The sequence below is a fragment of the Pseudomonas sp. NPDC089741 genome (assembly GCF_044748825.1).
In the GTDB taxonomy this organism is placed as follows: domain Bacteria; phylum Pseudomonadota; class Gammaproteobacteria; order Pseudomonadales; family Pseudomonadaceae; genus Aquipseudomonas; species Aquipseudomonas helmanticensis.
Window position 1 is genome coordinate 287,565 of record NZ_JBIVGT010000003.1, and the last position, 57,671, is coordinate 345,235.

Annotated in this window: 33 protein-coding genes (2 of these 33 cut by a window edge); 18 read left to right on the plus strand and 15 right to left on the minus strand. The window is 60.0% G+C overall.

Annotated elements, in window-relative coordinates; all coding sequences use genetic code 11:
- The 4 genes in view from ACIPZE_RS05295 to ACIPZE_RS05310 are tightly spaced (each overlapping or abutting the next) and all read right to left on the minus strand, a layout consistent with a single transcriptional unit that may run on beyond the window.
- Nucleotides 1-357: the 5' portion of a hypothetical protein gene (locus ACIPZE_RS05295; protein ID WP_400771809.1), read on the minus strand. It extends 87 nt beyond the left edge of the window; only the first 357 of its 444 coding nucleotides appear in the window; the start codon lies at nt 355-357; its stop codon lies beyond the left edge, outside the window.
- Complete coding sequence (locus tag ACIPZE_RS05300; protein ID WP_400771811.1) at nt 350-2,410, minus strand: integrase; 2,061 nt, start codon at nt 2,408-2,410, stop codon at nt 350-352. The genes ACIPZE_RS05295 and ACIPZE_RS05300 overlap by 8 nt, the downstream gene beginning before the upstream one ends.
- Complete coding sequence (locus tag ACIPZE_RS05305; protein ID WP_400771812.1) at nt 2,407-4,077, minus strand: site-specific integrase; 1,671 nt, start codon at nt 4,075-4,077, stop codon at nt 2,407-2,409. Before ACIPZE_RS05305 ends, ACIPZE_RS05300 begins: the two co-directional genes overlap by 4 nt.
- Nucleotides 4,074-5,285, minus strand: a complete 1,212-nt coding sequence (locus ACIPZE_RS05310) for a tyrosine-type recombinase/integrase (RefSeq protein ID WP_400771814.1) — start codon at nt 5,283-5,285, stop codon at nt 4,074-4,076. The genes ACIPZE_RS05305 and ACIPZE_RS05310 overlap by 4 nt, the downstream gene beginning before the upstream one ends.
- Nucleotides 5,286-5,405: 120 nt before the next feature.
- Here ACIPZE_RS05310 and dnaQ point away from each other — a divergent pair, with 120 nt between their 5' ends.
- From dnaQ to ACIPZE_RS05325, 3 genes are all read left to right on the plus strand, one after another.
- On the plus strand, nt 5,406-6,182 hold the full coding sequence (gene dnaQ / locus ACIPZE_RS05315; protein WP_400771816.1) for a DNA polymerase III subunit epsilon: 777 nt from the start codon (nt 5,406-5,408) through the stop codon (nt 6,180-6,182).
- A 189-nt stretch (nt 6,183-6,371) separates the two neighbouring features.
- Nucleotides 6,372-8,627: an Orn/Lys/Arg decarboxylase N-terminal domain-containing protein gene (locus ACIPZE_RS05320; protein ID WP_283436153.1), complete on the plus strand. Its 2,256-nt coding sequence runs from the start codon at nt 6,372-6,374 to the stop codon at nt 8,625-8,627.
- A gap of 14 nt (nt 8,628-8,641) precedes the next feature.
- The gene (locus ACIPZE_RS05325) at nt 8,642-9,256 is read left to right on the plus strand and encodes a GNAT family N-acetyltransferase (RefSeq protein WP_129394328.1); all 615 of its coding nucleotides are present in this window, start codon (nt 8,642-8,644) and stop codon (nt 9,254-9,256) included.
- Here ACIPZE_RS05325 and ACIPZE_RS05330 read toward each other — a convergent pair.
- Complete coding sequence (locus ACIPZE_RS05330) at nt 9,222-10,115, minus strand: LysR family transcriptional regulator (protein WP_283436154.1); 894 nt, start codon at nt 10,113-10,115, stop codon at nt 9,222-9,224. The two genes, ACIPZE_RS05325 and ACIPZE_RS05330, sit on opposite strands and share 35 nt — an antisense overlap.
- Before the next feature lie 85 nt (nt 10,116-10,200).
- The gene (locus ACIPZE_RS05335) at nt 10,201-10,431 is read right to left on the minus strand and encodes a hypothetical protein (protein WP_129394326.1); all 231 of its coding nucleotides are present in this window, start codon (nt 10,429-10,431) and stop codon (nt 10,201-10,203) included.
- Between the two features lie 184 nt (nt 10,432-10,615).
- On the opposite strand from ACIPZE_RS05335, the gene ACIPZE_RS05340 reads away from it, so the two are divergent.
- Nucleotides 10,616-11,173: an NADPH-dependent FMN reductase gene (locus ACIPZE_RS05340; protein ID WP_400771819.1), complete on the plus strand. Its 558-nt coding sequence runs from the start codon at nt 10,616-10,618 to the stop codon at nt 11,171-11,173.
- Between the two features lie 186 nt (nt 11,174-11,359).
- The gene (locus ACIPZE_RS05345) at nt 11,360-12,643 is read left to right on the plus strand and encodes an arsenic transporter (protein WP_283436156.1); all 1,284 of its coding nucleotides are present in this window, start codon (nt 11,360-11,362) and stop codon (nt 12,641-12,643) included.
- 103 nt (nt 12,644-12,746) lie between these two features.
- On the opposite strand, the gene ACIPZE_RS05350 is transcribed toward ACIPZE_RS05345, so the two are convergent.
- Nucleotides 12,747-13,697: a DUF1853 family protein gene (locus ACIPZE_RS05350; RefSeq protein WP_400771821.1), complete on the minus strand. Its 951-nt coding sequence runs from the start codon at nt 13,695-13,697 to the stop codon at nt 12,747-12,749.
- Nucleotides 13,698-13,812: 115 nt separating this feature from the next.
- Between ACIPZE_RS05350 and ACIPZE_RS05355 the strand changes: the two genes are divergently transcribed.
- From ACIPZE_RS05355 to pepN, 6 genes are read left to right on the plus strand one after another with little or no spacing between them, the layout of a single operon-like run.
- Complete coding sequence (locus ACIPZE_RS05355) at nt 13,813-14,703, plus strand: NAD(+) kinase (RefSeq protein WP_003224174.1); 891 nt, start codon at nt 13,813-13,815, stop codon at nt 14,701-14,703.
- Entirely contained in the window at nt 14,703-15,674 is a 972-nt protein-coding gene (locus ACIPZE_RS05360) for a metallophosphoesterase (protein ID WP_129394322.1), read from the plus strand. Before ACIPZE_RS05355 ends, ACIPZE_RS05360 begins: the two co-directional genes overlap by 1 nt.
- A complete protein-coding gene (locus ACIPZE_RS05365) occupies nt 15,671-16,540 on the plus strand; it encodes a rhomboid family intramembrane serine protease (RefSeq protein ID WP_283436159.1) in 870 nt (289 codons plus the stop codon). The genes ACIPZE_RS05360 and ACIPZE_RS05365 overlap by 4 nt, the downstream gene beginning before the upstream one ends.
- A gap of 34 nt (nt 16,541-16,574) precedes the next feature.
- Complete coding sequence (locus tag ACIPZE_RS05370) at nt 16,575-16,835, plus strand: YeaC family protein (protein WP_007919229.1); 261 nt, start codon at nt 16,575-16,577, stop codon at nt 16,833-16,835.
- Nucleotides 16,832-17,662 (plus strand): DUF2797 domain-containing protein, encoded by an 831-nt coding sequence (locus ACIPZE_RS05375; protein ID WP_400771824.1) that lies wholly within the window; start codon nt 16,832-16,834, stop codon nt 17,660-17,662. The genes ACIPZE_RS05370 and ACIPZE_RS05375 overlap by 4 nt, the downstream gene beginning before the upstream one ends.
- Before the next feature lie 10 nt (nt 17,663-17,672).
- Entirely contained in the window at nt 17,673-20,330 is a 2,658-nt protein-coding gene (gene pepN, locus ACIPZE_RS05380) for an aminopeptidase N (RefSeq protein WP_400771826.1), read from the plus strand.
- 283 nt (nt 20,331-20,613) lie between these two features.
- On the opposite strand, the gene katG is transcribed toward pepN, so the two are convergent.
- On the minus strand, nt 20,614-22,884 hold the full coding sequence (gene katG, locus ACIPZE_RS05385) for a catalase/peroxidase HPI (protein ID WP_283436162.1): 2,271 nt from the start codon (nt 22,882-22,884) through the stop codon (nt 20,614-20,616).
- Between the two features lie 336 nt (nt 22,885-23,220).
- On the opposite strand from katG, the gene ACIPZE_RS05390 reads away from it, so the two are divergent.
- Nucleotides 23,221-25,257 (plus strand): TonB-dependent receptor, encoded by a 2,037-nt coding sequence (locus tag ACIPZE_RS05390; protein ID WP_400771827.1) that lies wholly within the window; start codon nt 23,221-23,223, stop codon nt 25,255-25,257.
- Between the two features lie 115 nt (nt 25,258-25,372).
- On the opposite strand, the gene ACIPZE_RS05395 is transcribed toward ACIPZE_RS05390, so the two are convergent.
- The gene (locus ACIPZE_RS05395; RefSeq protein ID WP_400771829.1) at nt 25,373-27,583 is read right to left on the minus strand and encodes an LTA synthase family protein; all 2,211 of its coding nucleotides are present in this window, start codon (nt 27,581-27,583) and stop codon (nt 25,373-25,375) included.
- A 416-nt stretch (nt 27,584-27,999) separates the two neighbouring features.
- Here ACIPZE_RS05395 and ACIPZE_RS05400 point away from each other — a divergent pair, with 416 nt between their 5' ends.
- Nucleotides 28,000-29,019, plus strand: coding sequence for a sterol desaturase family protein (locus ACIPZE_RS05400; protein WP_400771831.1), 1,020 nt, complete (start codon nt 28,000-28,002; stop codon nt 29,017-29,019).
- 75 nt (nt 29,020-29,094) lie between these two features.
- A complete protein-coding gene (locus ACIPZE_RS05405; protein WP_400771832.1) occupies nt 29,095-30,111 on the plus strand; it encodes an ABC transporter substrate-binding protein in 1,017 nt (338 codons plus the stop codon).
- Between the two features lie 202 nt (nt 30,112-30,313).
- Here the strand turns inward: ACIPZE_RS05405 and ACIPZE_RS05410 are convergent, their stop codons facing one another.
- Complete coding sequence (locus ACIPZE_RS05410) at nt 30,314-30,511, minus strand: helix-turn-helix transcriptional regulator (protein WP_400771834.1); 198 nt, start codon at nt 30,509-30,511, stop codon at nt 30,314-30,316.
- Nucleotides 30,508-30,882, minus strand: coding sequence for a hypothetical protein (locus ACIPZE_RS05415; protein WP_400771835.1), 375 nt, complete (start codon nt 30,880-30,882; stop codon nt 30,508-30,510). The genes ACIPZE_RS05410 and ACIPZE_RS05415 overlap by 4 nt, the downstream gene beginning before the upstream one ends.
- Nucleotides 30,883-31,115: 233 nt before the next feature.
- On the opposite strand from ACIPZE_RS05415, the gene ACIPZE_RS05420 reads away from it, so the two are divergent.
- Entirely contained in the window at nt 31,116-31,607 is a 492-nt protein-coding gene (locus ACIPZE_RS05420; RefSeq protein ID WP_400771837.1) for a hypothetical protein, read from the plus strand.
- 72 nt (nt 31,608-31,679) lie between these two features.
- Here the strand turns inward: ACIPZE_RS05420 and ACIPZE_RS05425 are convergent, their stop codons facing one another.
- The 4 genes from ACIPZE_RS05425 to ACIPZE_RS05440 all read right to left on the minus strand — a co-directional run bounded on the left by ACIPZE_RS05425 (nt 31,680) and on the right by ACIPZE_RS05440 (nt 35,285).
- The gene (locus ACIPZE_RS05425) at nt 31,680-32,159 is read right to left on the minus strand and encodes a copper chaperone PCu(A)C (protein ID WP_400771839.1); all 480 of its coding nucleotides are present in this window, start codon (nt 32,157-32,159) and stop codon (nt 31,680-31,682) included.
- Nucleotides 32,159-32,764: an SCO family protein gene (locus tag ACIPZE_RS05430; RefSeq protein WP_008079652.1), complete on the minus strand. Its 606-nt coding sequence runs from the start codon at nt 32,762-32,764 to the stop codon at nt 32,159-32,161. The genes ACIPZE_RS05425 and ACIPZE_RS05430 overlap by 1 nt, the downstream gene beginning before the upstream one ends.
- 156 nt (nt 32,765-32,920) lie before the next feature.
- Entirely contained in the window at nt 32,921-34,315 is a 1,395-nt protein-coding gene (locus ACIPZE_RS05435; RefSeq protein WP_400771841.1) for an efflux transporter outer membrane subunit, read from the minus strand.
- Nucleotides 34,316-34,490: 175 nt separating this feature from the next.
- A complete protein-coding gene (locus ACIPZE_RS05440; protein WP_129394311.1) occupies nt 34,491-35,285 on the minus strand; it encodes a helix-turn-helix transcriptional regulator in 795 nt (264 codons plus the stop codon).
- A gap of 488 nt (nt 35,286-35,773) precedes the next feature.
- Between ACIPZE_RS05440 and ACIPZE_RS05445 the strand changes: the two genes are divergently transcribed.
- The 3 genes from ACIPZE_RS05445 to ACIPZE_RS05455 all read left to right on the plus strand — a co-directional run.
- Nucleotides 35,774-42,184, plus strand: coding sequence for an amino acid adenylation domain-containing protein (locus ACIPZE_RS05445; RefSeq protein ID WP_400771843.1), 6,411 nt, complete (start codon nt 35,774-35,776; stop codon nt 42,182-42,184).
- A 238-nt stretch (nt 42,185-42,422) separates the two neighbouring features.
- Nucleotides 42,423-55,433 (plus strand): amino acid adenylation domain-containing protein, encoded by a 13,011-nt coding sequence (locus ACIPZE_RS05450; protein WP_400771845.1) that lies wholly within the window; start codon nt 42,423-42,425, stop codon nt 55,431-55,433.
- Nucleotides 55,430-57,671, plus strand: partial view of a non-ribosomal peptide synthase/polyketide synthase gene (locus ACIPZE_RS05455; protein WP_400771846.1) — the 5' portion only. The gene runs 15,602 nt beyond the window's last position; 2,242 of the gene's 17,844 nt are visible here — the first part of the coding sequence; it begins with the start codon at nt 55,430-55,432; the stop codon falls past the right edge of the window. Before ACIPZE_RS05450 ends, ACIPZE_RS05455 begins: the two co-directional genes overlap by 4 nt.

The following is a 57,671-nucleotide window of genomic DNA, read 5'->3' on the forward strand; positions in this document are numbered from 1 at the left end:
GGTAGCATTGTATATAAGACGGTTCGCAACCTCGGCCATCTTGGTAAGCTCTGCCTTTAGCGCATCGTTTTCCATTTGGAGTCGGGTGATCTTCTTCATGGCATCCAAAGTGCTCCGCGGCCTAGGCATGCCCGAGAGATTCTGCTTTTCGAGTTTTAGCTGTTCTTTTTTGTTCTTGTAAGCGACTTTTATCACTATTTTTTTGTCGAGCGCCTGACGCGTGGGTGGTGTTTCCCACGCCAATATGACTTGTGCGCCAATGCAGACTGCGTTCCAGTCCAGCGCATGCTCGACTGGCCAGTTACGAACCATCTGAGCAATTTTTCTTTCATGCTGTTCTGTGATCGTTTTAGGCATTGTCGGAACTCCGAAGTAATTCGAGGCAGGCCAGTAAGTCATCGCCATATGAGATGCGCAGTTCATTCCTGTCCAGCAGTTTCACGCCTGCAGAATTGGCTTTTTCGGACACAATGGTCTTCTCATGACAAAAGTCTTCTCCAGCTAATTCGATAGGGCTGCCGTCAGGTATTTCCGAGTCGTGCAGGATAGCTAGTAGTTGATCGAGTCGTTCGATCTGCGGTCCCGCCTTTTCGGTCCATCTCGAAGCGGATCGCTCGCCTGCCGTTATCGCCCGTTGGGCGGCCGTGTAGGTCCGTGCGAGGTTGTCACGATCCAGCTGGATGGTTTCGGCGGCAATCTTGTCACCTTTGCACATTAGGAGTTCAGAGCAGTTGAGGCAGTCGGCAAACTTGATGCAGGGGCCAGCCCTCCAGCTACGTCGGCAAATTCCATACCGGCTGCGATGGAAGGGGCCCTGGCCATAAAGCTGTTCTTCTTCACTGGTGATGGGGCTCCGAGGTTCTTGCTCTTGAGTCATGCCGAACAGCGCAGCTCCCTTTGAGGCAGAATTGATCTGGTTGTCATGCAGGTAAGTTCGAGTTTGTTGCGTTGAAGCACGACTGCTCCATTCGGTAAGCGTTTCTATGGACACGCCACTGCTGCGCCCAAGTCTGTTGAGAAGGTGGCGAAAGCTGTGGGATCTAATTTTACTAGTGTTGTAGCCGTTCCTGAGAAAGAAGTTTCTAGTGTCCTTTCCTCTGCACCCGGTCTTAAAATGCTCCCTGTATGTGTCAGTGTTATAAGATGCAAGCAGTACTGGGCTAGTTGTGAAAGAGAATGCGACTTGAAATCGACGAAAGCACATGAGGGACTCTGACATTCGGAGCGTAGGTTGCGTCGAATTGCTTGGATCTTCTTGATAAGGAAAATGCGGGTTTTTTTCGTGATGTACTTTAACTATAATCTCCCAAAGGGAATCAAGAGTATATCCTGTCAGTGAATCGCTGCCAGTATGTTGCTTCATAAACGCGCCAGAAGTACCCCGTTTGTTAAAGCCTAGCGCTTGCTCCACTTGATTACAGCTAAGTACTTCTGTGTCACGAATATCTGGGCAGTTCGCGTGACGGTAGAAATGGTGTGGATCAGTTTCCATGTAAAGAGCCAGGCGTCGGCTCTCTTCTGTGATATCCCTTAGTCGTTGGATCGCATCAATAGCTATTTCGGCCATTGTCTTCGGTATGGCTTTGCGAGCGAAGTCTTGCGTTTTTGGAACCCAATACGCTAAGTAGTATTGGAGCTCGCCGTTTTTGTCGATATCATTTCGCAAACAGTCGCTGCGGAGCCGCAGCATTTCCCCAATGCGCATGGGGGCGCATAAGAGGAGTGCTGTCGTACAGGAAACCATTAAATCGCTATGGTTCTGTTCTCCATTAGCTCCGCGTGAAAAAACATCAGCAATAGCCAGTAATGCGTCCTGATTCGGAACTTTCTTCGATCTTATTTCGCTTGGCGCTCTCGAGCCGTTGATGGCATCGTAACTAAGCTCTCCTATGTAGGGATTGATCAAAAAATGTGGATTGAATGTTAGAATAAAAAAATCTGAAAATTTTTTCAGTATAGTAAGTATGTCATAGCAGGTTCCATCTCGGGTGATTTCGCTGTTAATGGTGCTTATAACGGTGTCCCAGTGTCGGTTTTTAAATTTTGTAATGTCAGGTGGATCCATGTCTTGGCGTAGAGCATACTCTAACACCCGGAATGCACGCATTGTTTCAGATACTCTTTTCATTGGTCGAACAGTGTTCGTGTAACGAAGATAGGCTTTCGCAACGTCTACAAAATCAGGATGCATCATTTCATGCGATTCAAATTTTTGCTTGCGGAGATGTCGATGTTCAAGGTTGATGAATCGGGCTGATTTAGAAGTTGTTGGCCATATGGCAGCACCCCAGGAAAAACCCTCCAGATCAGACCAAAGTGTCAGATTATCTTTGGCCATGGTAATAAAATTGCTAAGGTTTTTTTTTGCAGATATTTGGCTGTTGGGGGCGAATTGAATGACTTGGTTCATAAGTTAACGCCCCTTTCAATATTGTGATTTTTACAGCGCTCAATGCAAATTTTAACTGCTCGAATATCAGCGGAGAGATCGATAGGTATCAACAAATTTCGCGAACCACCGATTTGTAGTGCTGATGTTTCCGCAGCTTGACGCTGCTCCAATGCATCCAAAACTTCCTGATGTGGCGCATTAGCTAACGGTTCGAAATATTTGCAGCGGTAACAGGGGATTGGGACTGACGTTGTCGCGCAGAAACTGAATTTACCACAGTGGCCGACGCTTTTAAGATTCCCGGCACGAGAGAGTTCCAAATTGCTCGACGGGTCGCTAGCTCTCGTTGCCTGGCTCGGCGAATCAATTAATGCTCCTGTAAAAGCCAATGCGAGTGGCGCTAGTGAAAGCGCCATTGATTCGTCAAGTTGTCGCGCCTGTTCGGCGGGATCACTGTAATAAGCATTCAGGGCGTTTTTAGACGTATGACCCAGCCAGTGAGAAAGTATGTGAGTTGGTATGCCCTGTCGGGCAAGTTGTCGTGCCCTTGTGTGGCGCATCCGTGTGGCGCTAATAACCATTGGTTGACCAGTGCGCGGGCAATTAGGAGGCGGTAGTACTACGTTTTTTGATTTTACTGTGCTTAATTCGCAAGTTGGTGCGTTAGCTGACCAGCAGATTATTTTGCCAATATATCTTCCTTTGAGGTGAAATAGTTCGCTTTCTAGATTTTCCAGAAAAAAGCTTTGTTTTTCATCTTTTAAGATCCTCAGGGCCTGTTTTACGCGAAACTCACCACAAAACAGGGGAAGTAGATTTAGTTGGTCTTCTGTGAGTGAGATACCCATGACGCTTTCGTAAAGCGTTCTGATTTCATTGCGCTGAATAAGGCAAAGGTTCCATAAGTGAGTGGCTAGGGGGTGCGGCTCAAATTTGCTACCACGAAAATCTTTTTCCGTGTCTTGATCTTTTGCTCCCGGAAATGAAATAAATTTCCCGATAGGAAACATGTTGTTGGAATTGTCATTGTCGATGACATCGCCGATTTTTAGGTGTGCAATTTGTATGGGTCTTCTTGCGTATTGCATTGACAGTAATTTAATGAGCGTGACTTGAGTGCCAGAAGTTTTTCCGTCAAAGTTATCCCATGTTGCGCGGAGCAAGCAATCATATTCTTCGTTAGTTAGCCAGCTTTTATTTGGGTCATCTGAAAGAACATTTCGCACCCCGCCTGGGTAAGGTGCGCTAGCGTTCAGCAAGTTTAATGCATTTTGGCTGATTGCCTCTCTGTCACGTTCCTTCCAGTGAAGGAAAAACCGTGTAATTATCTTCTTTGGTCTGCGAAACGAAACTCTCGTTAATGCCCTTGATATCCACCCAGTATCAAAGGAATCCGTGGGTTGCGCATTCAAGGCTGCGAGTAGTGCAGAAACCATGTTTGTAAAGCTGAATATTGAGTAATTACCAAGGATCGAAAATAAGATTAGATTATGCTTGAATGATGATTTAAGCTGAGGGGAGAGCTGCGACAAGGCGTTACTCATGTTGAAGCTGGTTTGGCCAGTTCGAACAAGAATATCCTCGTCCCAATAAAATGCTTCTTTTTTCGAGCATTGGTGTTCAGTGCGATTTATATCAAGATCTAACAAGGGGAGCAGTTCTGTTGAAATGATTTTACTATTCATTCTAAAATCCTCGCTGTGTCGGAGGCGATCTGCAGGCCTATTTCATGGGATTTCTCTTCAATATGTCGGAGATTGTATCTCCTAGACATGGACGAACCTGGCACCCAGCCCATTAGCTGCTCCCTTAAGGGACATTCTTCTTCGAATGACAAGCCCTCGCTATCTGCGTACTTTGAAAAGCGGTAATTCCAGTCGTGCCGTAGCAGATGAGGGTGAACAGGGGAAAGGTCTTTGAAAAGATTTTTGAGTTTAGCAAGTCCAGTATCAAAAGCTGTCTTAGGCAGTGCTTGACCTTGGCTGCGCCCACCGCGATGAACGATGAAAATAAAGTCATCGTCCGAGAATCCGACATATTTTACATCTGCTCGCCAACTGTCACGATAATCGATTAGCTGTTCTTCGAGCCTTGCCGATATTGGGACCCTGCGCCCCTGAGTTTTGGCAACCGGCTGATGTAGGCGTGTGTCGAACTCATCGTGGTGGTTGCGCTCGATATCTAAGTAGGCGCTATCGTCGCCACTTGATTCGATGATGTGCTTAAGTTTCAGACTCAGCAGTTCACCGAATCGCATGCCTGTTTCGTAAAGAACACGCAGCATTACAATGTTGCGAAATCTGTGACCACAATTATGTAGTTGTCGAAGCCTCTCAAAAGGTTTTACGAATAGATCCAACAACTGATTACTGGTTTCGGCCGATAGCTTCATCGCGATAATTCGCTGCTTTCGCGCGGACTTTGACACTGTCTTGCGCCTTTTTTTGCTTAGTAACATTAGGTTTTGTGTCTCGATCGCGTCCCTAACATCGCGCGAGTTCGAGTCGGTGATTACCTCAAGCATAAGCCAGTGAATGTACACTGCTGAATATTCGAGATAGGTATTGTACTTAGCGCTGCTGATGACGTTTCCCTTATTGCCCCGTTTGCTAGCACGCAGATGGCTGGTCAGATCATCAATCTCCCCAGCGCTGAGAAACCTACGATTATGGAAGTTATTGGCCAACTCGATGCCTCTGCTGGACTCCCATTCGCAGACTCTCTTGATCGCTGCAAGGTAGACCTTCTGGGTCTCGTGCGTAGTGGTTAGCCTGATCGAGCGGACGATGAAGGCGGATGGGTAAAACAATGGGAAGCCCGGTGCATTAGCCTCGTAGAGTTGAGAGAATCGTTCGCCACTACCGGTTACAAAGGTCTTAATCGTATATTTCATATTTACACCTCTGCGCAGTGGAAGAGAACGTCGATGGCTGTTTACAACTGATCGTCAGTTCTAGAAGTGATTTTCTGACGGTATGTTAAGATTCATCCCGTATTTAGAGGCGGCGAAGCGATGACGGTTTACAAAACTATAGCTAACAGGATGGTAGTACTCGATACCGAAACCACCGGCATGCCGGTGACCGATGGTCACCGGATCATTGAAATCGGTTGTGTCGAACTGATCGGTCGGCGCCTCACGGGCCGGCATTTTCACGTCTACCTGCAACCGGATCGCGAGAGTGATGAAGGCGCCATCGGCGTTCACGGCATCACCAACGAATTCCTCGTCGGCAAGCCACGTTTCAACGAAGTTGCCGATGAATTCTTTGAATTTATCAAAGGCGCACAGCTGATCATCCACAACGCGGCGTTCGACGTTGGTTTCATCAACAACGAATTCGCCTTGATGGGGCAGAAGGATCGCGCCGACATCACGCAACACTGCTCGATCCTCGACACCCTGATGATGGCCCGGGAACGTCACCCGGGTCAGCGCAACAGCCTCGATGCGTTGTGCAAACGTTATGGCGTCGACAACTCCGGCCGTGAACTGCACGGCGCCTTGCTCGACTCGGAGATTCTCGCCGACGTCTACCTGACCATGACCGGTGGCCAGACCAGCCTGTCGCTGGCCGGCAATGCCTCTGACGGTAATGGCTCGGGCGAGGGCGCGGACAACTCGGCGACCGAGATTCGTCGTTTGCCGGCGGATCGTCAGCCCGCGCGGATCATTCGTGCGACTGAAGATGAACTGGCGGCGCATCTGGTGCGGTTGGAGATTATTGCCAAGTCGGCGGGCGGGCCGGCGATGTGGACACAGATCGCAGAAGCTGACGCTCAGGGTTGAAGATCAAAAGATCGCAGCCTACGGCAGCTCCTACAGAGGATCGCATTCCAATGTAGGAGCTGCCGAAGGCTGCGATCTTTTGCTTCTGACGTCATGAAGCCAAGTGGCCACCCTCGCCACTTTGCCTGCAACCCTCTACCCTGAGTGCATTGGCAGTTGCAAACCTGCCGCCTCAGGACACTGAGCCCCATGTACAAAGATTTGAAGTTTCCGGTATTGATCGTCCATCGCGACATCAAGGCCGACACGGTCGCCGGTGACCGTATCCGTGGCATCGCCCGGGAGTTGGAGCAGGAAGGTTTCAGTATTGTTTCGGCCACCGACTACGCCGAAGGCCGGTTGGTCGCGTCGACCCATCACGGCCTCGCGTGCATGCTGATTGCCGCCGAAGACGCCAGCACGAATTCTCACCTGTTGCAGAACATGGCCGAACTGATCGGCCTGGCACGGGTGCGCGCGCCGGAACTGCCGATCTTTGCCTTGGGCGAGCAAGTCACCCTGGAAAACGCGCCGGCCGATGCCATGGCTGAACTCAACCAACTGCGCGGCATTCTCTATCTGTTCGAAGACACCGTGCCGTTTCTCGCCCGACAAGTTGCGCGGGCCGCGCGTAAATACCTCGATGGTCTGCTGCCACCGTTCTTCAAGGCACTCGTGCAGCACACGGCTGATTCCAATTACTCCTGGCACACGCCGGGCCATGGCGGCGGTGTGGCGTATCACAAAAGTCCGGTAGGCCAGGCGTTTCACCAGTTCTTTGGTGAAAACACCCTGCGTTCGGACTTGTCGGTCTCGGTGCCGGAACTCGGTTCGCTGCTTGATCACACCGGGCCGCTGGCCGAAGCCGAGGCGCGGGCCGCGCGTAATTTCGGTGCCGATCACACCTTTTTCGTGATCAATGGCACCTCGACCGCCAACAAGATTGTCTGGCATTCGATGGTCGCGCGTGATGACCTGGTGCTGGTCGATCGCAACTGCCACAAGTCGGTGCTGCACGCGATCATCATGACCGGCGCGATCCCGCTGTACCTGTGCCCGGAGCGCAATGAGCTGGGCATCATCGGGCCGATCCCGTTGAGTGAATTCAGTCGCGAGTCGATCCGGGCGAAGATCGACGCCAGCCCGTTGACCAAGGGCCGCGCGCCGAAAGTCAAACTCGCCGTGGTGACCAATTCGACCTACGACGGCCTCTGTTACAACGCCGAACTGATCAAGCAAAGCCTCGGCAACAGCGTCGAAGTGCTGCATTTCGACGAGGCCTGGTATGCCTACGCGGCGTTTCACGAGTTCTTCGCCGGGCGCTATGGCATGGCCACCTCGCGCAGCGAAGACAGCCCGCTGGTGTTCACCACGCATTCCACGCACAAACTGCTCGCGGCGTTCAGTCAGGCATCGATGATTCATGTGCAGGACGGCGGCGCGCGGCAGCTGGATCGCGATCGTTTCAACGAAGCGTTCATGATGCACATCTCGACTTCACCGCAATACAGCATCATCGCCTCGCTGGACGTTGCCTCGGCAATGATGGAAGGCCCGGCCGGGCGTTCGCTGTTGCAGGAAACCTTCGATGAAGCGCTGAGCTTCCGCCGTGCGCTGGCCAATCTGCGCCAGCACATTGCTGCCGATGACTGGTGGTTTTCGATCTGGCAGCCGCCGGGCGTCGAAGGCATCGATCGCGTGCAAACCGAAGACTGGTTGCTCAAGCCCGAGGCTGACTGGCACGGCTTCGGCGAGGTCAGTGACGACTACGTGTTGCTCGACCCGATCAAGGTCACGCTGGTGATGCCGGGCTTGAATGCCGGTGGTGCGCTGAGCGACAAGGGCATCCCGGCGGCGGTGGTCAGCAAGTTTCTCTGGGAGCGCGGATTGGTGGTCGAGAAGACCGGTCTGTATTCATTTCTGGTGCTGTTCTCGATGGGCATCACCAAGGGCAAATGGAGCACGCTGCTGACCGAACTGCTCGAGTTCAAGCGCAGCTACGACGCCAACGTGCGTCTGGACAGCTGTCTGCCCTGCGTCGCCCAAGAAGATGCCGGGCGCTATCGCGGCATGGGTCTGCGCGATCTGTGCGATCAACTGCACGCCTGTTACCGGAGTAATGCTACGGCCAAACACCTTAAACGCATGTACACCGTGCTCCCCGAGATCGCCATGAAACCCGCACATGCTTACGATCATCTGGTGCGCGGCGAAGTCGAGGCGGTGCCGATCGATGCGCTGGAAGGGCGGATTGCTGCGGTGATGCTGGTGCCGTATCCGCCGGGCATTCCGTTGATCATGCCTGGCGAACGTTTTACCGAGGCGACCCGCTCGATCATCGATTACCTGAAATTTGCCCGCACGTTCGATAGCAGCTTTCCCGGTTTTGTCGCTGATGTGCATGGACTGCAACATGAAGACGAAGGCAATGGGCGGCACTACACCGTCGATTGCGTCAAGGAATGAGGACTTTTCCGAGTATGCAACCGGTCATGAATCCAAAATACCCAGGGCTGTCGGTGCGTGTCGCCGATGAAGGTTTTGCGCCTTATATCTGGGGCAGCGACTTCAGCTTCGAAGTCGCTGCGTACGGCGCGGCAGTGATCGGCAAAGCGGTCGAGCACTGGCCGGTGACGCCGATCGTGCCGTATCGCAAGTGCTACGGCATCGATCCCGAGGAGTTCAGCAGTTTCCGTGATGCGGCTGACAGCGCGATTTTCATGGCCTATCTCGACGACGAGCCGGTCGGCCATCTGGTGATCAGTACCAACTGGAACGGCTTCGCGCATATCGATGAACTGGCGGTGCACGCGCCGGCGCGGCGGCATGGCGTGGCCAAGGCGTTGCTGGATGTCGCGCAGTTCTGGAGTCGCAAGAAAAAGCTCCCGGGGATCATGCTCGAAACCCAGAACAACAACCTCGGTGCCTGTCGATTGTATGAGCGCTGCGGTTACGTGATCGGCGGTATCGACCAGTTACGTTATCGCGGCATCGACCCGAACACCGCTGAAGTGGCGTTGTTCTGGTATCGATTGTTCGATAACCCGCTGGAAAATCCACTCAGCTCGACAGCATCGCCGCGGCTTGTTCCGTGATGATCGCCAGCAAGCTTTGAATCGCCGCTGACGGCGCGGCGTGCTTGAAGGTCAGGGCGTAGAGGCTGATCGGCACCGCTGGCGACAGCGGGCAGACATCCAGCCCGCCGGCGCGCGCGCCCAGTGCGGTGAACGGGTCGACGATGGCCAGACCTTCGCCGGCCTCGACCATGCTGCGCATCATCTGGTGGGTTTGTACGCGGGTCTGGATGCTCGGTGCCGGGCGCAATGCCTGCAGTTTGTTTTCCAGCGCCGGGCTCAGCGGGTCCTGGCCTTCGAGGCCGAGCATCGCCTGACCGGCGAGATCCTGCAGGGAAATGTATTTCTGTTTCGGTTGCAGCCAGCCGTGGGGCGCGAGCAATTGCAGTTTGCCTTGGGCCAGCGGCTGGCAATCGATGTCGGCATGTTCGGGGTCGTGCAGGCTCAAGCCGAGATCGCTTTCACGCAATAACAGGCTGCGAACGATGTCGCGAGTCGGTGCGCTGAGCAGGCTGCAAGGGGCGTCGGGCAAGCGTCGGCGCAGGGCGGCAAGGCTTTGTGGCAATAATTGTTGCGCCAGCGGCGGGGTGCCGATGATGCGCAAGGGCGGGGCGAGGTATTGCTTGAGGCTGCTGGCCAGACGTTGCACCGGCTCCAGCGCCTCATAAACGTGAGCGATTTCGACTTGCAGCGCCCGCGCTTCGGCAGTTGATTGCAGGCGCCCGCGAACGCTGGCAAAGAGCATGAACCCCAACTGACTTTCGGCTTCGCGCAAACGTTCTTCGACCTCGGTCACCGGCAACTGCAACCATTCGGCGGCGGTGCCCAGGTGACCGGTCTGCAAGAGCGCCTGGATCACTTCGATATGACGTAAACGCATGCGTGAAGTCCATGTTCAGCAGGTGGGGTCAGAGGCTGAATCCTACCCCAACTCTGCGCATATGACTTCTGCTCATAACGCACGGTTATGAAGCGACGGTTGGCTCAGGTTCGCGCGTCAGGGTGATGCCTGACTGAACGAGTTCGAACGTTTGCTCATCGATCTTTCTGATGCGATCGCCGATGGCCAGTTTGTAAACGGGCTCCGAGCCGGTGATACCGTCTACCGACGGGTTGGATTCCTGGAACTCATGCACGGAATAAACGCGGCCTTCCGCATCTCTTGCATGGAACTGACCGACGAGTACTGCTGCCATCTGCTTAGAACCTCTGGAGATAAAACACTTGATTTCGGCTTGGTAGACCGTCATCGAGCGCTGTAAGTTTTCCTACAGGAAAAAAATAATCAGCACGCAGGAATTTCCCTCGCCTGCTGGTGGAATCGTCACCGGATCATCTATAACTACAGGCTCCCCCCCCACGGACAGTCGAGAGTCTTCCATGAGCAATGTCTACATCGTCGCCGTAGTAGTCGGTAGCCTGCGCAAAGCATCGATCAATCGCAAAGTCGCCCTGGCACTGGCGGAGCTGGCCCCGGCGAACCTCAAGCTGGAAATTGTCGAGATTGGCGACCTGCCACTTTATAACGAAGACATCGACGGTGATTCACCGCCGGCAGCCTACAGCACTTTCCGGCAAAAAGTGGGTTCATCCGACGCGGTGCTGTTTGTAACACCGGAGTACAACCGTTCGGTGCCGGCGCCATTGAAGAATGCCATCGACGTTGGCTCGCGGCCTTACGGTAAAAGCGTCTGGGGCGGCAAGCCTGGCGCGGTGATCAGCGTGTCGCCGGGCGCCATCGGTGGTTTCGGCGCGAACCAGCACCTGCGGCAGTCGTTCGTGTTTCTCAATGTGCCGTGCATGCAGCAGCCGGAGGCGTATCTGGGTGGCGCGGGCTCGGCGTTTGACGAGGCGGGCAAGTTGAGCGAGACGGTGAAACCTTTCCTGCAAAGCTTTATCAATGCTTACGGACAATTCGTCGAGCAACACAAAAAATAATTTCTCCCGATAACTCCTGTGGCGAGGGGATTTATCCCCGTTCGGCTGCGAAGCAGTCGCAAAACCTGCTAGCTCGGTATGACTGACGAACGCAGGGGGTCGCTTCGCAACCCAACGGGGATAAATCCCCTCGCCACAAGTAATCTATTCGCTCTCGAAAACTACTCTTGAACAAGGCTGTTGCGGATGCTTGCTGCGTCACTGATTTTCCTGCTGACCATCACCCTTGTCATCTGGCAGCCCAAAGGCCTCGGCGTCGGCTGGAGTGCAACGCTTGGCGCCGTACTCGCGCTGATCTTCGGCGTCGTCCACCTCAGCGACATCCCGCTGGTGTGGCAGATTATCTGGAACGCCACCGGCACTTTCGTTGCGCTGATCATCATCAGCCTGTTGCTCGACGAAGCCGGATTCTTCAACTGGGCTGCGCTGCATGTCGCGCGTTGGGGGCGCGGCAACGGCCGCAAGTTGTTCGCCTTCATGGTGCTGCTCGGCGCGCTGGTTTCAGCGTTGTTCGCCAATGACGGTGCGGCGCTGATCCTCACGCCGATCGTGATTTCGATGTTGCTGGCGCTGCGCTTTTCCCCGGCGGCGACGTTGGCATTCGTGATGGGCGCGGGATTCATTGCCGACACCGCGAGCCTGCCGCTGGTGGTGTCGAACCTGGTCAACATCGTTTCCGCAGACTTCTTCCACATCGGCTTCAACCGGTATGCGGCGGTGATGGTGCCGGTGAACGTCGTCAGCGTGGCGGCGACGCTGGGCATGTTGCTGTGGTTCTTTCGCCGTGACATTCCCAAGGCCTACGCCCCCGAACAGCTTGAGCATCCACAAACCGCGATCCACGACAAAGCCACGTTCTATGCCGGCTGGGCGGTGTTGGCGATCCTGTTGATCGGCTGTTTCGCGCTGGAACCGTTGGGCATTCCGATCAGTGCGATTTCCGCTGTGTGTGCCGCGTTATTGCTGGGCATCGCCGCGCGCGGCCACAAGATTTCCACACGCAAGGTGATGAAAGAAGCGCCGTGGCAGATCGTGATTTTCTCGTTGGGCATGTACCTGGTGGTCTACGGTCTGCGCAATGCCGGGCTGACCGGATATCTGGCCGGTTGGCTGGACGTTTTCGCCGGTCACGGTGTGTGGGGCGCGGCACTGGGCACCGGCGTGCTGACCGCGTTGCTGTCGTCGATCATGAATAACTTGCCGACGGTGCTGATCGGCTTGCTGTCGATTGATGCGAGCCAGGCGAGTGGGGTGGTCAAGGAGGCGATGATCTACGCCAACGTGATCGGCAGCGATCTGGGGCCGAAGATCACGCCGATTGGCAGTCTGGCGACGTTGCTGTGGCTGCATGTGCTGGAGCGCAAGGGGATTCATATTGGCTGGGGGTATTACTTCCGGGTCGGGATTGTGCTGACGGTGCCGGTGTTGTTGGTGACATTGGCGGCATTGGCTTTGCGGCTTTCACTCTAGACCGAGTCGGCCCCTTCGCGAGCAGGCTCACTCCTACAGGGAAACGCATTCCAATGTAGGAGTGAGCCTGCTCGCGATGGGGCTGGTAAGGCAATACAAAATCTCAGGGCTGGCCCGGGACATTCGGCCAAAGGTCCGAGACCAGAAACAAGCGCTCGGCCTCTTCCCATTCTCCCCGCGCATTCTCGGTCAGGCGCACCATCAGCTGTGCCGGGGCCAGCGGTTCCAAATCCTCCAGCCACATCCGCAGATGCTCTGAAGTCCAGGTCTGATCCGCCGGATAATGCGCCGGCGCCAGCCAGGCATGGCGGGGCAGCGGTTGCCAGCGCCCGGCCGGACGTTGCGCGACGAACGCTGGCCAGTCCTTCTGATGCAACCAGCTACCGCGCAAATGCTGCGGGTGCGCGCCGCCCGGCGATTGCGCCTGGCCGGGCCATGGATACAGCAGATAACCGCCCAGCCACAGTTGTGCGCTGAACACCTCGATATCCAGCGCCGCCAACACCTCGCGGCTTTCCGGGCGCGCCGATATCGGCAATTGATGCTCGGCCAGATGCGCCAGTTTACGGTCCAGTCGATCATGACAACCCGGCCCCAACCACTGCGCCGAATCACGACCATCACCCTCCTGCGGGCCGAGATAAAGTTTGATCGCCAGCTCCAGGTGATGCACGCCATCGCGATCACGCAGGAGCATGTCCAGCTCGCCAAGGGTGTGGCCCTCGCGACGGATCGGCAGATTGGCCGCAAGTAGTTCAATGCCCGGCGCATGCTGTACGGCGAACTGCCACAGCCGCTCGTAATACAGACCCAGACGCCGCGTGCGGGCCTGCGACAGCCAGTGCAGCAAGCCATAACTGTCACGATCGAGTTGACGCAGCCAGTGTTCCAGACGTTGAGGGTCAGCCACCCAATCGCTGCCGGCCAGCGGATGGCGCTGCGGCCACGGCGTGGTGGCGAGCATCGGCGGGGCGAGGATCACCCACGCCAGATCCCGCACTTCCGGATGGCGCAACTGGTGGGGCAACTGCAGCAAGTCAGGAAATAGGATCATCTTGCGAGCATAGCTGTAAACACGAGCACACCCTTGAGGCTGAAAGGATTTTGTCTAACCGGCGCTTTCGCCCATAATCGTCCTTTTCGCGTTTTCGATTGTCCGCAGAGGTCCCATGGAGCAATTTCGTAATATCGGCATCATCGGTCGCCTGGGCAGTTCCCAGGTGCTGGATACCGTCCGCCGACTGAAACGGTTTCTGCTCGATCGTCACCTGCATGTGATCCTCGAAGACACCATCGCCGAAGTCCTGCCGGGCCACGGCCTGCAAACCTCGTCGCGCAAGATGCTCGGTGAAGTCTGTGACATGGTCATCGTCGTTGGCGGTGACGGCAGCCTGCTCGGCGCTGCGCGAGCGCTGGCCAAACACAATATTCCGGTGCTGGGCATCAACCGTGGCAGCCTCGGTTTTCTGACAGACATTCGCCCGGACGAGCTGGAAGTCGAAGTCGCCAAGGTGCTCGACGGCCACTATCTGGTGGAAAACCGCTTCCTGCTGCAAGCCGAAGTTCGCCGCCACGCTGAGGCCATCGGCCAGGGCGATGCGCTCAACGACGTGGTCCTGCACCCCGGCAAATCGACACGAATGATCGAGTTCGAGCTGTACATCGACGGCCAGTTCGTCTGCAGCCAGAAGGCCGACGGCCTGATCGTCGCGACCCCGACCGGTTCCACCGCGTACGCGCTGTCTGCCGGCGGGCCGATCATGCATCCCAAGCTCGATGCCATTGTGATCGTGCCGATGTACCCCCATATGTTGTCGAGCAGGCCAATTGTGGTCGATGGCAACAGTGAGCTGAAAATCGTCGTGTCGAAAAACATGCAGATTTACCCGCAAGTCTCCTGCGATGGGCAGAACCATTTCACCTGCGCGCCGGGCGACACCATCACCGTCAGCAAGAAAGCGCAGAAGCTGCGCCTGATTCACCCACTCGATCACAACTACTACGAAGTCTGCCGCACCAAGCTCGGCTGGGGCAGCAAGCTGGGCGGTGGAGGCGACTGATGCTCGATCCCGCGCGCAGTTATGACCTGATTGGTGACGTGCACGGATGCGCCCTGACCCTCGAACACTTGCTTGACCGACTCGGTTATCACAAGCAGGGCGGGGTCTGGCGGCATCCATCGCGCATGGCCGTGTTCGTCGGCGACATCATCGACCGTGGCCCGCGCATCCGCGAGGCGCTGCACATCGTCCACGACATGGTCGAGGCCGGTCAGGCCTTGTGCATCATGGGCAACCACGAATTCAACGCCCTCGGTTGGAGCACGCCAGCACTACCGGGCAGCGGCAAGCAGTTCGTCCGTGAACACACGCCGCGTCATGCGCGCCTGCTGCATGAAACCCTGACCCAGTTCGAAGACCATCCTGGCGACTGGCACGATTTCCAGCGCTGGTTCTATGAGCTGCCGCTGTTTGTCGATGCCGGACGCTTCCGCGTCGTGCATGCCTGTTGGGATGCCGGCTTGATCGAACCGTTGCGCGCGCAATTTGCGAATGGCTGCATTGACGAACACTTTCTTCAGGCGTCCGCCGTGCCCGGCAGTTTCGCCTGCACCGTGTTCGATCGTCTGTTGCGCGGCACCGACATGCGCCTGCCGGATGGTTTGACCATGACCAGCGGCGATGGCCTGGTGCGCTCGTTCTTCCGCACCAAGTTCTGGGAAGACGACCCGAAAACCTACGGCGATATCGTCTTCCAGCCTGATGCACTGCCGGAACCGGTGGCGCAGAAGCCGCTGACCTCCAGCGAAAAAAACAATCTGCTGCGCTACGGCGTCGACGAACCCTTGTTGTTCGTCGGCCACTACTGGCGCAGCGGCAAACCGGCGCCGATCCGCCCGAACCTCGCGTGCCTGGATTACAGCGCGGTGCTCTACGGCAAACTCGTCGCCTATCGTCTGGATCAGGAAACACGTCTGGATCCGCATAAATTTGTCTGGGTCGATGTCGAGCGGCCGGAGGTGCTGCAATGAGTGCGGTAGCGGTATTGCGTCTGCCATTGGCGGTGGACTTGAGCGGTTTCGTCAAACTGCTGCAACGCATGCAGGTCCCGCATCGGGTCAGCGAAGAGGCCGGCGAACAGGTGTTGTGGGCGCCGGCGGAGATCAGCGAGGACGTGCGCTCCCTGTACGAACGCTTCCCCGCGGGCGACCCCGACCAGCAAATGGACATCCCCGTCGCACCAACCTTCAAGCGCCCGAGCTTCGCCGAACAGCTGAAACACGCCAAGGCCACCGGGTTCATTTTGCTGCTGTGCCTGATCGTTGGCGGCCTGACTTACCTCGGTGAAAACCTGCAAACCTTGCGCTGGCTGACCTTCCTCGATTTCCAGGTGGTCGGCGAGTACATCCATTTCACGCCATTGGCCGACAGCCTGGCGGCGGGGCAGTGGTGGCGTCTGGTCACGCCGATGCTGATTCACTTCGGCATCCTGCATCTGGCCATGAACGGCATGTGGTACTGGGAGCTGGGCCGGCGCATCGAGTCGCGTCAGGGCAGCATCAACCTGATCGGCCTGACGCTGTTGTTCAGCCTGGTGTCGAACTACGCGCAGTTTGCATGGAGCGGCGCGACCTTGTTCGGTGGTCTGTCCGGCGTACTTTACGGTTTGCTCGGGCATTGCTGGATCTTCCAGCTGCTGGCACCGAACCCGGCCTATCGCCTGCCGCGCGGCGTGCTGGTGATGATGCTGGTGTGGTTGCTGGTGTGCATGTCCGGGCTGATCTCGATGATCGGTTTCGGCGAAATCGCCAACGCCGCCCACGTCGGCGGGTTACTCATCGGATGCTTCACCGGTTTGTTGGGCGGTTTGTATAACCGCCGTAAACTGGCGGCCTGAAATTTTACTGTAGATAAAGAGCACGGAGACCCTGATGTCCTCTTTTAACGACATGATCAACAACATTACCCCGGACATCTACGAGAGCCTGAAACTGGCTGTCGAAATCGGCAAATGGTCCGACGGTGGCAAACTCACCGCCGAGCAGCGCGAGCTGTCGTTGCAGGCGATGATCGCCTGGGAAATCCAGAACCTGCCTGAAGACCAGCGCACCGGTTACATGGGCCCGCAGGAATGTGCATCGAAGTCGATCGAAGTGCCGAACATCCTGTTCAAGTCGGATGCCATCCATTGATCGAGATTGGCCGTGGTGCAATCAGCAAAATGTCGGCGCGCCTGGACGGGCCGAACGTGCAATATGCGTTTCGTCTGGATGACGTCGAGGTGCCGGTCAACCCGTTGATCGGCACCACGGTGCGTCTGGAATACCTCGGGGCGATCCACTGCACCCATTGCGGGCGCAAGACCAAAACCAGTTTCAGTCAGGGTTATTGCTACCCGTGCATGACCAAACTGGCGCAGTGCGACCTGTGCATCATGAGCCCGGAGCGCTGCCACTTTGATGCCGGCACTTGCCGCGATCCGCTGTGGGGCGAGCAGTTCTGCATGACCGACCACGTGGTTTACCTGGCCAATTCGTCGGGGATCAAGGTTGGCATCACCCGTGCTACGCAATTGCCGACGCGTTGGCTCGATCAGGGCGCCAGTCAGGCGTTGCCGATCGTGCGCGTGGCCACGCGGCAGCAGTCGGGTTTCGTCGAAGACCTGTTCCGCAGCCAGGTGGCGGACAAAACCAACTGGCGCGCATTGCTCAAGGGCGATGCCGTGGCGGTGGATCTGGCGCAGGTGCGCGAGCAGTTGTTCGACAGCTGCGCCGAAGGTTTGCTCGGTTTGCAGGAGCGATTCGGCCTACAGGCAATTCAGACAATTACCGATGTAGAACCGCTGGAGATCCGCTATCCAGTCGAGCAATACCCGGCCAAGATTGTCAGCTTCAACCTGGACAAGAACCCGATTGCCGAAGGCACGCTGCTGGGGATCAAGGGCCAGTACCTGATCTTCGACACCGGCGTGATCAACATTCGTAAATACACGGCTTACCAGCTCGCCGTGCATCAATAAGGACTTCAGCATGCGCACCGAACAACCGAAGATGATTTACCTGAAGGACTATCAGGCGCCCGAGTACCTGATCGACGAAACACACCTGACCTTCGAGTTGTTCGAGGATCACAGCCTGGTGCACGCGCAGTTGGTGATGCGCCGCAACCCGGCGCGTGGCCCGGGCCTGCCGCCGCTGGTACTCGATGGCCAGCAGCTGGAATTGCTCTCGGTGACCCTGGCCGATAAAGAGCTTGATGCCGCTGATTATCAATTGTCCGAGAACCACCTGACCCTGCAGCCGACCGCCGCAACCTTCACGGTCGACACCAGCGTCAAGATCCACCCGGAAACCAATACCGCGCTGGAAGGCCTGTACAAATCCGGCACGATGTTCTGCACCCAGTGCGAGGCCGAAGGTTTCCGCAAGATCACCTATTACCTCGACCGCCCGGACGTGATGAGCAAGTTCACCACCACCGTGGTCGCCGAACAGCACAGCTATCCGGTGTTGCTCTCCAACGGCAACCCGATTGCCTCGGGCCCGGGCGAAGACGGCCGGCACTGGGCGACGTGGGAAGATCCGTTCATGAAACCGGCGTACCTGTTTGCACTGGTGGCCGGTGATTTGTGGTGCGTTGAAGACACCTTCACCACCATGACTGAACGCAACGTCGCGCTGCGCATTTACGTCGAGCCGGAAAACATCGACAAGTGCCAGCACGCGATGACCAGCCTGAAGAAGTCGATGCGCTGGGACGAAGAGGTCTACGGTCGCGAGTACGATCTGGACATCTTCATGATCGTCGCCGTGAATGACTTCAACATGGGCGCGATGGAGAACAAGGGCCTCAACATCTTCAACTCCAGCGCCGTGCTCGCTCGCGCCGAAACCGCGACCGACGCCGCGCACCAGCGTGTCGAGGCGATCGTCGCTCACGAATACTTCCACAACTGGTCGGGCAACCGCGTGACCTGCCGCGACTGGTTCCAGTTGTCGCTGAAGGAAGGCTTCACGGTGTTCCGTGACTCCGGCTTCTCCGCCGACATGAACTCGGCCACGGTCAAGCGCATTCAGGACGTGGCTTATCTGCGTACCCATCAGTTCGCCGAAGATGCCGGGCCGATGGCCCACGCCGTGCGCCCGGACAGCTTCATCGAAATCTCCAACTTCTACACCCTGACCGTGTATGAGAAGGGTTCGGAAGTGGTCGGCATGATCCACACCTTGCTCGGCGCCGAAGGCTTCCGTAAGGGCAGCGATCTGTACTTCGAACGCCACGATGGTCAGGCAGTGACTTGCGATGACTTCATCAAGGCCATGGAAGATGCTAACGGCGTCGACCTGACCCAGTTCAAGCGCTGGTACAGTCAGGCCGGTACACCGCGTCTGGCGGTGAGCGAGTCTTATGATGCAGCGGCAAAAACCTACAGCCTGACCTTCCGCCAGAGCTGCCCGGAAACCCCGGACAAAGTTGAAAAACTGCCGTTCGTGATCCCGGTCGAACTCGGCCTGCTCGACAGCAAAGGCAACGAAATTGCCCTGCGTCTGGCTGGCGAAGCGTCGGCGCAAGGTACCACCCGCGTGATTTCGGTGACCGAAGCCGAGCAGACCTTCACTTTCGTCGACGTCGCTGAACAGCCGCTGCCATCGTTGCTGCGCGGCTTCTCGGCGCCGGTGAAACTGAGCTTCCCGTACAACCGCGATCAGTTGATGTTCCTGATGCAGCACGACAGCGACGGTTTCAACCGCTGGGATGCCGGGCAGCAACTGTCGGTACAAGTCCTGCAAGAACTGATCGGCCAGCAGCAGAAGGGCGAGAGTCTGAAGCTTGACCCGCGTCTGGTATCGGCGCTGCGCACGGTGCTGTCGGATGAGTCGCTGGATCAGGCAATGGTCGCGGAAATGCTTTCGCTGCCAGGTGAGGCGTACCTCACCGAAATCAGCGAAGTGGCTGACGTCGATGCGATCCATATCGCCCGTGAGTTCGCCCGCAAGCAACTGGCCGAAGGCTTGTTCGAGGCGCTGTGGCTGCGTTATCAGGCCAACCGTGACCTGTCGAAGAAAACCCCGTACGTCGCCGAAGCCGAGCATTTCGCCCGTCGCGCGCTGCAGAACATTGCGCTGTCGTACCTGATGCTCAGCGGCAAGCCGGAAGTGCTGGCAGCGGCGCTGGAGCAATTCGAAACGGCCGACAACATGACCGAGCGCCTGACTGCGCTGGCGGTGTTGGTCAATTCGCCGTTCGAAGAGCAGAAGGCGGCGGCGCTGGCGAGTTTCGCCGAACACTTCAAGGACAATCCGCTGGTCATGGATCAATGGTTCAGCGTGCAGGCTGGCAGCACTTTGCCCGGCGGTCTGGAACGCGTGAAAGCGTTGATGCAGCACCCGGCGTTCAACATCAAGAATCCGAACAAGGTGCGTGCGCTGGTCGGCGCGTTTGCCGGGCAGAACCTGATCAACTTCCACGCGGCAGATGGCTCCGGCTATCGCTTCCTCGCGGATCTGGTGATCGAGCTGAACGGCTTCAACCCGCAGATCGCCTCGCGCCAACTGGCGCCACTGACCCGCTGGCGCAAATACGACAGCGCCCGTCAGGCGTTGATGAAGGCTGAGCTGGAGCGGATTCGGGCGTCGGGGCAGTTGTCGAGTGATGTGTATGAGGTGGTGAGCAAGAGCCTGGCTTGATGGTGTGTTGAAGTCGGTGTTCCAGCTGTGGACCGGCCCTCACCCTAACCCTCTCCCAGTGGGAGAGGGGACTGACCGGGGTGGATGTTCGAGTTACACCGACCTGAAAGTCCGGAGTCGAACTCAGGTTTTGAACAGCACGAAGATCGGCTCCCTTTCCCCCTCGCCCCCTGGGGGAGAGGGCTGGGGTGAGGGGGTAAGATGTAAGCCTCACTACAAAGCCCAAGCCATATACATAAAAAACGCCGCATTAATCAATGCGGCGTTTTTTATTGACTAAAAGTTACTTCAGGTCGAAACGGTCCAGGTTGGTGACCTTCGTCCACGCAGCAACGAAGTCCTTAACAAACTGCTCCTTGGCATCCGCACTGGCATACACCTCGGCCAACGCCCTCAACTGCGCGTTGGAACCAAACACCAGATCAACCCGCGTCGCCGTCCACTTCACGCTGCCGGTTTTACGGTCGCGCCCCTCGAACTCATCCGCATCCCTCGAAGTTGGCTTCCACTCCACGCCCATGTCCAGAAGGTTGGTGAAGAAGTCATTGGTCAGCGCTTCAGTTTGCGAGGTGAACACGCCATGGCGGGTTTGCCCGACATTGGTGTTCAACACCCGCAAGCCACCCAGCAACACGGTCATCTCCGGCGCGGTGAGCGTCAGCAGTTGCGCCTTGTCGATCAACAGTGCTTCGGCCGAAACGGTGTATTTGCCTTTGCTGTAGTTGCGGAAACCATCGGCAATCGGTTCGAGGAAGCCAAAGGAATCAACGTCGGTTTGCTCTTGCGAGGCGTCCGTACGGCCCGGTGTGAACGGTACTGACACGGAATGGCCAGCGTTTTTCGCCGCCTGTTCGACTCCGGCATTACCTGCCAGCACGATCAGATCCGCCAACGAGACTTGCTTGCCGGCGGCGGCGCCATTGAACTCGTTCTGAACCCCCTCGAGCGTTTGCAGGACCTTGGCCAATTGTTCCGGCTGATTGGCTTGCCAGGAACGCTGTGGCTCCAGGCGCAGACGACCACCGTTGGCGCCACCGCGTTTGTCCGAACCACGGAACGTTGAAACCGCCGCCCACGCGGTCGAGACCAATTGCGCTACCGACAATCCAGAGGCGAGGATTTTGCTTTTCAGTGCTGCAGCGTCGTTGTTGTCGATCAGTGCATGCGTGACCTGGGGAATCGGGTCTTGCCACAGCAATTCTTCGTTGGGCAGTTCCGGGCCGAGGTAGCGCGACAACGGGCCCATGTCACGGTGAATGAGTTTGTACCAGGCGCGGGCAAAGGCATCGGCCAGTTGATCCGGATTAGCCAGGAAGCGCCGCGAAATCTGCTCGTACGCCGGATCGAAACGCAGCGCCAGGTCAGAGGTCAGCATGGTTGGCGACAGTTTCTTGCTCGGGTCGTGGGCGTGGGGGACGGTGCCGGCACCGCCGCCATTTTTCGGTATCCACTGATGCGCGCCGGCCGGGCTTTTGCTCAGCTCCCACTCGAAACCGAAGAGGTTTTCCAGGTAGTTGTTGCTCCAGCGGGTGGGCGTTGTAGTCCAGGTCACTTCGAGGCCGCTGGTGATGGTGTCGCCACCCTTGCCGGTACCAAAGGCGTTGCGCCAGCCCAGACCCTGTTCTTCAAGTCCGGCAGCTTCCGGCTCAGGCCCGACGTTGTCGGCGGGGCCGGCGCCGTGGGTTTTACCGAAGGCGTGGCCGCCAGCGATCAGTGCCACGGTTTCTTCATCGTTCATGGCCATGCGGCCGAAGGTTTCGCGGATGTCCAGCGCCGAGGCCACGGGATCCGGATTGCCTTCCGGGCCTTCAGGATTCACATAGATCAGGCCCATTTGCACCGCCGCGAGCGGGTTTTCCAGATTGCGTTCGCCCTGATCGGTGCGGCTTTCTTCCTTGCCGTGCAAATCCGGTTCAGCGACCAACGTGCCGTCGCCGGGTTCCTGCATGGCGGACTTGTCTTTGCCGTAGCGGCTGTCACCGCCCAGCCATTCATGTTCCGAACCCCAATAGACATCTTCGTCCGGCTCCCACACATCCGGCCGGCCGCCAGAGAAACCGAAAGTCTTGAAGCCCATCGATTCCAGCGCGACGTTTCCGGTGAGGACAATCAGGTCGGCCCAGGAAATGTTGCGACCGTATTTCTGTTTGATCGGCCACAGGAGACGGCGGGCCTTGTCGAGGCTGACGTTGTCCGGCCAGCTGTTTAGCGGAGCAAACCGTTGCTGGCCGGAACCGGCGCCACCGCGGCCGTCCGCGGTTCGATAGGTGCCGGCGCTGTGCCAGGCCATGCGGATGAAGAGGGGGCCGTAGTGGCCGAAGTCTGCTGGCCACCAGTCCTGAGAATCGGTCATCAACGCCGTGAGGTCTTGTTTCAGCGCTTGAAAATCGAGGCTTTTGAAGGCTTTGGCGTAGTCGAAATCCTTGCCCAGCGGATCGGACTTGGGCGAATGCTGGCTGAGGATTTTCAGGTTGAGTTGATTCGGCCACCAGTCACGGTTCGTCGTACCACCACCGGCGGCGTGGTTGAACGGGCATTTCGATTCGTTTGCCATGTTCGGGTCCTTATCAGGTCTGCTACGGCCGGCTCGTGCCGACTTCGGACTAGTAAGGCTAGACCCGACTTGGAGATGCAGCTAATAGGCCGACTATTGGGCGCCGATAGGTAAAGTCTTTTAGCGCTTTCACCGTGCGGTGCGGGTCTCGCCGCAGAACCGATGCCAGCCCGAAAGCCACGTCCTTGAGCAGCTGTTGTGATGAGTGAAGGAAGAAACGGGATGACAGAAAGAAATGTTATTGTATAACATTAAATCGGTTTCATTTTGTTTCTGCCGGCGTTATCTGCAAACGCTGGCAGCGATCTTCACTTTTCAGCTCATGGAAGTTCTGCAATGCCTGCCCGTTCCCACCCCCTGCAACGACGCCTGAATCCGTTGGCCGCCGCGCTGCTTTTTGCCGCGCCGGTGTTCGCCGCCGACGCCCTCGAACTGCAACCCCAGGTCATCACCGGCAATCCGCTTGGCAGCCAGACACTCGCCTCGCCCTCAACCGTGCTGGGCGGCGACGACCTGACGTTTCAACAAAAGGGCAGCCTCGGCGAAACCCTGAACAAGCAACCCGGCGTGTCGTCATCGTATTTCGGCCCGGGCGCGAGCCGGCCGATCATTCGCGGGCAGTACGGTGACCGCATTCGTATTCTGCGTAACGGTGTCGGCGCACTGGACGCCTCATCGCTGTCTTACGATCACGCCGTGCCGCTCGACCCGGTCAACGTCGAGCGCATTGAAATCGTGCGCGGCCCGGCAGCCTTGCTGTATGGCGGCAGCGCCATCGGCGGGGTGGTCAACACCTTTGATAATCGCATTCCGACCGAGGCCATCGACGGTATCCACGGTGCCGGCGAATTGCGTTATGGCGGTGCCGACACCACGCGCAGCAGCGCAGGCAAACTTGAGGCCGGCAACGGCGAATTCGCTTTGCACCTGGACGCCAGCGCCCGCGAATTCAATGATCTGAAGATCCCCGGATATGCGAAAACCGCTCGCGAACGTACAGACGACGACGGCGATTCGAAAAAACATCGCCTGGCCAACAGCGATGGGCGTCAGGACGGCGGTGCGGTGGGTGGCTCCTACACCTGGGATGATGGTTATGCCGGGCTGTCCTACAGCAATTACGATTCGAATTACGGCTCGCCGGCCGAAGACGATGTGCGTATTCGCATGCAACAGGAGCATTACGCTTTCGCGTCCGAGATGCGCAATCTCGACGGGCCGTTCAGTTCGATCAAGCTGGATGCCGGTTACACCGATTACCAGCACCGCGAAATCGAAGGCGGCGAGGTCGGCACGACGTTCAAGAACAAGGGCTACGAGGCGCGGATCGAGGCGCGGCACCAGCCGTTGGGGCCGTTCAATGGGGTGATCGGCGCGCAGGTCAGCCGCAGCGAATTCTCCGCGCTGGGCGAAGAAGCGTTTGTGCCGCAGACCGATACCGACGCCGGTGCACTGTTCATTCTTGAAGAGCTGCAAGCCACCGATCGATTGCTGTTCACCCTCGGTGGACGTCTGGAACACACCACGGTCGATCCCGACGCCAAAGGCAACGAGCGGTTTGCCAACGCTGAGCGCTCCAGCAGTTTCACCGCCGGCAGCTTGTCGTCTGGTGCGGTGTACACGCTGACGCCAATCTGGTCGGTGGCCGCGACGCTGGGCTACACCGAACGCGCACCGACGTTCTACGAGCTGTACGCCAACGGTGCCCACGTTGCGACCGGCACTTATGAAGTCGGTGATGCCGGACTGTCGAAAGAAAAAGCCGTGTCCAGCGACCTCGCGCTGCGATTCGACAACGGCACGCACAAGGGCAGCGTCGGCGTGTTCTACAGCCATTTCTCCAATTACATCGGCTTGCTCGGCACCGGCCGCACGTTGAATGACGAAGGTGAGGAGGACGCCAACGGCATCCCTGAATACACCTACTCCGGCGTACGTGCACGCTTCAGCGGTATCGAGGCGCAGGATCGCTGGACGCTTGGCGAAAATGCCTACGGCAAGTTTGCCCTGGAGCTGTCCGGCGACTACACCCGTGCGAAGAACCTCGACACCGGCGAAGACCTGCCACGCATCGCGCCGTTGCGCTTGAACAGCGGGTTGCTGTGGGAACTGGACAAATGGCAGGCGCGGATCGATGTCGAGCACGCCAGTTCACAGCATCGCGTGCCGGCCAATGAAAGCAGCACCGATGGCTACACCACGCTGGGCGCCAATCTCGGTTATCACTTCGACGTCGGCCAGAGCAAATGGCTGGCCTTCGTCAACGCCGAGAACCTGACCAATCAAACCGTGCGTTACGCCAGTTCGATCCTGCGCGACATTGCGCCGGCAGAAGGACGCAGCATCCAGGTCGGGTTGCGCACAACGTTCTGACCCCATCCCTGTAGGAGCTGCCGCAGGCTGCGATCTGTTGATCTTGTCTTTCTAAAAACAACATCAAAAGATCGCAGCCTGCGGCAGCTCCTACAGTTGATGATCAGATGGGTGATCAAGTGGATTGCGCGGTGTCGTCGTCCGGCACGTCGTCGAGCATGTCCTCTTGCCCCGGCAGTTCAGTGATCACGCTGAAGTCCGTGACCTCGACGGCGCCCAAGCCGTAACCCAGTAAATGAAAGGAAAACGCTTTGCGCTCTTGCGGGTTGTCGAAGCTGAAATTCATTTGCAGCGGCTGGTCGGCAGTTGCCACCATTTCTGCTGGCAGACCGATCTGCACGTCCTGTTCAAACTCCTTGGCCTTGAGTTGAATGTATGCCGCCTGCTGCGGATCAACCGAACGCACGGTCAGGCGCACGCGGGTGTGCGAGCCCTTGGGCATTTCCAGATACTGCGCGCCGATCAGGTTGTCGGCCCAGTCATCCTTGATCTGCGCTTGCAGCGGGATGACGTTGGTGCTGCCGAACTGATAGCGATGATTGAGCGGTGTGCGCAGCAACGACAGGTCCAGCGCGTTGGCGCGAGCGGCAATCTGCCGGGCGGGGTGACCGCTGTAGGTGCCTTTGTACGTGGCGTTTTCAGCGATGAAGCCGGCGCTTTGGTAATAACGACAGCGGCGCGGCATGTCGCATTCGGAAAAGATTCCCTGGCCATTGTGGTAGCGCAGTTTGCCGTTGGTGAACGACATGATCTCGCGCCCGGTATCGTAGTCGCGGAATAACGAGCGACCGCTCAGCGCGGAAGGCACCGGCAGGTCGAAATAATCGAGGATCGAAGTGCTCAGATCAACGTGGCCATACACGCCTTTGTTCAGCCGTGGCAGCTGTTCGTGCTCCGGCGCCAGCGTCAGATTGAAACCCCACGACGAGGCCAGTCGCACGCCGTCGATGCCGTGGGATTCATCCGAAGTGATCACCACCAGCGTGTCTTTCAACACGCCTTGGCGTTCCAGCCCGCTGAGGAATTGCTCCAGCGCATCGTCGAGATAACCGACGGCGGCTTGCTTGGGCGTTTCATAGCGCTGCAGATAGTCTTCCGGTGCGGAGTAGGGCTGGTGAGTGCCGACGGTCAACAGCGTCAGCATCCACGGTTGTTTTTGCTTTTTCAGTTGGCCGACATAATCCAGCGCACCCTCGAAAAACGCCTTGTCATCCTTGCCCCACGGGAATTCCAGATAGTTGCTGTTGGTGAACCATTCCAGGCCATGGGTCGCATCGAAACCAATGTGCGGCATGATCTTGTCTTTGGCCATGAAGCGCAGGCCGGCACCTTGCAGGTAGTGTGTACTGAAGCCGTGTTCGCGCAGTTGCGCCGGCAGACAAGCCTGATTGCGTTCGTTAAGGGTGAGCATCTCCACACCTTTCGGCGTGCCGTTGTTGAGCTTGTCGTAATCGCCGCAGAGCATCGCGTACAGACCGCGAATGGTCTGGTGCGTGTGCAGCACGTAATCCGGAGTGTTCATGCCGCGCTCGGCCCAGCGACTGAGGTTGGGCATCAGGTCTTCCTGATAATGGCTGCCGATGGCTTCGCGGTTGGCGCGGATGTAGGCACCGGGAATGCCTTCCAGGGCGATGATCAAGACGTTGCGCGCCTGACCCGGCGCGGCCAGCAGTTTTTGCCCGTTGAGATCGACGTCAGTCAGCCCGGACATGGCCGGCGCCGGTTCTTCGACATCGCCGTCCAGCCATTCCTCGGCGCGGATCTGCAGGTCCGCGACCTCGCTGGCCATCAGTTGATGCGGCAGGTTGTAGGCACGCCATGGATCAGCCTCGCTCGGCCACAGGTTCTGCACTGCCCAATGTGCGGCGAACAGCACCAACGGCGCACTCCAGACCACGCGGGGCAGGGCTGGGCGCGATGTACCACGTGCGGTGAATTGCGTCAGCAGCCAGAGCAGCAGGGCCAGCAGCAGGGTGATGGCCAACGCCGGATGCGCGAGGCCACCGCCGGTGGAGTTTTCGACGAATTGCGGGTCGATCAGGTAATGAATGTCCGAAGGCGTTGGAAGCCGGCCGACGGCGCTGACCAGTTCGGCGGTCGCCACTGCCAGCAGGCCGCAGAACAGCAGCAGCGGCAGCGCCAGCCACCACGCCCGGCGATGCAACAGCACGACCAGCAGGCTGCCGATGGCCAGATCCGACAAATAACCCAACGGGGTCGACCAGCCCAGCGCCGCGCGCAGGCACAGCGGCACGATCAGCGTGAGAAAGATCAGCGAAAAGAGGCGGGCAGAGGGCTGCCGTAACCGGTTAAAAAGAGCGCTCACAAAAAAAGACCTTCCAGCCATTAAAACGTCATAAAAGTGTGCGCGATGATACCAAGGGTGAGCTGTCTGATCGCCCTTTTAAACGCTCAACTGATGCGCCTATGCAGCGGCTTGCGACACCGATGAGATACCTGTAACCCCAGCCAGCCCTCGCGTCGGCGGGTAATCAGCGATATTGCCGACGGCGGATTTATTGTTTCAGGCTGTTTAGCCGGCACCGGATCCCTGTAGGAGTTGCGGCACGCTGCGATCTTTAGATCCTGATTTTTTAAAAAACACGTTCAAAAGATCGCAGCCTCGTTGCACTCGGTAGCGCCTACAGGGGATTGGTGTTGAACGGGCCTTTGATCTGTTAAAGCTGCATTTGCGAAACGCTGCGATTTACAATGGCCGACCTCTGATGGAGATCAGCCTTCGTGGATGTTCTCGAACAACTCTATGTGCACCTTGATCGGTGGATCATTGCCCCGGTCAGCGGGCAGTTCGTCGGTCTGTTTGATCTGAATGGGCGCCTCGGCGTGGGGTTTATCGTCGCGTCCTACTGCGTCGCCTACGTGCTGTTTCGCCATCGTAAATCCCCGCACCTCACGGCAGCGCCGTCGTTCTGGCAATTCATCGGCGGCAGCCGCGTGTTCGGGCATCGCTCGGCGTGGCTGGATTATCGCTATTACTTCATCAAGGCCATTCTCAAAGTCATCTGGGTGCTGCCGATCGTCGCGCTGGTCGATCCGTGGATCCTGCGTTCCGGCGACTATCAGCAGTTTTTCAGCCATCTGTGGGGCGCGCGCGAACAAGTGCCGAATCACCCCTTCATCGCACTGTTCTACGGCGTCGGCGTATTTCTGCTCAAGGACTTCCTGCATTACTGGATTCATCGCGCCTTTCATTCGCGCTACCTGTGGGAGTTTCACAAGGTGCATCATTCGGCGCCGGTGCTGGTGCCCGCCACGGCGAGCCGCATTCATATTGTCGAAACCCTGGTCGAGCGGTTGGTGATGACCGCCGGCATCGCTGCGTTTGCCGGAGCGGTCTGGTATCTCTGCGGTGGGGAAGTCAGTGGCGACACCTTGTTTGGCGTGACCTTGCTGGTGCTGATCCTCAATAGCCTCGCGTCGAACCTGCGCCACAGTCATGTCTGGCTGTCGTTCGGCCCGGCGATCGAACATGTGCTGAACAGCCCGGCGCAGCACCAGATCCATCACAGTGACGCCGTGCGCCACCGCAACAGGAACTTCGCCACCAATCTGTCGGTGTGGGACTGGTTGTTCGGCACGTTATACGTCACCACCTCAACGCCGGAGCCGTTGCGCTTCGGCACCGGTGAGGCGGATCGCGAACGCTACCTGACGCTGTACAGCCTGATCGTCATGCCCTTTGTCGATACCGCACGACGCTTTCTGCCCGCCAAACAGCCGCGTGCTATCGATATGCAATAAAGGTATTTAATGTAAGTTTTTTATAGCGATACAGTCCGGCCTTTCAGCAAATCACTTCCCTGCTGCGAGGTTGTCATGGCCACACCGTTGAAACGTTCCGCGCTGACTCTGTTGGCTGCATCCCTGGCGGCCACTGCGCTGTTCAGCACTAACGTCCACGCCGAAGGCAAGATCAGCATCGCCCAACAATTCGGCATTGGTTACCTGATTCTTGATGTGGTGCGTGATCAGCAGCTGATCGAAAAACACGGTAAGGAGCAGGGCCTCGACATCAAGGTCGACTGGAACAGCATCTCTGGCGCCACCGCGATGAACGAAGCGCTGCTGACCGGTTCGCTCGATGTGGTCTCGGCTGGCGTGCCGCCGATGCTCACCGTGTGGGACCGCACCAAAGGCAAACAGAGCGTCAAAGCCATCGCCGCGCTCGGTTCGATGCCCAACTATTTGCTGACCAACAACCCGAACATCAAGACACTCAAGGACTTTAGCGACAAGGACCGGATCGCCGTGCCGGCGGCCGGCGTGGGTTTCCAGTCACGCACCTTGCAGATCGAAACCGCCAAGGAATTCGGCGACGCCCAGTTCAAGAAATTCGACGACATCTCGGTCAGCCTGCCGCACCCCGACGCCACCGCCGCGTTGATTGCCGGCGGCTCGGAAATCAACTCGCACTTCTCCAGCCCGCCGTTCCAGTATCAGGCGCTGCAGAATCCCAACGTGCACAAAGTGCTGAGTTCTTACGACATCCTTGGCGGCCAAGCGACATTCAACGTGCTGTACACCACGGAAAAATTCCACGACGAAAACCCGAAGACCTACAAGGCGTTCTACGCCGCACTGGCTGAAGCCGAGAAAATCATCAAGGCTGACAAACCCGCTGCTGCACAGGCGTACATTCGTGTCGAACAGTCGAAATTGCCGCTGGCCCTGGTCGAGCAAATCGTCAAAGACCCGGAAATCGATTTCACCGTGGTGCCGCAGCGCACATTCATCTACGCGGAGAAATTGCAGGAATTGGGTGTGCTGAAGAACAAGGCGGGGAGTTGGAAGGATTACTTCTTTGAAGAGGCGCATGAGGGGGCGGGGAGCTGATACACGCAATACATCGAGCTGTGCGCCGCCCAGTAATCACTGTAACAAGTAGCCCGATGATGGGACTTTCCGGAATGATATAACCTGTGGCGAGGGGATTTATCCCCGTTGGGTCGCGCAGCGGCCCCTCTTTTGATTCATAAAAGGATGGGCCTGCTGCGCAGGCCAACGGGGATAAATCCCCTCGCCACAGGGGGCGGTGTTAACTCTCTTTGTCGTCGAAGATGTCTTCAATGGGCATTTCGAACGCGCGGGCAATCTGGAATGCCAGCGGCAAACTCGGGTCGTAGCGCTCATTCTCGATCGCATTGATGGTCTGGCGCGACACGTTCAGGCGTTGCGCCAGATCGACTTGCGACCATTTGCGCTCGGCGCGCAATTCCTTGAGGCGATTTTTCATTGGTAGCGGCGTCGCGCAATTTGCAGGCCGACAATCCACATGAGCCCCATCACCGGCCACACGCACGTCCACGGAATGTGGGGAGCGCCGACGTTTTCCAGAAAACCGTAGCTGAAGGTCAACAGTGCCGAGGCGGCGAAAGCGAAGCCCAGCGCTTCAAACTGGATGCGCAGATGCATTTCGTCCATGCGCCGCATGTTGCGCACGATTGCCCAGCACATCAGTCCCGCCGGAATGACCGGCGTCAGCGCGACGGCCGAGCGCAGCACGATGGGGGCTTCCATCAGGTATTGCGAGGCAATCAATGAGGCTGTCAGCACCAGCATGTAGATGATTAATGCTGCGCCCAATTCGAGGTAGTACCGGTTCATTCTCCATATCCTATGTAAAAGACCCTTTACATGGTCGCCGAAGATTTGTCCGGTGTAAAGTACGCTTTCCATCAGGCTGGTAACCTCGAACAGACTCATGCCGGAGGATTTTCGCCTGGGTCTGCAGCTTAGGGTCACGCTTTCTGGACAGCGTAATAGCCACTCAGTAGCATTCGACTCCAACGGATTATCCCTTCGCACGTCGTCCGACGTGGAACGCTCAAGGAATCGACATGCGTGACACCCCCAATGATCCGCAACGAACGGTCGTGACCCTGGTCAACGGCGAGATTCGTTGTGAAACGCAGATCAGTTTCAGCTCGATGTCGCTCGTCGATGGCGAGATTCGGGTGCATCGTGCTGAAGGCAATCAGCTAGACGTTCCGGTGCCCGGGGCGGACTTCGCGCTGCGCTTTGATCTGGACGGCGTGCAAAAAGTACCGGTGACGCAACAGACGCCGGTTGAACCGGTGCCTGCCGATGACAGCTTGAAGTTGTTCACCTCGAAAACCGTATGGATCACCCTCGGGCTGTGGTTCTTCGTCAGTTCGGTGTTTGGTTGGCTGGGGATTGTGGCGGCAGGCGGATATCTCGGTTACCAGTGGCGTGAGGTTGAGAAGCGCAAGGAACAGCTGGCCAAGGCGCCCGTAGATAAAGCCGTGACCCGTTCCGCCTCGGGGATGTCACGGGAAAGCGTGCGCAGGGCTTTGGCCCGCAAGCGTTAGTGCATACCCAAAACAAAAAAGGGGCGGCCTGATCATCGATCAGGCCGCCCCTTTTTTTACAGCCCAGTCAGATCAATGCATCTTGCTGTGATCGTGACCTTCCATGCTGGTCAGCGCACGAACCGGTGCCTTCACTTCGATGGTTTCTTTCTCGCCCTTGGCGTTCTCGACGGTCAGGGTCAGCGGCACTGTTTCGCCTTCTTTCAGCTGACCGCTGAGGCCCATCAGCATCACGTGGTAGCCGTTCGGATCAAGCTTGACGGCTTTGCCGGCCGGCAGTTCGACGAACTTCACCGGGCCCATGCTCATGACGTCGTTCTTCATGGTCATTTCGTGGATCTGCACGTCTTTGGCCACTGGTGTGGCGACGCTGAGCAGTTTGCTGTCGCTGTCGGCGGTGAGGGTCATGAACGCGCCACTGGCGGTCTGGGTCGGCACGGTGGCGCGGACCCAGGCGTCGTCGACTTGGGTCTGGGCCGACGCCTGGAACGCCAGGCCCATCAGCGACAGGGTCAGCGCGGCGCGTTTGATGTGATTCAGAACAGGGTGCATCAGCAAACCTCCATAACAGTAAGCAAATCTTCCGTGCATTGTTCTGCCGAAAGCGATGTGGACAGACCCAGGCGCAGACCGCCGTTGGAGTCGTAAACGTAACTGGTGGCAGTGTGCGAGATGGTGTAGGTGTCGCCGGCCGGGACTTTCTCGTAGAACACGTCGAATTCCTTGGCCGTGGCCGCGGTTTCCTCAAGCGTGCCATACAGCGCCACGAAAGTCGGGTCGAAGGCTTTCATGTAGGCGTCGAGGATTTCCGGGGTGTCGCGTTCGGGATCGAGGCTGATGAAAATCACCTGCAAGCGGTCGCCATCGGCGCCCATCAGCTTCTTGATTTTCGCCGCGCGGGCGAGGGTGGTCGGGCAGACTGCCGGGCACTGGGTGAAACCGAAGAACACCATCGGCATCATGCCGCGAAAGCTCGACAGCGTCATGGTTTCGCCATCGGTGTTCTTCAGTTTGAAGGTGCGTCCCATGATCTTGTTACTCAGATCCTTGCCGTACTTGTACGACAGTTGGCCGCGGGTGTCGCAGCCGGCGAGCAGGCCGAGCCCGAGTACGCCCATTCCCGCAAGCACCTTGCGGCGAGTCAACAAAGCCGTCATCTAATACCGCCTTTTGCAGCCCGTCAGTCGACAGGACTGGCGGGGGGTTAACCGTAAAAGCGGCGCATGATACCAAACTGAGACCAGACGACGGCTGCGGATCGCCGCGCGGTGTGGGATCTGGCGACAAAAGGTGTAAGAAAAAGTGACGAGTGCTTACTGCACTTGCGCCGCATCGGCCCGCCAGCCGCCGCCCAGCGCGGTGTACAGGTTGACCTCGGCGACCAGTTGCGCGAGGCGGTCGGTGATCAATCCTTGCTGCGAACTGAACAGCGAACGCTGTGCATCGAGGAACGTCAGGCTGCTGTCGACACCGTTCTTGTAACGATTCTGCGCGAGGTTGTAATAGGTTTGCGTGGCCTCGACCAGATCGCGTTGCGCCTGCAATTGCTGCTGATAGGTGGCGCGCGCGGCGAGTCCGTCGGCGACTTCCTGAAACGCCGTTTGAATCGATTTTTCGTATTCGGCGACGGCGACGTCTTTCTGCAGTTTCGAATAATCCAGGCTTGCGCGCAGGCTGCCGGCGTTGAAGATCGGCAGGTTGATTTGCGGTTGAAAGGTCCACGCGCCGGAACCACCGCCAAACAACCCGGACAGATCGCGGCTGGAAGTGCCGGCATTGGCGGTCAGGCTGACACTGGGGAAAAACGCCGCCCGCGCCGCGCCGATATTGGCGTTGGCGGCTTTCAGTTTGTATTCGGCCTGGAGAATGTCCGGGCGCCGTTGCAGCAAGTCCGAGGGCAAACCGGCCGGCAGTTGCTCGACCAGATCACTGGCCAGCGGTTGCCCGGGCAAGGACGCCGGCACCGGCGTGCCGACCAGCAAGGTCAGGCTGTTCAGGTCCTGCGCGACCTGGCGCTGATAGCGCGCCAGATTGGCCCGTGAACTGTCGACGCTGGTTTGCGCCTGCGCCTGCTCCAGCGCCGAGGATTTGCCGGCATCGCGATTGCGCGTGGTCAGGTGCAGGCTCTGCTCGTCGGCGGCGAGGGTGTCGCGGGTCAGTTCGAGCAGTTCCTGATCGGCGCGCCAGGTCAGGTAGGCATTGGCGACGTTGGCCACCAGACTCAATTGTGCGCTGCGCCGCGCCTGTTCGGTCGCCAGCCAGGTTTGCAGCGCCTGCTCGCTGAGGCTGCGCACCCGGCCGAAGAAGTCCAGTTCGTAGGCGCTGATGCCAAGGTTAACCGCGTAGGTCGAGTTGATCAGCGCTTTGCCTTGGGTCACGCTCGGCGGCATGCGCTGGCGTGATTCGCTGGCATTGGCCGACACCGCCGGGTACAGGTCGGCACGCTGGATGCGGTATTGCGCCTGAAACGCTTCGACGTTGAGCGCCGCGACGCGCAGGTCGCGGTTGTTGACCAGGGCGCTTTCGATCAGTCGTTGCAGGGCCGGATCATTGAACAGCGTGCGCCAGTCTTCGCTGGACGTGGCGGCCTGCGTTGGCAGCGGATATTGCGTTGCAACCGGTGAGGCGGGCTGCTGGTAGTCGGGAATCAAGGAGCAGCCGGCCATCAGCATGGCCATGGACAGCAGAGAAAATCGCAACGTCGACATCAAACAGCCTCGTTCATGAAAGAGCAGATGCTTGTAGTGAATAACCTAAGCCAGACACTCCCCCCGTAGGAGCTGCGGCACGCTGCGATCTGTTGATCTTGTTTTTAAACAAAGCAGGATCAAAAGATCGCAGCGTGCCGCAGCTCCTACAGGGGGGGAAGTCAGTTGAACCGGCTCAGGCCCCGGCCATCCATTTCGCCAGCCCATGCCGGCCACTGACCCCCAGTTTCGCCGTGGCGCGCTTGAGATAAGTCTCGATCGAGCTGTTTTTGACCCTCAGCTGTTCCGCCATTTGCGGCACCGTGCCGCCGGTCAACAGGCCCAGGCACACCTCCTTTTCGCGTGCCGAGAGAACGATGCCGCTCAGTCCCAGGCGTTCATCGAATACCTGCGCCAACGGTGCCTGATCCAGTTCGGCCAAGGGCTGGCGCGGTTGTCTGGCGAGGAGTTGCCGACTGATCTGCGCATGGCGCTCGATCAGCGGCAGCAAGGTGTCGGAAAGGCTCTTGAGAAATGACAGTTCCGGCAGGGAAAACACGCGTTGGGTGTGCGGTCGGTAAAACGAGATGACGCATCGGCGGTTCGAGGTGCGCGAGACCAGATTGCACTGGTGGGCGCTGTGCTGCGGGTGGCGTGGCTGGAGCGAGGCTTTCAGTTGGATCAACAGCGAGTCGTTCATCTCGATCATCTTCTGTAGCAACGGATGATCGTCCGGTCGCTGCAACGGGTCGGGCGGCGGGAACGTCTGCGCCTGTCCGGCGCTGCCCAGCGGCTTGATCTCGACCACGCTGGCCTGACGCTCATCCAGCGTCCATTCACTCAGATCGACGCGGTTGACCGGCACCAGGGTGTCGACCAACTGGAACATGTTGGTGGCGAAGTGATCGTCGCCCGTGCTTGCAATCAGCTCCCCCAGTTGCCAGTAAAAGTGCGGGTTTTCCATGTTGCGAATGCTGCCGGTCAGATTCATATCCTTGTCATCCCTGTTTCAGAGCCATCACTGAATCGTCTGCCGTCTATGTAAAAGCCGCCCACGCAGTCATTTCTCCTTGAACATGATCCGGTGGGGGATTTAAGCCTATGGATTTGTCCTACGTCTGTAGGGGAAAACAGGGACACAAAGTGCCACTATTTCTGAATCTTGGCGCCGGGGTTCTGGCGGGGCGCAACACCAGCGAGGCGTCGCAAGTGACTGTTCAGTCATGCCAAGACCCTGAAAACCGGGGTAATGCTTTTGGCTGATCGGCGGTGCTCAGGCAAATGGCGGCGCTGCTATGTGGTTCTTTTCCTACAAGCTTTTCAGAATTTCCTCTCCGAACTTCTAGGCAGTGCCTACGCTAGCCACGCCAGAACGGCCAAACAGCCGCGTGCAGGCGATGTGGTTGTCCGGGTTTCAGGTGTCATGTCGGTGTCGGGGCCGATGCTTGAATACCCGGCAAATTACATGAGATGGATCTTATGCCGCCTATTTCTGCCAACGTGGCGGGCGATCAGTCCGCGCCTGTCGAGACGTTCCCTCTGACTGCCGCCCAACGGGATATCTGGCTGGACCAACTGAGTCGCGGAGATTCGCCGCTGTACAACATTGGCGGTTACGTTGAACTGAGCGGGCCGCTGGATCCGCAGTTGCTGCAAGCGGCACTTGAGCGACTGGTTGCAGGCCACGATGCCTTGCGCACGGTGCTGCTCGCCGAGGTCGGTGACGACGGCCTGCCATTGCAGGGATTTGCCCGGCAGTTGCCGGTGGCCATGCCGCTGCATGATGTCAGCGAGCATTCAGCACCACAGTCAGCGGCACAGGCGTTGATCGAAAAACAGATGGCGCAGGCGTACCTGTTGAGCGGCCAAGCATTGTTTCGCTTCAGCCTGATTCGCCTTGATCGGCACCGTCACTGGCTGGCGGCGCAGGCGCACCATTTGATCATCGATGGCTGGGGTTTCGGTCTGTTGTTCAAATCGCTGGGGGAAATCTACAGCGCGTTGTGCCGTGGCGACCAGCCAGCCGTGGCGGCGCCGTCCTATGTCGGCTTCATCGACGATGACGCGCGCTACCGGCAGTCATCGCGCTACGAACTCGATCAACGCTACTGGCTGGACAAGTACCGCAGTATTCCCGACCCCTTGCTGACGCCGCGTCATCACGAACCCCTCGACCCTGAAACGGCGCCCAGCCTGATCCATGTCGAGGCTTTTCCGGCGCTGTTGCACGAACGCATGAAAGACACCGCGCGGCAGCTCGGCGGCTCGGCGTTTCATGTGCTGCTGGCGGCGCTGCACGTGTATTTCAGTCGCACCGCGCAACGTGACGAGTGGGTGGTCGGCTTGCCGATTCTCAACCGCTCCGGGGCCCGTTTCAAAAGCACTTTGGGCTTGTTCACTCAGGTCAGCGCGATGCGCATGGGCTTTGGTCGAACACTGTCATTTGCCGAATTGATCCAGGCGATCGGCGCTGGCCTGAAGCAGGATTTCCGTCATCAGCGCTACCCGCTGAGCGAGATGAACCGCGCGCTGGGCCTGTTGCGCGAAGACCGTTCGCAGCTGTTCGAATTGTCGGTGTCCTACGAGCAGGATGACCATGACTACCGTTACGGTGACGCGCCGGGGCACGTGGTCAAGGTCTCCAACCAGCACGAAGCGACACCGCTGGCCCTTCACCTGCGCAGCAACCGTTACAACGACAAGGCCTGGTTGCATCTGGTGTATTCGCCGGCGTATTTCGCGGCGGACGAGATCGCCTCGTTCACCGAGCGCTTGTTGCTGATCCTCGAGCAAGGCCTGGAGTCTCCCGAACGGGCGGTCGCCGATTTCGACCTGAACACGCCAGCAGAAATCGCCCGGATCAATGAGTGGAACGACACTGGGGTCGGCTATCCGCAAGGCCAGATGATTCATCAGCGCTTTCAGTCGCGGGCAGCCGAACAGCCGGACGCGGTGGTCGCCACTTATCAGGGACGGACGCTGAGCTACGCCGAACTGAATCGGCAAGCCAATGCGCTGGCCCATCATCTGCTGGGCCTTGGCGTACGGCCTGATGAGCGGGTGGCGATTGTCGCGCGCAGGGGCCTGGAAACACTGGTCGGGCTGCTGGCGACGCTCAAGGCTGGCGCCGCTTATGTGCCGATTGACCCGGCGCATCCGCCCGAGCGCCTGAGTTACCTGCTCGGCGACAGCGCTCCGGTGGCGCTGCTGACGCAAAGTGATTTGCGTGATCGCCTGCCCGCCACAGCGCTGCCAGTGATTGAACTTGATCGCCGGGAGTGGTCGCTCGACCACTTGACCGATCCCGACGTTCCGGGGTTGAACACGACCAATCTGGCCTATGTGATTTACACCTCCGGCTCGACCGGGCTGCCCAAGGGTGTGATGGTCGAACACCGCACGTTGGCCAATCTGGTCGATTGGCACTGCGCGGCATTCGCTCTCGGCGCCGGGCAGCACACGTCGAGCCTCGCCGGGTTCGGTTTCGACGCGATGGCGTGGGAGATCTGGCCGGCGCTGTGTGCCGGGGCGACGGTGCATTTTTCCCCCGCGAGCGAAGGCAGCGAAGACATCGACGCACTGCTCGCCTGGTGGCGTGCGCAGCCGCTGGACGTCAGCTTCCTGCCAACACCGATTGCCGAATATGCCTTCAGTAAACAACTCGATCACCCGACCTTGCGCACCTTGCTGATCGGCGGTGATCGCCTGCGTCAGTTCAATCGTGCGCAGGGTTTTGCGGTGGTCAACAACTATGGCCCGACCGAAGCCACGGTGGTCGCCACTTCAGGCCTGATCACCCCGGGGCAGGCGTTGCACATCGGCAAACCGGTGAGCAATGCCACGGCTTACTTGCTCGACGAGCAGCAGCGCCCGGTGCCGCTCGGCATCATCGGCGAGTTGTATGTCGGCGGCGCCGGTGTCGCCCGCGGTTATCTGAACCGTCCGCAATTGACCGCCGAACGCTTCCTGGACGACCCGTTCAGCGCGCAGCCGGATGCGCGCATGTACCGCACCGGCGATCTCGCCCGTTGGCGCGGCGATGGCAATCTTGAGTACATCGGCCGTAACGACGATCAGGTGAAAGTTCGCGGTGTGCGTGTCGAGCCGGGCGAAATCGAAGCCGCTCTCGCCAGCCATGCGGCGGTGCAGGAAGCCGTGGTGCTGGTGCGCGACGGCCAACTGTTGGCGTGGTTCACCGAGCGTGAAGCGCTGGACATTCTGCAATTGCACGCGCACCTGACCTCGCGCTTGCCGGCCGCCATGCTGCCGGCTGCGTACGTGCGTTTGGCGACGTTACCGTTGACGGCCAATGGCAAGCTCGACCGCCAGGCCCTGCCGGCACCGGGGCCGGAAGCGTTGATCCGTCGTCAGTACGAGGCGCCACAGGGTGACGTCGAAATCGCTTTGGCGCAGATCTGGGCCGAGGTCTTGCAGGTCGAGCGGGTAGGGCGCCACGACCATTTCTTTGAGCTGGGCGGCCACTCGTTGTTGGCGGTCGGCCTGATCGAACGCATGCGCCAGATCGGCATGAGCAGCGATGTGCGGGTGCTGTTCAACCAGCCGACACTGGCGGCGCTGGCAGCGGCGGAGGGCAGTGGTCGCGAAGTCGAGGTGGCGGCCAACCGCATTCCCGCCGATTGCACGCACATCACGCCGGACCTGCTGCCACTGGTGCAACTGGATCAGGCGATGATCGAGCGTATCGTCGCGACAGTGCCGGGCGGCGCCGCCAACGTGCAGGACATCTACCCGTTGGCGCCGTTGCAGGAAGGCATTCTCTATCACCACATCACCGCCGCGCAGGGCGATCCGTATCTGCTGCAATCGCTGTTGGCGTTCGACAGCATCGAGCGGGTCGAGGCCTTCGCCGCTACGTTGCGTCAGGTCATGGCACGCCACGACATCCTGCGCACGGCCGTGGTCTGGGAAGGGCTGACGTCACCGGTGCAAGTGGTTTGGCGTGAGGCCATTTTGCCGGTGCAGGAGGTTGAACTTGACCCTGTCCACGGCGCGATCATTGATCAATTGCACGCGCGTTTCGATGCTCGGCGCTATCGCCTCGATGTCAGTCAGGCACCGCTGTTGCGTCTGATGTTTGCCCGTGATCCCGTGCATAACCGCGTGGTCGGCATCTTGCTGTTCCATCATTTGGCGATGGATCACATCGCGCTGGAGGCCATGCGCGAAGAAATCCACGCCTGCCTATCGGGTAGCGCCGAACCGCTGGCGGCACCGGTGCCATACCGCAACTATGTGGCGCAGACGCGTCTGGGCGTCAGTGAACAGGAACATGAAACGTTCTTTCGGCAGATGCTCGGCGACATCGACGAGCCGACCTTGCCGTTCGCCTTGCAGAACGTTCAGGGCGATGGCAGCAACATCGAAGAAGCCGGGCAAGCTGTGGCGCCCGATCTCTATCAACGCATGCAGCAGCAGGCACGTCTGGCCGGCGTGAGTGTCGCCAGCCTGATCCACCTCGCCTGGGCGCAGGTGTTGGCGGCGACATCCGCTCAGCAACGTGTGGTGTTCGGCACGGTGCTGATGGGCCGCATGCAGGGTGGCGCGGGGGCCGATCGCGCGCTGGGGGTGTTCATCAACACCTTGCCGCTACGGGTCGATGTCGGTGAAGGCGCGCGCGCTGCGGTGAAGTCCACCCATGCACGGCTGAGCGCTTTGCTCGCCCATGAACATGCCTCGTTGGCGCTGGCCCAGCGTTGCAGTGGCGTCGCCGCGCCAGCGCCGCTGTTCAGCGCCTTGCTCAACTACCGGCACAGCGATGATGTCGAGCAAAAAACCTCCCGGCAAACCTGGGAGGGCATTGAGACCCTGGCCAACGAGGAACGCACAAACTACCCGTTTACCTTGAGTGTCGATGACTTCGGCACGGGTTTGCGCCTGACCAGCAGAACCTTGTCGAACATTGGCGCGCAACGGATTTGCGCTTACGTGCAGGCGGCTTTGAACGGTCTGGTCGAGGCGTTGGAAACTACGTCGCAACGGCCGTTGAGCAGTCTGCCGTTGCTGCCGCAAGAAGAACTGCACCAGTTGTTGGTCGAGTTCAACGATACGGCAGTCGATTGCCCGATGGATCAGCCGCTGCAGGCGCTGTTCGAGCAACAGGTGCTGCGCAAGCCGGATGCGATTGCGGTGCAATTTGCCGAGCAGCGCCTGACCTATCGCGAGTTGAACGAACAGGCCAACCGTTTGGCCCATCATCTGCGCGGACTCGGCGTACAAGCGGATTCGCGGGTCGCGATCTGCGTCGAGCGCGGGCCGGAACTGGTGATCGGTCTGCTGGGCATTCTCAAGGCTGGCGGTGCTTACGTGCCGCTCGATCCGGATTATCCGCTGCAACGACTCAACTACATGTTGCAGGACAGCGCACCGGTCGCGCTGCTAGTGCATGCAGCGACGCGCGATCTGCTCGGCGAACCCGGCGTACCGCTGATCGATCTCGACCTCGGTTTATGGCAGGACCAGCCGCACGACAACCCGCAGGTGCCGGATCTCGGCGCGACGAATCTGGCCTACATGATCTACACCTCCGGCTCCACCGGTACGCCGAAAGGCGTGATGATCGAACACCGCAGCGCCTGCAACATGGTGCACTGGGGCTCGCAACTGGCGCCGCCCACCGAACACGGCGCGTTGCTGCAAAAGGCCCCGTACAGTTTCGACAGTTCGGTGTGGGAAATTTTCTGGCCGCTGTGCACGGGCATGCGCCTGGTGCTGGCGAGGGCCGACGGCAACCGCGATTCGGCCTATGTGACGCAAGTGATCCGCGAGCAGAACATTACCGTGGTCAAGTTCGTGCCGGCGTTGTTGCAGCAGTTCATCGAACAGGACGACGTCAGCCAGTGCACCAGCCTCACCGATGTGCTCAACGGTGGCGGCGAATTGACCGTTGCGCTGGCCCGGCAAGTACGCGAACGCCTGCCGTGGGTGCGCCTGCACAACGTCTATGGGCCGACCGAAACCACGGTCGATAGCAGCGGCTGGACATTGGAACCCGGTGAACCCGTGCCGCCGACATGGGTGCCGATCGGCAAGGCACTGAGCAACACGCGGCTGTTTGTCCTCGATGGCTGCGATCAACCGGTGCCGCTTGGCGTCAGCGGTCATCTGCACATAGGTGGGGCGGGCGTGGCGCGCGGCTATCTGGGGCTGCCGCAATTGCAGGCCGAACGCTTTATCGACAGCCCGTTTGTGGCCGGTGATCGCCTCTATCGCACCGGTGATCTGGTGCGTTACGGCGCTGATGGCAATCTCGAGTTTCTCGGGCGCAATGATTTTCAGGTCAAGCTGCGCGGGGTTCGTCTTGAGCTGGGCGAGATTGAAGCGCGTCTGCTGGAGCATCCGGCCATTCGTGAGGCGGTGGTGCTGGTACGCGATGAGCGACTGGTGGCTTATTACAGCGTGCGTGCCGAGCTGACTGCGCCGACGCTTGAAGCGTTGCGCACGCATGTTCTGGCGCAGTTGCCGGAGTTCATGGTGCCCGGCGCCTACGTGCTGCTGGCGGCGCTGCCCTTGACGCCCAACGACAAAATTGATCGCAGGGCGTTACCGCAACCGGGGGCGGAGGCGCTGCTCAGCCGGCCTTATGCCGCGCCCGAAGGCGACGTGGAAACGGCCCTGGCGCAGATCTGGGCGCAGGTGCTCAAGGTCGAGCAGGTGGGGCGCGACGACAATTTCTTCGAACTGGGTGGGCACTCGTTGCTGGCGGTCAGTCTGGTCGCGCGCATGCGCCTGGCCGGCCTGCATGTCGACGCGCGCACGCTGTTCAGCCAGCCGACACTGGCCGCACTGGCGGCACAGACCTCGCGACAGGCGAAGCAGATCGAGATCGCCCCGACCACCATCCCCAACCTCAACCGCAAACGCCGCCTCTGACCTCTCCCTGTAGGCGCTGCCGCAGGCTGCGATCTTTTGATCTGCCTTTTTAAGAACAAGATCAACAGATCGCAGCCTGCGGCAGCTCCTACAGAGGCGAGTAGCGGGAGGGCGGCTTGTCCCCGCTTCCCATGTCAGACACCCACGGCTCGATGTTTTAGTTTTTCCAGGCTGCGCGCCGCGTGCACGGACTCGCTGCTGCGCGCTCCTTTTTTCCGCATTTACAGCAGGTTACCTCATGCATTTCAGCGAACTGATGGCTGTTATTTCCACCCATGCGATCCGCCTTCAACAGGAAGATGAAGACCTGGTCATTCTGGGCAGCGACGACGCGCTGGACGACGCGTTGTGGGACAGCCTCTCGGCGCACAAGGCGCAACTGCTGGAACTGGTCGCCAAACACGGCGGCGACTGGCTGAGCCCGGCCTTTCGCATCACCCCGGACATGCTGCCGCTGGTGCAGCTCAATCAAGACACCCTTGACCGCATCGTCGCCACGGTGCCGGGTGGCGCCGCCAACGTGCAGGATATTTATCCGTTGTCGGCGTTGCAGGAAGGCATGCTTTATCACCATCTCTCGGCCGTTGCCGGCGATCCCTACATCTCTCAGGCGCGCTTCGTGTTCGACAGCCCGCAACGGCTGGAGGCTTTTGCCGAGGCGTTGCGCTGGGTGGTCAAGCGCCACGACATCCTGCGCACCTCGTTCGTCTGGGAGTCCCTCGACGAAGCGGTGCAAGTGGTCTGGCGCGAGGCGCCGTTGGTGTGTGAAGACATCAGCGTCGACAGCGACCGCGATGTGCTTACGCAGTTGCTGGAACGTCACGACCCGCAGCACTTGCGCCTCAACCTGCAGCAAGCACCGCTGCTGCGCATGGTCTACGCGCTGGATCCCGCTCAGGACCGCGTGGTCGCACTGTTGCTGTTTCATCACATGATCATGGATCACGTGGCGCTGGATGTGCTGCGCCGGGAAATCCAGGCCTTCCTGCTCGGGCAGACCGCGCAAGTGCCTGCGCCGGTGCCGTATCGCGATCACCTGGCGATGGCGCGCCGGGCCGGCAACGAGCAGGCGCAGGAAGCGTTTTTCCGCGAGATGCTCGCCGACATCGACGAACCGACGCTACCGTGTGGTTTGCAGGATGTGCAGGGCGACGGCCACGCCATCGAGGAAGCCGCGTTGCTGCTCGACAGTCGCTTGGGCCGGCAGTTGCGCGAGCAGGCGCGGCAGCTCGGCGTGAGCGTCGCGAGCCTGACGCATCTGGCGCTGGCGCGCGTGCTGGGGCAATTGTCCGGGCGCACGGCGGTGGTGTTCGGCACTGTGCTGCTCGGGCGGATGGACGCAGGCGAGGGCGGCGAACAAGCGCTGGGAATGTTCATCAACACCTTGCCGCTGCGCGTTGATGTCGGCGAGCAAAGCGTGCGTGCCGGCGTGCTGGCGACCCATCGGCGCCTGACCGCGTTGCTGGCGCACGAGCAAGCTTCGCTGGCCCTGGCGCAACGCTGCAGCGCCGTGGAGGTGCCGGCGCCGCTGTTCAGCGCGATCCTCAATTACCGGCACAGCAGCGTCGAAGAAGTCGCGGACGTGGTCGACATCGCCCCCGGTGTGCAGGTGCTCGGCGCCCGCGAGCGCACCAACTATCCGCTGACCATCAACATCGATGACCTCGGCGTGGATTTGCGCATCACCGCGCTGGCAGATGCGGCGCTGGGTGCTGAGCGCATGGCGAGCTATCTGAACACGGCGCTGGAGAGTTTGGCGGCGGCCCTGCAATCCAGCGCCGATGTGCCGCTGCAAACGCTGAAAATCCTCCCGGCCAGCGAACGCGAACACCTGCTGCACGACAGCAATTTGCCGCTGGCGCAGTTCCCTGAAACCCCGCTGATCCACCAGCAATTCGAAGCCCATGCACAGTCCCGGCCTGACGCCACAGCATTGATGTTCGAAGGGCAGACGCTCAGCTACGGCGAACTCAACCGTCGCGCCAATCAGGTCGCCCACCATTTGCTGGCGCTGAACATACGCCCTGACGACCGCGTCGCCATCTGCGTCGAACGCGGCCCGCAAATGATCATCGGCCTGCTCGGCGTACTCAAGGCCGGCGCTGGTTATGTGCCGATCGATCCGGCTTATCCGCTCGACAGAATCACTTTCACCATGCAGGACAGCGTCCCGGTGGCGGTACTCATGCAGGCGGCGACGCGCGATCGCCTGGCCGATCTCGACGTGCCGCAGATCGACCTCGACAGCGGCCAGCTCAAGGCCGAACTCGACAGCAATCCGCAGATCCCCGAACTGACCCCGACGCATCTGGCGTACGTGATCTACACCTCCGGCTCCACCGGTTTGCCCAAAGGCGTGATGGTCGAGCACCGCAACGTGGCGCGGCTGTTCTCCGCCACCCATGACGGGTTCCAGTTCAACCAGCAGGACACCTGGGCGCTGTTCCATTCCTTCGCCTTCGACTTTTCGGTGTGGGAAATCTGGGGCGCGCTGGCGTTCGGCGGGCAATTGCTGCTGGTCCCGCAAGCCATCAGCCGCGCGCCCGACGAATGCTACGCATTGCTCTGCCAAACCGGCGTGACCGTGCTCAACCAGACGCCGAGCGCGTTCCGCCAACTGATCGCCGCGCAGGGTCGCAGTCAGTTGCAGCATTCCCTGCGCGAAGTGATTTTCGGTGGCGAAGCCTTGGAGCCGGGCTTGCTCAAACCGTGGTATGCGCGGGTTGGCAACGCCGGCACACGGCTGGTGAACATGTACGGCATCACCGAAACCACGGTGCACGTGACCTATCGGCCGCTGCAAGCCGCCGATGCGCAATTGCTTGGCGTCAGCCCGATAGGCGTGCGCATTCCCGACCTGCAACTGTATGTCCTCGATGCGCAGCGTGAACCGGTGCCGGTCGGCGTGATTGGCGAGTTGTACGTCGGCGGCGCCGGGGTCGCGCGCGGTTATCTGAATCGCGCAGCGCTGACGGCCGAACGCTTTATCAATGATCCGTTCAGTGAAGACGCCGAGGCACGTTTGTATAAAACCGGCGACCTCGCACGCTGGGCCGCTGACGGCAGCCTCGAATACCTGGGCCGCAATGACGATCAGGTGAAAATTCGCGGTTTCCGCATCGAACTGGGCGAGATCGAGGCACGGCTGTCCGCTTGCGCAGGTGTGCGCGAAGCCGTGGTAATCGCTCGTGAGGACAGCCCCGGTGATCAGCGTCTGGTCGCTTATTGGCTGGCCGACGCAGGTGCGGCGCCGGACGTGGCGCAATTGCGCGATCAATTGCTGGTTTCGCTGGCGGAATACATGGTGCCGAGCGCTTTCGTCCGTCTGGACGCTTTGCCGCTGACCAGCAACGGCAAGCTCGACCGCAAAGCCCTGCCTGCGCCGGACAGCGAGGCCTTCGCCCGGCGCGGTTTCGAAGCGCCGGTCGGTGCCGTGGAAAACCTGATCGCCGGGCTCTGGCAGACGTTGCTCGGTGTCGAACAGGTCGGCCGCCATGACAACTTCTTCGAACTTGGCGGTCATTCGCTGCTGGCGGTGAAGCTGATCGAGCGCATGCGCCAACAGGATCTGCATTGCGACGTGCGTGTGCTGTTCGGTCAGCCGAGTGTGGCGGCGCTGGCGGCAACCTTGGGCAGCGAACGCGCGATTATCGTCCCGCAAAACCGTATCGAACCGGGTTGCACGCGCATTACCCCGGCCATGTTGCCGCTGGCCAATCTCGATCAGGCCGCTATCGACCGTGTCGTCGCCAGCGTTCCGGACGGCATCGCCAATGTGCAGGACATCTATGGCCTGGCGCCGTTGCAGGCGGGGATTCTCTATCACCATCTGGCAACCCGCGCCGGTGATCCGTATGTGTTGCAGGCGCAATTTGCCTTCGACGGTCTGGCGCAAATCAAAACCTTCGTTCGCGCCTTGAACGGCGTGATCGCACGCCATGACATTCTGCGCACCGGCATCGTCTGGGAAGGCCTGGAAGAGGCGGTGCAAGTGGTCTGGCGCAAGGCGCCACTGGCGCTGGAACGCGTCGATGCCGACGAACTCGACGGCGACGTGCTGGAGCAGATGCAGACGCGTTTCGATCCACGCCACTATCGCCTCGACCTCAATCGCGCGCCGCTGATGCGTTTCGCCTACACCGAAGATCAGCCAAACAAGCGCTGGATCGGCATGCTCCTGCTGCACCACATCGTCCTCGATCACACGGCGCTGGAAGTGCTGATCGCGGAAATGAACGACGTCATGCTCGGTCGCAGCAGCGACCTGCCGCCGGCGGTGCAATACCGCCACTTTGTCGCGCAGGCACGGCTCGGTGTCGATGACCAGGCGCATGAGGTGTTCTTCCGCGAGATGCTCAGCGACATCGACGAACCGACCGTGGCCTTTGGGTTGCAGGACGTGCACGGCGATGGCAGCGATATCCTCGACAGCCAATCAGACCTCGATGCCGACCTTGGCCAACGTCTGCGCGAGCAGGCTCGGCGATTGGGGATCAGCGTCGCCAGCCTGGTGCATCAAGCCTGGGCTCAGGTTCTGGCGCAGGTCTCCGGTCAGCAAGACGTGGTGTTCGGCACGGTGCTGCTCGGGCGCATGCAGGGCGGTGAGGGCGCCGATCGGGCGCTGGGCATGTTCATCAACACCTTGCCGTTACGCGTCAGCGTCGGTGCCGATTCGGTAGAGCATGGCGTGCGTGCCACCCATGCGCGGCTGGCGCAGTTGCTCGGCCATGAGCAGGCGTCGCTGGCGCTGGCCCAGCGTTGCAGCGGTGTTGCCGGTTCGCAGGCGCTGTTCAGCACCTTGCTCAACTACCGTCACAGTGCGCCGGAGTCGGCCGCTGTCACCTGGGACGGCGTGCAGATTCTCAGCTCGCGCGAGCGCAGCAATTATCCGCTGGTGGTCAGTGTCGATGACCTCGGCGAAGGTTTCCGTTTGAGCGTGCAAGCCGTGCCGCAAGTGGACGGCGCGCGGGTCTGCGATTACTTGCAAACCGCCTTGCACAGTCTGGTCACGGCGCTGGAATACACGCCGACGACGCCATTGCAGCAACTGACGATCGTGTCGCCAAGCGAGCGGCAACGGGTGCTGGTCGGCTTCAACATCAGTGGTCGTGAGTATCCGCCTGCGCAGACAGTGCCGCGCCTCCTTGAAGCGCAAGTCCTGGCGCATCCCGAGGCGTTGGCGGTGGTGCAGGGCGAGCACCAACTGAACTATGGCGAATTGAACAAAAGCGCCAATCGCCTCGCGCATCACTTGATCGGCCTTGGCGTGCAAGCCGATGACCGTGTCGCGCTGTGCCTGCGTCGCGGCCCGGACATGCTCGTTGCGATGCTGGCGATTCTCAAGGCCGGCGCCGGTTACGTGCCGATCGATGCGGAGTATCCGCCAGAGCGCATCGCCTATCTGTTGCAGGACAGCGATCCGGTCGCGGTAGTGGCGCAGGCGTCGACGCGCGACTTGCTCGGCGCTGTTCCGGTGATCGATCTGGACGCCAGCGACTGGCGGCACCTGCCGGACACCAACCCACAACGGCCGGAATTGACCCCGGAAAATCTCGCCTACGTGATCTACACCTCGGGTTCTACCGGGCAACCGAAAGGCGTGATGGTCGAGCACCGCACCCTGGAAAACCTCGTGCACTGGCACGCCGAAGCCTTCGATCTGCACGCCGGCAGCCACACCGCCAGCGTTGCCGGTTGCGGCTTCGACGCCATGGCCTGGGAAGTCTGGCCGGCGCTGTGCGTCGGCGCGACCGTGCATCTGCCACCGTCTTCGATCAAAAACGAACACCTCGATGAACTGCTCGAATGGTGGCGCGCGCAGCCGTTGCAGGTGAGCTTTCTGCCGACCCCGGTGGCCGAATACGCGTTCAGTCGCGGGCTGGGTCATCCGACCCTGCGCACACTGCTGATCGGTGGCGACAAGTTGCGCCAGTTTCCGCGTGCTCAGACCTTCGATGTGATCAACAACTATGGCCCGACCGAAGCCACGGTGGTCGCGACGTCCGCGCGCATCGAAACGGGTCGGGTTCTGCACATTGGCCGGCCGATTGCCAATGCCAAAGTCTATCTGCTGGACCGTCAGCAACAGCCAGTGCCGACCGGTGTGCAGGGCGAGGTGTATGTCGGTGGCGCCGGGGTTGCGCGCGGCTATCTGAATCGCCCGGAACTGACCGCTGCGCAGTTCCTCGACGACCCGTTCAGCGACGAGCCGCACGCGCGGATGTACCGCACGGGTGACCTCGCGCGCTGGCTGGCCGACGGCAATATCGAATACCTGGGGCGCAACGACGATCAGGTGAAACTGCGTGGTGTACGCATTGAGCTGGGTGAAATCGAAGCCGCGCTGAACGCTCATGATTCGGTCCAGGAATGCGTGGTGCTGGTGCGTGACGGACGCTTGGTCGCCTGGTTTACCGAAATCAGATCGGTCGACATCGGCGATCTGCACCGACATCTGCAAGCGCGACTGCCGGACACATTGGTACCGGCCGCGTACGTGCGACTCGATAGCCTGCCGCTGACCGCCCACGGCAAACTCGACCGCAAGGCCTTGCCCGAACCGGATCAGGACGCCTGGCTCAGCCGTGAATATGAGGCGCCGCGAGGCCCGGTCGAAATCGCGTTGGCGCAGATCTGGGCCGACGTCCTCAACATCGAACAGATCGGCCGCCACGACAACTTCTTCGAACTCGGCGGCCATTCGCTGTTGGCGGTGAGCCTGATCGAGCGCATGCGTCAGGTCGGTTTGAGCGCCGATGTGCGCGTGCTGTTCAATCAGCCGAGCCTGGCTGCTTTGGCGCGCGCGTTGGGCAGTGGCCGGGAAATCGAGGTGCCGGACAACCTGATTCCAGCCGGTTGCACGCACATCACCCCCGACATGCTGACGCTGACGACACTCGATCAGGCCAGCATCGAGCGCATCGTCGCCACGGTGCCGGGCGGCGCGGCCAATGTGCAGGATATCTATCCGCTGGCCCCCTTGCAGGAAGGCATTCTTTATCACCACCTCAGTGCTGAACAGGGCGATCCGTACCTGCTGCAATCGCGTCTGGCCTTCGACAGTCTCGAACGGTTACAGACCTTCGCCGAGCACTTGCAGCAGGTCATCGCCCGTCACGACATTCTGCGCACCAGCGTGGTCTGGGAAGGCTTGCCCAGCCCGCAGCAAGTGGTCTGGCGCGAGGCGCAGATGGTCGTCCAGCAAGTGCTGCTGGATGCGCAGGACGGCGACATTCTCGAACAGTTGCACGCACGTTTCGATGCACGGCATTACCGTCTCGATCTGACCCTCGCACCGTTGATCCGCATGGTCTACGCCGAGGATTCGTTGCAACAGCGAGTCGTCGCCATCGTGCTGTTCCATCACTCGATTCTCGACCACACCGCGATGGAGGTGATCGGTCGGGAAATGCACGCGTTGATGTTCGATCAGCTCGACACGCTGACGCCACCGATGCCTTACCGCAACTATGTGGCGCAGGCACGCTTGGGCGCCGACGAGCAGGAACATGAAGCGTTCTTCCGCGAGATGCTCGGCGATATCGACGAGCCGACCTTGCCCTTCGGTCTGCAGGATGTGCAGGGCGACGGGCGTGGCATCGAAGAAGCGCTGCAACCGGTCGATGCCGCGCTCAATCTGCGCCTGCGCGAACAGGCCAGGCAGTTGGGCGTCAGCCCGGCGAGCCTGATGCACATGGCGTGGGCGCAGGTGCTGGGCGTGGTCTCCGGGCGCCGCGACGTGGTCTTCGGCACGGTGCTGATGGGGCGGATGCAGGGCGGCGAGGGCGCCGACCGCACGCTGGGGGTGTTCATCAATACCTTGCCGCTGCGCGTCGATCTCGCTGAAGGTGTGCGCGCCGGGGTGAAAACCGCCCATGCACGGCTGACGGCGCTGCTCGGCCATGAACACGCTTCGTTGGCGCTGGCCCAGCGTTGCACGGCCATGGCCGGTTCGGCGCCGCTGTTCAGCGCTTTGCTCAACTACCGGCACAGCACTGCTGCACAGCAGCCGCGCGACGGCCAAGGCATTTGGCAGGGCGTGCGCATGCTTGGCGGCGAGGAGCGCAGCAATTATCCGCTGACGTTGTCGGTGGATGATCTGGGCGAAGCTTTTGCCCTCAACGTACTCGCGGTCGCCGAGATCGGTGCGCAACGGATCTGCCGTTACATGCACACCGCACTCGAACATCTGGTGACAGCACTGGAACAGGCGCCGCAACGTCCGCTCAACCGCTTGCCGGTGCTTTCGGTGGCGGAATACGAGCATCTGCTGGTGGGCTTCAACCCGCATTGCGCGGCCTATCCGCGTGGCGCAACGATTCAGCGCTTGGTCGAGGTTCAGGCCGAGCAGCAGCCAGATGCGCTGGCAGTGGTTCAGGGCGCTCAGCATCTGACCTACGCCCAGCTCAATCAGCGCGCCAATCGCCTGGCTCATCACTTGCTCGGGCTCGGCGTGCAGCCCGATGACCGTATCGCCGTGTGCCTGCGCCGCAGCCCGGACATGCTCGTCGCGTTGCTGGCGATCCTCAAGGCCGGCGCCGGTTATGTGCCGGTCGACCCGGCGTATCCGGCAGAACGCATCGCCTATCTGTTGCAGGACAGCGCGCCGATGGCGGTGCTGGCGCAGGCTTCAACGGCTGATTTGCTAGGAAGCGTGCCGCTGATTGAACTCGACAATCCGACCTGGCAACAGCTCTCCGAGAGCAATCCGCAATTGCCGACGCTGACCCCGGCGCATCTGGCCTACGTGATCTACACCTCCGGCTCCACCGGCCAGCCAAAAGGCGTGATGGTCGAACACGCGACGCTGGAGAACCTTGTGCACTGGCACTGCGAGGCCTTCGACCTGCGCGCCGGCAGCCACACGTCGAGTGTCGCCGGGTTCGGTTTCGATGCGATGGCGTGGGAAGTCTGGCCGGCGTTGTGCGTGGGCGCGACCCTGCACCTGCCGCCGGAGCCGGTGCGCAACGAACACCTCGACGAGTTGCTGCAATGGTGGCGTGCGCAGCCGTTACAGGTGAGTTTCCTGCCGACGCCGGTTGCCGAATACGCCTTCAGTCGTGACCTCGGTCATCCGACCTTGCGCACGCTGTTGATCGGTGGCGACAAACTGCGGCAGTTCCCCCGTCAGCAGACTTTCACAGTGATCAATAACTACGGCCCGACCGAAGCCACGGTGGTTGCCACCTCCGGCGCGGTCGAGGCCGGGCAAGTGCTGCACATCGGTCGGCCGATGGCCAACGCGAAGATCTACCTGCTCGACGACCAGCAGCGCCCGGTACCGGTCGGCGTAGCGGGCGAGTTGTATGTCGGCGGTGCCGGTGTCGCGCGCGGTTATCTGCATCGCCCCGAGCTGACGGCCGAACGCTTCCTCGACGACCCGTTCAGCGACGAACCGCAGGCGCGCATGTACCGCACCGGCGACCTCGCACGCTGGCTCGCGGATGGTACCGTCGAATACCTGGGGCGCAACGACGATCAGGTCAAACTGCGCGGCGTGCGCGTCGAGCTGGGGGAAATCGAAGCGGCGTTAAGCAGTCACGAGGCCGTGCAGGATTGCGTGGTGCTGGTGCGCGACGGGCAGTTGCTGGCGTGGTTTACCGAACGCCTGAACGTCGACATCGAAGATCTGCGCAAGCATCTGCAAGTGCAGTTGCCACAAGCCTTGGTGCCCTCCGCTTACGTGCGCCTGCCAGCACTGCCGCTGACCGCCAACGGCAAACTCGACCGCAAGGCGTTGCCGGAGCCTGATCAGAACGCCTGGCTGAGCCGCGAATATGCCGCACCGCAAGGTTCGGTGGAAATCGTGCTGGCGCAGATCTGGGCGGACGTCCTCAAGGTCGAACAGGTCGGTCGTCACGATAATTTCTTCGAACTGGGCGGGCATTCCTTGCTGGCGGTGACGCTGATCGAGCGCATGCGGCAGGTCGATCTGAGCACCGACGTGCGTGTGCTGTTCAGCCAACCGACGTTGGCTGCGTTGGCCGCTGCAGTGGGCAGCGGTCGCGAGGTCAGCGTGCCGGACAATCTGATTCCTGCCGATTGCACGCACATCACAGCGGACATGCTGCCGCTGGTGCAACTGGATCAGGCCAGTGTCGAGCGCATCGTTGCGACGGTGCCGGGCGGCGCGGCCAATGTGCAGGACATTTATCCGCTGGCGCCGTTGCAGGAAGGGATTCTGTATCACTACATCACCGCCGAACGCGGCGATCCGTACTTGCTGCACTCGCAATTGGCGTTCGACAGCGTCGAGCGTATGCAACGTTTTATCGAGGCGTTTCAGCGGGTGATCGAGCGTCACGACATACTGCGCACGGGCGTGGCCTGGGAAGGCTTGAGTCAGCCGGTACAGGTGGTCTGGCGTCGGGCGCAACTGTCCGTGCAGGAGGTTGTTCTGGAACCGGTAGACGGCGACGTCAGAGCGCACTTGCAGGATCGTTTCGATGCCCGGCATTACCGGATCGACATCAGCCAGGCGCCGCTTATCCAGTTGATGTACGCGCAGGATCCGCGGCATCAGCGTGTGGTCGCGGTGTTGCTGTTTCACCACGTCGCCCTGGATCACACCGCGTTTGATGTGGTGCGTCAGGAAATGCAGGCGTACTTGCTCGGACAAACCGAACTGCCGAGCGTAGCGATGCCGTACCGCAATTACGTCGCGCAAGCGCTGCTGGGGGTCAGCGAGCAGGAACATGAGGCGTTTTTCCGTGAAATGCTGGCTGACATTGACGAGCCCACGCTACCGTTCGGCTTGCAGGACGTGCAGGGGGATGGCAGCGCTATCGAGGAGTATCGGCTGCAGTTGCCCGATGAATTAAGCCGACGGCTGCGCGCGCAGGCGCGCACGCTCGGTGTCAGTGCGGCCAGTCTGTTTCACCTCGGCTGGGCCCAACTGCTGGCTGGCACGACAGGTCGCCACAGCGTGGTTTTTGGCACCGTACTGGTCGGGCGCCTGCAGGGCGGCGAGGGCGCGGATCGGGCGCTGGGTGTGTTCATCAACACCTTACCGTTGCGGGTCGATGTCGATGGGCAGGGTGTGCGCGCCGCCGTGCGCAACACCCATAAGCGATTGAGCGCATTGCTCGGGCATGAGCATGCCTCGCTGGCGCTGGCGCAACGTTGCAGTGGTGTTGGAACGCCGCTGCCGTTGTTCAGCTCGATGCTCAACTTCCGCCATAGTGACAGACGTGCGCCAAACGAGTTGCTTGAGCAGGCTTGGCAAGGCATCGAGACGCTGAACCATGACGGTCGCACCAATTATCCCTTGACGCTCAATGTAGACGATTTGGGTGACGGCTTCAGCGTGATGGCGCTGACCGAACCCCGGGTGGGTGCTGCGCGGGTTTGCGACATGATGTTGACGACCCTATCGGGATTGGTGACGGCGCTGGAGCAAAACCCGCAGTCAGCGTTGAACCTTCTGCCAATCCTGCCTAAGCAGGAACGCAGGACTCTGTTGTTTGACTTCAACGCAACCAACGTCCAGTACCACCTGGAGCAGACGATCCATGGCTTGTTCGAAGCGCAGGCCAAGCGTTCGCCGCACGCCATTGCAGTGGTCGCCGGCGAACATCGCCTGAGCTATGCCGAGTTGAACCAGCAGGCCAATCGGCTGGCACATCACCTGTGCGCGTTGGGCGTGCAGCCGGATCAACGGGTAGCAATCTGCGTCGAACGCAGCCTGGAGATGGTCATCGGCCTGCTGGCGATCAACAAGGCGGGTGCCGGTTATGTGCCGCTGGATCCGGCCTATCCGCCGGAACGCCTCGCCTACATGCTCGAAGACAGCGCGTCGGCCGTGGTGTTGGTGCACGGGGCGACCCGCGAATTGCTGGGGGATATCAAGGCGGTCGATCTTGACCAGAACACCTGGCAATCCCTGTCCGCCGACAATCCGCAAATCCCGGCGCTGACCCCACAACACACTGCCTACGTGATCTACACCTCCGGCTCGACCGGCCAACCGAAAGGCGTGGTCAACGAGCATGCCGGTGTGGTCAACCGTTTGCTGTGGATGCAGGACGCCTATCGCCTGACGGCTGCCGACACGGTGTTGCAGAAAACCCCGTTCAGCTTCGACGTGTCGGTGTGGGAGTTCTTCTGGCCGTTGATGACCGGTGCACGACTGGTCATGGCACGACCGGACGGGCACAAGGACCCGCAATACCTCGCGCAAGTGATCGAAGCCGAAAACATCACCACGCTGCACTTTGTGCCATCGATGCTCGACGTGTTCCTCGCCAACAGCGACACCGCGCGCTGCAGCGGTCTGCGTCAGGTGATGTGCAGCGGCGAGGCGTTGCCGGGCAGTCTGGTGCGGCGCTTCAAACTGCAATTGCCGTGCAGCGGTTTGCACAACCTGTACGGCCCGACCGAAGCGGCCGTCGATGTCACCGCGTGGGACTGCGCCGGACCGATCGAGCAAACCCCGGACAACACGCCAATCGGCAAACCGATTGCCAACACCCGCATGTACATCCTCGATGCGCAACAGCAACCGGTGCCGCAAGGCGTGATTGGCGAGCTGTACATCGCTGGCGTGCAGGTGGCGCGCGGTTATCTGAACCGGCCTGAGCTGAGTGCCGAACGTTTCCTCGATGATCCTTTCCATCCGAACGGGCGGATGTATCGCACCGGCGACGTCGCCCGCTATCTGGCGGACGGCAACATCGAATACCTGGGACGCAACGATGATCAGGTGAAGATCCGTGGCTTGCGCATTGAACTGGGTGAAATCCAGGCACGCCTGACCCGGATCGACGGCGTGCAGGAGGCTGCGGTGCTGGCGCGTGAAGACGTGCCGGGCGACAAACGCCTGGTCGCGTATTACACCGGTGAGCGGCTGGAAATAGACGTACTGCGCGCCCATCTGCTGGAAAATTTGCCGGACTACATGGTGCCCGCCGTGTTCGTGCATCTCGACGCTTTGCCGCTGAGCCCCAATGGCAAGCTCGACCGCAAGGCGCTGCCGGCGCCGGATCAGCAATCGCTGCAAACACGCGAATACGAAGCCCCGGTCGGCGACGTCGAAATCACCCTCGCACGGCTCTGGGCCGAGCTGCTCAACGTCGAGCGGGTAGGGCGCCACGACCATTTCTTTGAACTGGGTGGTCACTCATTACTGGCGGTCAGTCTGATCGGCCGGTTGCGTCAGGAAGGCATGGAAGCCGACGTCAGGGCGTTGTTCGAACAACCGACCCTGGCTGGCTACGCCGCAATTACCGAAAGAATGGAGATCGTCCTGTGAATGTGCTCGAACTGTTGGCAACCCTGAAGGTAAAAGACATTCAGTTGGCGGTGACCGATGAGCAATTGCGCGTCAATGGCAACAAACAGGCGTTGAGCGACCCAGCGCTGCTGGCGGCCCTGCGCGAGCACAAACCGGCACTGATCGAACTGATCAAGGCCGGCCAGTACTCGGCCAACCGAGCGGGCCAGATCGACGTTCCGGCCAACGGCATTCTTCCCGGCAGTACACACATCACGCCAGCGATGGTGACCCTGGCTGAAGTCGATCAGCCGACCCTTGACCGCTTGATCGCCGATGTACCCGGCGGCGCCGCCAATGTCCAGGATATCTACCCACTGGCGCCGTTGCAGGAAGGCATTCTCTATCACCACGCGAGCAACGAGCAGGGCGATCCGTACGTCATGCAATCGTACTTTGCGTTCAGCAGCCGTGAGCGTTTGCAGGATTTCGCCCAAGCGTTGCAAAAGGTCATCGATCGCCACGACATTTTGCGCACGGCGGTGCATTGGGAAGGGCTGGACGTGCCGCTGCAAGTGGTCTGGCGTCAAGCGCAGTTGCCGGAGGAAGAAGTCGCGGTGGACGACAGCGAACGCGCTGTACTGCAGCAATTGCACGAGCGCTTCGATGCGCGGCATTACCGTCTCGACGTCAAGTACGCACCGATGATGCGACTGGCCTACGCGTGGGATGAGGATGGCCAGCGCGTGGTTGCGACGTTGTTGTTCCATCACATGGCGCTGGATCACTCGGCGCTCGACGTGGTGCGTCACGAACTGCTCGCCTGCCTTACCCGCCAGGATCAATCGCTCGGGCGCCCGGTGCCGTTTCGCAATTACGTGGCGCAAGCGCGGCTGGGCATCAGCGAAGCCGAGCACGAGGCGTTTTTCCGCGAGATGCTCGGTGACATTGCCGAGCCGACGCTGCCGTACGGTTTACAGGACGTGCAGGGCGACGGCCTCGGCATCGCCGAGCTGAGCCTGCCGATCAACCCGCTGCTCGGTCAACGTCTGCGCGCGCAGGCGCGGCAGCTCGGCGTGAGTGCCGCGAGCCTGTTTCATCTGGGTTGGGCGCAGGTATTGGCGGTGCTCACCGGCAAGCACAACGTGGTCTTCGGCACGGTGTTGATGGGGCGCATGCAGGGCGCCGAAGCCACTGAGCGTGCACTGGGGATTTTCATCAACACCTTGCCGTTGCGGGTCGATGTCGATGCGCAGGGCGTGCGTGCGGCGGTGGAGGCGACCCACAAACGCCTGACCACGCTGATGCGCCACGAACACGCGCCACTGGCGTTGGCCCAGCGTTGCAGCGGCGTGGTCGCGCCGACGCCGTTGTTCAGTGCCTTGCTCAATTACCGTCACAGCCACACGGCGGCAACCGCGAGTGCCGAGACCCTCGCCGCGTGGCAAGGCATCAGCACGATCAGCTCCGAAGAACGCACCAACTACCCGCTGACCCTGAGCGTCGATGATTTCGGCGATGCCTTCAGCCTGACGCTGCTGGCGACCACCGAAGTCGATCCACAGCGCCTCTGCGATTACCTGCATTGCGCGCTGGAAAGTCTGGTGCTGGCGCTGGAGCAGGCGCCCGATACCGCGATCAACCAATTGCCGATTCTGCCGGCGGCCGAGCGCGAGCAAGTGTTGTTGGCGTTCAATGCCAGCCACGCCGACTTCCCGGCAACGTTGACCATCGCCCAGCGTTTCGAGGCGCAAGCGGCGCAGCGACCAGAAGCGCTGGCAGCACAGTTTTTGGCTGAGCAACTGAGCTATGGTGAGCTCAACCGGCAGGCCAACGTCTTGGCTCATCATCTGATCGCGCTGGGAGTGAAGCCCGACGATCGCGTCGCCATCGTCGCCCGCCGAGGCCTCGATACGCTGGTCGGGCTGGTGGCGATTCTCAAGGCGGGCGCCGGTTATGTACCGGTCGACCCGGCGCACCCGGCCGAGCGTCTGCACTACTTGCTCAGCGACAGCGCGCCGGTTGCCGTGCTCACCCAGAACACTCTGCGTGAGCGCTTGCCGGCGTTGCAGGTGCCGGTGATCGATCTCGATCCACTGAGCTGGCCGCTCAGCGAAGCCGATGATCCGCACGTCCCGGGCCTGACTGCCGCGCACCTGGCCTACGTGATCTACACCTCCGGTTCCACCGGCCTGCCCAAAGGGGTGATGGTCGAACACCGCACCTTGTCGAATCTGGTCGACTGGCATTGCAGCGCATTTGACCTGTGCGCCGGTC

Bases quoted from the DNA above. Each gene is read 5' to 3' on its own strand.
- ACIPZE_RS05300 (WP_400771811.1), bottom strand. From the start codon at position 2,410: ATGAACCAAGTCATTCAATTCGCCCCCAACAGCCAAATATCTGCAAAA.
- ACIPZE_RS05305 (WP_400771812.1), bottom strand. From the start codon at position 4,077: ATGAATAGTAAAATCATTTCAACAGAACTGCTCCCCTTGTTAGATCTT.
- ACIPZE_RS05310 (WP_400771814.1), bottom strand. From the start codon at position 5,285: ATGAAATATACGATTAAGACCTTTGTAACCGGTAGTGGCGAACGATTC.
- dnaQ (WP_400771816.1), top strand. From the start codon at position 5,406: ATGACGGTTTACAAAACTATAGCTAACAGGATGGTAGTACTCGATACC.
- ACIPZE_RS05320 (WP_283436153.1), top strand. From the start codon at position 6,372: ATGTACAAAGATTTGAAGTTTCCGGTATTGATCGTCCATCGCGACATC.
- ACIPZE_RS05325 (WP_129394328.1), top strand. From the start codon at position 8,642: ATGCAACCGGTCATGAATCCAAAATACCCAGGGCTGTCGGTGCGTGTC.
- ACIPZE_RS05330 (WP_283436154.1), bottom strand. From the start codon at position 10,115: ATGCGTTTACGTCATATCGAAGTGATCCAGGCGCTCTTGCAGACCGGT.
- ACIPZE_RS05335 (WP_129394326.1), bottom strand. From the start codon at position 10,431: ATGGCAGCAGTACTCGTCGGTCAGTTCCATGCAAGAGATGCGGAAGGC.
- ACIPZE_RS05340 (WP_400771819.1), top strand. From the start codon at position 10,616: ATGAGCAATGTCTACATCGTCGCCGTAGTAGTCGGTAGCCTGCGCAAA.
- ACIPZE_RS05345 (WP_283436156.1), top strand. From the start codon at position 11,360: ATGCTTGCTGCGTCACTGATTTTCCTGCTGACCATCACCCTTGTCATC.
- ACIPZE_RS05350 (WP_400771821.1), bottom strand. From the start codon at position 13,697: ATGATCCTATTTCCTGACTTGCTGCAGTTGCCCCACCAGTTGCGCCAT.
- ACIPZE_RS05355 (WP_003224174.1), top strand. From the start codon at position 13,813: ATGGAGCAATTTCGTAATATCGGCATCATCGGTCGCCTGGGCAGTTCC.
- ACIPZE_RS05360 (WP_129394322.1), top strand. From the start codon at position 14,703: ATGCTCGATCCCGCGCGCAGTTATGACCTGATTGGTGACGTGCACGGA.
- ACIPZE_RS05365 (WP_283436159.1), top strand. From the start codon at position 15,671: ATGAGTGCGGTAGCGGTATTGCGTCTGCCATTGGCGGTGGACTTGAGC.
- ACIPZE_RS05370 (WP_007919229.1), top strand. From the start codon at position 16,575: ATGTCCTCTTTTAACGACATGATCAACAACATTACCCCGGACATCTAC.
- pepN (WP_400771826.1), top strand. From the start codon at position 17,673: ATGCGCACCGAACAACCGAAGATGATTTACCTGAAGGACTATCAGGCG.
- katG (WP_283436162.1), bottom strand. From the start codon at position 22,884: ATGGCAAACGAATCGAAATGCCCGTTCAACCACGCCGCCGGTGGTGGT.
- ACIPZE_RS05390 (WP_400771827.1), top strand. From the start codon at position 23,221: ATGCCTGCCCGTTCCCACCCCCTGCAACGACGCCTGAATCCGTTGGCC.
- ACIPZE_RS05405 (WP_400771832.1), top strand. From the start codon at position 29,095: ATGGCCACACCGTTGAAACGTTCCGCGCTGACTCTGTTGGCTGCATCC.
- ACIPZE_RS05410 (WP_400771834.1), bottom strand. From the start codon at position 30,511: ATGAAAAATCGCCTCAAGGAATTGCGCGCCGAGCGCAAATGGTCGCAA.
- ACIPZE_RS05415 (WP_400771835.1), bottom strand. From the start codon at position 30,882: ATGAACCGGTACTACCTCGAATTGGGCGCAGCATTAATCATCTACATG.
- ACIPZE_RS05420 (WP_400771837.1), top strand. From the start codon at position 31,116: ATGCGTGACACCCCCAATGATCCGCAACGAACGGTCGTGACCCTGGTC.
- ACIPZE_RS05425 (WP_400771839.1), bottom strand. From the start codon at position 32,159: ATGCACCCTGTTCTGAATCACATCAAACGCGCCGCGCTGACCCTGTCG.
- ACIPZE_RS05430 (WP_008079652.1), bottom strand. From the start codon at position 32,764: ATGACGGCTTTGTTGACTCGCCGCAAGGTGCTTGCGGGAATGGGCGTA.
- ACIPZE_RS05435 (WP_400771841.1), bottom strand. From the start codon at position 34,315: ATGTCGACGTTGCGATTTTCTCTGCTGTCCATGGCCATGCTGATGGCC.
- ACIPZE_RS05440 (WP_129394311.1), bottom strand. From the start codon at position 35,285: ATGAATCTGACCGGCAGCATTCGCAACATGGAAAACCCGCACTTTTAC.
- ACIPZE_RS05445 (WP_400771843.1), top strand. From the start codon at position 35,774: ATGCCGCCTATTTCTGCCAACGTGGCGGGCGATCAGTCCGCGCCTGTC.
- ACIPZE_RS05450 (WP_400771845.1), top strand. From the start codon at position 42,423: ATGCATTTCAGCGAACTGATGGCTGTTATTTCCACCCATGCGATCCGC.